Source organism: Streptomyces mangrovi, assembly GCF_900114215.1.
GTDB classification, from domain to species: domain Bacteria; phylum Actinomycetota; class Actinomycetes; order Streptomycetales; family Streptomycetaceae; genus Streptomyces; species Streptomyces barkulensis.
In genome coordinates this window covers 57,672-115,342 of the sequence record NZ_FOSG01000001.1, presented here as the reverse complement: position 1 = coordinate 115,342, position 57,671 = coordinate 57,672, and the positions used below count along the sequence as shown (strand labels likewise).

The 57,671-nt window shown below is 73.3% G+C and carries 49 protein-coding genes, 1 tRNA gene and 1 riboswitch (2 of these 51 cut by a window edge); of the genes, 34 read left to right on the top strand and 16 right to left on the bottom strand.

Features of this window, described 5'->3' with window-relative positions:
- The 6 genes from BM237_RS00475 to BM237_RS00450 all read left to right on the top strand — a co-directional run.
- Window positions 1-243, top strand: partial view of an ABC transporter ATP-binding protein gene (locus tag BM237_RS00475; RefSeq protein WP_093846568.1) — the 3' end only. Its footprint begins 546 nt before the window's first position; only the last 243 of its 789 coding nucleotides appear in the window; its start codon lies beyond the left edge, outside the window; it ends in the stop codon at window positions 241-243.
- The gene (locus tag BM237_RS00470) at window positions 240-2,816 is read left to right on the top strand and encodes an ABC transporter permease (protein ID WP_093846566.1); all 2,577 of its coding nucleotides are present in this window, start codon (window positions 240-242) and stop codon (window positions 2,814-2,816) included. Before BM237_RS00475 ends, BM237_RS00470 begins: the two co-directional genes overlap by 4 nt.
- Before the next feature lie 284 nt (window positions 2,817-3,100).
- Window positions 3,101-6,694, top strand: a complete 3,594-nt coding sequence (mfd, locus tag BM237_RS00465) for a transcription-repair coupling factor (protein WP_093846564.1) — start codon at window positions 3,101-3,103, stop codon at window positions 6,692-6,694.
- A 117-nt stretch (window positions 6,695-6,811) separates the two neighbouring features.
- Entirely contained in the window at window positions 6,812-7,795 is a 984-nt protein-coding gene (locus BM237_RS00460) for an aldo/keto reductase (RefSeq protein ID WP_093846562.1), read from the top strand.
- Window positions 7,796-8,013: 218 nt separating this feature from the next.
- A complete protein-coding gene (locus BM237_RS00455) occupies window positions 8,014-9,339 on the top strand; it encodes an ATP-grasp domain-containing protein (RefSeq protein ID WP_093846560.1) in 1,326 nt (441 codons plus the stop codon).
- A 29-nt stretch (window positions 9,340-9,368) separates the two neighbouring features.
- Window positions 9,369-11,396 carry a CocE/NonD family hydrolase gene (locus BM237_RS00450; RefSeq protein WP_093846558.1) on the top strand — a complete coding sequence of 676 codons (2,028 nt, stop codon included), beginning with the start codon at window positions 9,369-9,371 and terminating at the stop codon, window positions 11,394-11,396.
- A gap of 108 nt (window positions 11,397-11,504) precedes the next feature.
- Here the strand turns inward: BM237_RS00450 and BM237_RS00445 are convergent, their stop codons facing one another.
- Window positions 11,505-12,131 (bottom strand): COG1361 family protein, encoded by a 627-nt coding sequence (locus BM237_RS00445; protein ID WP_093846556.1) that lies wholly within the window; start codon window positions 12,129-12,131, stop codon window positions 11,505-11,507.
- A gap of 184 nt (window positions 12,132-12,315) precedes the next feature.
- Between BM237_RS00445 and BM237_RS00440 the strand changes: the two genes are divergently transcribed.
- The 5 genes from BM237_RS00440 (at window position 12,316) to BM237_RS00420 (ending at window position 18,425) form a co-directional block, all read left to right on the top strand.
- A complete protein-coding gene (locus BM237_RS00440; RefSeq protein WP_093846554.1) occupies window positions 12,316-13,464 on the top strand; it encodes an N-6 DNA methylase in 1,149 nt (382 codons plus the stop codon).
- A gap of 173 nt (window positions 13,465-13,637) precedes the next feature.
- Window positions 13,638-14,315 (top strand): hypothetical protein, encoded by a 678-nt coding sequence (locus BM237_RS00435; RefSeq protein ID WP_093846552.1) that lies wholly within the window; start codon window positions 13,638-13,640, stop codon window positions 14,313-14,315.
- A complete protein-coding gene (locus BM237_RS00430; protein ID WP_093846550.1) occupies window positions 14,312-15,721 on the top strand; it encodes a serine/threonine-protein kinase in 1,410 nt (469 codons plus the stop codon). Before BM237_RS00435 ends, BM237_RS00430 begins: the two co-directional genes overlap by 4 nt.
- Before the next feature lie 228 nt (window positions 15,722-15,949).
- Window positions 15,950-16,933, top strand: a complete 984-nt coding sequence (locus tag BM237_RS00425) for a glycosyltransferase family 2 protein (RefSeq protein ID WP_093846548.1) — start codon at window positions 15,950-15,952, stop codon at window positions 16,931-16,933.
- 1 nt (window position 16,934) lies between these two features.
- Window positions 16,935-18,425, top strand: a complete 1,491-nt coding sequence (locus tag BM237_RS00420; RefSeq protein ID WP_245793331.1) for an alpha-2,8-polysialyltransferase family protein — start codon at window positions 16,935-16,937, stop codon at window positions 18,423-18,425.
- A gap of 71 nt (window positions 18,426-18,496) precedes the next feature.
- On the opposite strand, the gene BM237_RS00415 is transcribed toward BM237_RS00420, so the two are convergent.
- The gene (locus BM237_RS00415; RefSeq protein WP_245793330.1) at window positions 18,497-19,678 is read right to left on the bottom strand and encodes an acyltransferase; all 1,182 of its coding nucleotides are present in this window, start codon (window positions 19,676-19,678) and stop codon (window positions 18,497-18,499) included.
- Between the two features lie 270 nt (window positions 19,679-19,948).
- Here BM237_RS00415 and BM237_RS00410 point away from each other — a divergent pair, with 270 nt between their 5' ends.
- The 6 genes from BM237_RS00410 (at window position 19,949) to BM237_RS00385 (ending at window position 26,781) form a co-directional block, all read left to right on the top strand.
- Window positions 19,949-20,599, top strand: coding sequence for a SurA N-terminal domain-containing protein (locus tag BM237_RS00410; protein ID WP_093846546.1), 651 nt, complete (start codon window positions 19,949-19,951; stop codon window positions 20,597-20,599).
- Window positions 20,600-20,735: 136 nt separating this feature from the next.
- Window positions 20,736-22,118 (top strand): hypothetical protein, encoded by a 1,383-nt coding sequence (locus tag BM237_RS00405; protein ID WP_245793329.1) that lies wholly within the window; start codon window positions 20,736-20,738, stop codon window positions 22,116-22,118.
- Window positions 22,115-24,442, top strand: a complete 2,328-nt coding sequence (locus BM237_RS00400; protein WP_175540828.1) for a polysaccharide pyruvyl transferase family protein — start codon at window positions 22,115-22,117, stop codon at window positions 24,440-24,442. Before BM237_RS00405 ends, BM237_RS00400 begins: the two co-directional genes overlap by 4 nt.
- 28 nt (window positions 24,443-24,470) lie before the next feature.
- Window positions 24,471-25,562 carry a nucleoside triphosphate pyrophosphohydrolase gene (locus BM237_RS00395; protein ID WP_093846544.1) on the top strand — a complete coding sequence of 364 codons (1,092 nt, stop codon included), beginning with the start codon at window positions 24,471-24,473 and terminating at the stop codon, window positions 25,560-25,562.
- A 28-nt stretch (window positions 25,563-25,590) separates the two neighbouring features.
- Window positions 25,591-25,953, top strand: a complete 363-nt coding sequence (locus BM237_RS00390) for a DUF6479 family protein (RefSeq protein WP_093846542.1) — start codon at window positions 25,591-25,593, stop codon at window positions 25,951-25,953.
- A gap of 108 nt (window positions 25,954-26,061) precedes the next feature.
- A complete protein-coding gene (locus BM237_RS00385) occupies window positions 26,062-26,781 on the top strand; it encodes a lysoplasmalogenase (RefSeq protein ID WP_093846540.1) in 720 nt (239 codons plus the stop codon).
- Between the two features lie 40 nt (window positions 26,782-26,821).
- Here BM237_RS00385 and BM237_RS00380 read toward each other — a convergent pair whose 3' ends face one another.
- The 5 genes from BM237_RS00380 to BM237_RS30190 all read right to left on the bottom strand — a co-directional run bounded on the left by BM237_RS00380 (window position 26,822) and on the right by BM237_RS30190 (window position 28,700).
- On the bottom strand, window positions 26,822-27,241 hold the full coding sequence (locus BM237_RS00380) for a type II toxin-antitoxin system VapC family toxin (protein WP_093846538.1): 420 nt from the start codon (window positions 27,239-27,241) through the stop codon (window positions 26,822-26,824).
- A 14-nt stretch (window positions 27,242-27,255) separates the two neighbouring features.
- Complete coding sequence (locus BM237_RS00375) at window positions 27,256-27,516, bottom strand: hypothetical protein (RefSeq protein WP_093846536.1); 261 nt, start codon at window positions 27,514-27,516, stop codon at window positions 27,256-27,258.
- Between the two features lie 109 nt (window positions 27,517-27,625).
- Window positions 27,626-28,033 (bottom strand): DUF4190 domain-containing protein, encoded by a 408-nt coding sequence (locus BM237_RS00370; RefSeq protein ID WP_093846534.1) that lies wholly within the window; start codon window positions 28,031-28,033, stop codon window positions 27,626-27,628.
- Window positions 28,034-28,446: 413 nt separating this feature from the next.
- Window positions 28,447-28,569, bottom strand: a complete 123-nt coding sequence (locus BM237_RS30195; RefSeq protein WP_281253868.1) for a hypothetical protein — start codon at window positions 28,567-28,569, stop codon at window positions 28,447-28,449.
- A 5-nt stretch (window positions 28,570-28,574) separates the two neighbouring features.
- Entirely contained in the window at window positions 28,575-28,700 is a 126-nt protein-coding gene (locus BM237_RS30190) for a hypothetical protein (RefSeq protein ID WP_281253867.1), read from the bottom strand.
- Window positions 28,701-28,983: 283 nt separating this feature from the next.
- Between BM237_RS30190 and BM237_RS00365 the strand changes: the two genes are divergently transcribed.
- Both BM237_RS00365 and BM237_RS00360 read left to right on the top strand, forming a co-directional pair.
- Window positions 28,984-30,975, top strand: coding sequence for a M48 family metalloprotease (locus tag BM237_RS00365; RefSeq protein WP_093846532.1), 1,992 nt, complete (start codon window positions 28,984-28,986; stop codon window positions 30,973-30,975).
- Window positions 30,976-31,066: 91 nt separating this feature from the next.
- On the top strand, window positions 31,067-32,515 hold the full coding sequence (locus BM237_RS00360) for an MFS transporter (protein ID WP_425443621.1): 1,449 nt from the start codon (window positions 31,067-31,069) through the stop codon (window positions 32,513-32,515).
- A 66-nt stretch (window positions 32,516-32,581) separates the two neighbouring features.
- Here the strand turns inward: BM237_RS00360 and BM237_RS00355 are convergent, their stop codons facing one another.
- Window positions 32,582-33,013, bottom strand: coding sequence for a DUF4190 domain-containing protein (locus BM237_RS00355; RefSeq protein ID WP_093846530.1), 432 nt, complete (start codon window positions 33,011-33,013; stop codon window positions 32,582-32,584).
- A gap of 147 nt (window positions 33,014-33,160) precedes the next feature.
- On the opposite strand from BM237_RS00355, the gene BM237_RS00350 reads away from it, so the two are divergent.
- From BM237_RS00350 to BM237_RS00320, 7 genes are all read left to right on the top strand, one after another.
- On the top strand, window positions 33,161-34,432 hold the full coding sequence (locus BM237_RS00350) for a cytochrome P450 family protein (RefSeq protein WP_093846528.1): 1,272 nt from the start codon (window positions 33,161-33,163) through the stop codon (window positions 34,430-34,432).
- Window positions 34,433-34,627: 195 nt separating this feature from the next.
- Window positions 34,628-35,632 carry a LysM peptidoglycan-binding domain-containing protein gene (locus BM237_RS00345; protein WP_245793328.1) on the top strand — a complete coding sequence of 335 codons (1,005 nt, stop codon included), beginning with the start codon at window positions 34,628-34,630 and terminating at the stop codon, window positions 35,630-35,632.
- Between the two features lie 235 nt (window positions 35,633-35,867).
- A riboswitch (cyclic di-AMP (ydaO/yuaA leader) is annotated at window positions 35,868-36,038 on the top strand.
- A gap of 6 nt (window positions 36,039-36,044) precedes the next feature.
- Window positions 36,045-36,713 (top strand): LysM peptidoglycan-binding domain-containing protein, encoded by a 669-nt coding sequence (locus tag BM237_RS00340; RefSeq protein ID WP_093846524.1) that lies wholly within the window; start codon window positions 36,045-36,047, stop codon window positions 36,711-36,713.
- A 263-nt stretch (window positions 36,714-36,976) separates the two neighbouring features.
- Window positions 36,977-38,266, top strand: coding sequence for a phosphopyruvate hydratase (gene eno / locus BM237_RS00335; RefSeq protein WP_093846522.1), 1,290 nt, complete (start codon window positions 36,977-36,979; stop codon window positions 38,264-38,266).
- Window positions 38,267-38,490: 224 nt separating this feature from the next.
- Window positions 38,491-39,009, top strand: coding sequence for an FtsB family cell division protein (locus tag BM237_RS00330; RefSeq protein ID WP_245793327.1), 519 nt, complete (start codon window positions 38,491-38,493; stop codon window positions 39,007-39,009).
- 94 nt (window positions 39,010-39,103) lie between these two features.
- Window positions 39,104-39,697: a DUF501 domain-containing protein gene (locus BM237_RS00325; protein ID WP_093846520.1), complete on the top strand. Its 594-nt coding sequence runs from the start codon at window positions 39,104-39,106 to the stop codon at window positions 39,695-39,697.
- Entirely contained in the window at window positions 39,694-40,683 is a 990-nt protein-coding gene (locus BM237_RS00320) for a Ppx/GppA phosphatase family protein (protein WP_093846518.1), read from the top strand. The genes BM237_RS00325 and BM237_RS00320 overlap by 4 nt, the downstream gene beginning before the upstream one ends.
- An 87-nt stretch (window positions 40,684-40,770) precedes the next feature.
- On the opposite strand, the gene BM237_RS00315 is transcribed toward BM237_RS00320, so the two are convergent.
- On the bottom strand, window positions 40,771-41,049 hold the full coding sequence (locus BM237_RS00315) for a type II toxin-antitoxin system RelE family toxin (protein WP_093846516.1): 279 nt from the start codon (window positions 41,047-41,049) through the stop codon (window positions 40,771-40,773).
- A complete protein-coding gene (locus BM237_RS00310) occupies window positions 41,046-41,318 on the bottom strand; it encodes a type II toxin-antitoxin system Phd/YefM family antitoxin (RefSeq protein WP_093847304.1) in 273 nt (90 codons plus the stop codon). Before BM237_RS00310 ends, BM237_RS00315 begins: the two co-directional genes overlap by 4 nt.
- A 983-nt stretch (window positions 41,319-42,301) precedes the next feature.
- On the opposite strand from BM237_RS00310, the gene BM237_RS00305 reads away from it, so the two are divergent.
- A complete protein-coding gene (locus BM237_RS00305) occupies window positions 42,302-43,687 on the top strand; it encodes an NAD(P)/FAD-dependent oxidoreductase (protein ID WP_093846514.1) in 1,386 nt (461 codons plus the stop codon).
- 440 nt (window positions 43,688-44,127) lie between these two features.
- Here the strand turns inward: BM237_RS00305 and BM237_RS00300 are convergent, their stop codons facing one another.
- Window positions 44,128-46,662, bottom strand: coding sequence for an ABC transporter permease (locus tag BM237_RS00300; protein WP_093846512.1), 2,535 nt, complete (start codon window positions 46,660-46,662; stop codon window positions 44,128-44,130).
- A gap of 75 nt (window positions 46,663-46,737) precedes the next feature.
- Complete coding sequence (locus BM237_RS00295) at window positions 46,738-47,529, bottom strand: ABC transporter ATP-binding protein (RefSeq protein ID WP_093846511.1); 792 nt, start codon at window positions 47,527-47,529, stop codon at window positions 46,738-46,740.
- Window positions 47,530-47,904: 375 nt separating this feature from the next.
- On the opposite strand from BM237_RS00295, the gene BM237_RS00290 reads away from it, so the two are divergent.
- Window positions 47,905-47,986: transfer RNA gene (locus BM237_RS00290), tRNA-Leu, on the top strand.
- A 201-nt stretch (window positions 47,987-48,187) separates the two neighbouring features.
- Here the strand turns inward: BM237_RS00290 and BM237_RS28890 are convergent.
- A complete protein-coding gene (locus BM237_RS28890; RefSeq protein ID WP_139238039.1) occupies window positions 48,188-48,592 on the bottom strand; it encodes an NsdA family TPR-like regulatory protein in 405 nt (134 codons plus the stop codon).
- Window positions 48,593-48,608: 16 nt separating this feature from the next.
- Here BM237_RS28890 and BM237_RS00280 point away from each other — a divergent pair, with 16 nt between their 5' ends.
- The 5 genes from BM237_RS00280 to BM237_RS00260 all read left to right on the top strand — a co-directional run bounded on the left by BM237_RS00280 (window position 48,609) and on the right by BM237_RS00260 (window position 52,306).
- Window positions 48,609-49,727, top strand: a complete 1,119-nt coding sequence (locus BM237_RS00280; RefSeq protein ID WP_093846507.1) for an adenosylhomocysteinase — start codon at window positions 48,609-48,611, stop codon at window positions 49,725-49,727.
- 8 nt (window positions 49,728-49,735) lie between these two features.
- Window positions 49,736-50,005, top strand: coding sequence for a hypothetical protein (locus tag BM237_RS00275; protein WP_093846505.1), 270 nt, complete (start codon window positions 49,736-49,738; stop codon window positions 50,003-50,005).
- Between the two features lie 249 nt (window positions 50,006-50,254).
- Window positions 50,255-50,704 carry a hypothetical protein gene (locus tag BM237_RS00270; protein ID WP_093846503.1) on the top strand — a complete coding sequence of 150 codons (450 nt, stop codon included), beginning with the start codon at window positions 50,255-50,257 and terminating at the stop codon, window positions 50,702-50,704.
- A 180-nt stretch (window positions 50,705-50,884) separates the two neighbouring features.
- Window positions 50,885-51,754: a Bax inhibitor-1/YccA family protein gene (locus BM237_RS00265; RefSeq protein WP_093846501.1), complete on the top strand. Its 870-nt coding sequence runs from the start codon at window positions 50,885-50,887 to the stop codon at window positions 51,752-51,754.
- Between the two features lie 195 nt (window positions 51,755-51,949).
- Window positions 51,950-52,306: a hypothetical protein gene (locus tag BM237_RS00260; protein ID WP_093846499.1), complete on the top strand. Its 357-nt coding sequence runs from the start codon at window positions 51,950-51,952 to the stop codon at window positions 52,304-52,306.
- On the opposite strand, the gene BM237_RS00255 is transcribed toward BM237_RS00260, so the two are convergent.
- From BM237_RS00255 to BM237_RS00245, 3 genes are all read right to left on the bottom strand, one after another.
- Window positions 52,290-53,294 carry a hypothetical protein gene (locus tag BM237_RS00255; protein ID WP_093846497.1) on the bottom strand — a complete coding sequence of 335 codons (1,005 nt, stop codon included), beginning with the start codon at window positions 53,292-53,294 and terminating at the stop codon, window positions 52,290-52,292. The genes BM237_RS00260 and BM237_RS00255 overlap by 17 nt on opposite strands.
- Before the next feature lie 313 nt (window positions 53,295-53,607).
- A complete protein-coding gene (locus BM237_RS00250; protein ID WP_093846495.1) occupies window positions 53,608-54,828 on the bottom strand; it encodes an acetyl-CoA C-acetyltransferase in 1,221 nt (406 codons plus the stop codon).
- 210 nt (window positions 54,829-55,038) lie between these two features.
- On the bottom strand, window positions 55,039-56,139 hold the full coding sequence (locus BM237_RS00245) for an SGNH/GDSL hydrolase family protein (RefSeq protein WP_245793326.1): 1,101 nt from the start codon (window positions 56,137-56,139) through the stop codon (window positions 55,039-55,041).
- Window positions 56,140-56,354: 215 nt separating this feature from the next.
- Here BM237_RS00245 and BM237_RS00240 point away from each other — a divergent pair, with 215 nt between their 5' ends.
- Window positions 56,355-57,671: the 5' portion of a cystathionine beta-synthase gene (locus BM237_RS00240; protein WP_093846493.1), read on the top strand. Its footprint extends 93 nt past the window's final position; only the first 1,317 of its 1,410 coding nucleotides appear in the window; it begins with the start codon at window positions 56,355-56,357; its stop codon lies beyond the right edge, outside the window.

Here is a 57,671-nt window from a genome sequence, read left to right as displayed (position 1 = left end):
GACGAGCCGACCGGCAATCTGGATTCGCGTGCGGGCGCGGAGGTGCTGGGTTTCCTGCGGCGTTCGGTGGACGAGCTGGGTCAGACGATCGTGATGGTGACGCACGACCCGGTGGCGGCGGGGTACGCGGATCGGGTGCTGTATCTGGCGGACGGGCGCATCGTGGACGAGATGCTGCGGCCGTCGGCGGAGGCTGTGCTGGACCGGATGAAGGCGTTCGACACGTTCGGGCGGGTGTCATGACCGTTCTGAGGACTTCGCTGCGGAATTTCGTGGCGCACAAGGGCCGGATGCTGCTGAGCGGTGTCGCGGTGGTGCTGTCGGTGGCGTTCGTCTGCGGGACGCTGGTGTTCACGGACACGATGAACACGACGTTCGACCGGCTGTTCTCGCAGACGGCGGCCGATGTGACGGTCTCGTCGAAGGACGCGGGCAGCGGTGAGGCTCCGGCGACGGGGCGGCCGGCGACGGTGCCGGGTTCGCTGGTGGAGGAGCTTGAAGGCGTCGAGGGGGTTGCCTCGGCCGCGGGCGGTGCGTTCAGCACGGGTGTGACGGTGGTGAACGCCGAGAACGAGAACATGGGGTCGTCGACGGGGGCGCCGACGATCGCGAGCAACTGGACCGCCATCGACGAGAGGTCGATGGAGATCACCGAGGGCCGGCTGCCGCGTGGTCCGGGTGAGGTGATGGTCGACGCGGACACCGCCGGCAGGCACGGTCTGGAGCTGGGGGACGAGCTGCGGACGATCTCGGCGCTGGGTGACTTCCGGTCGCGGATCGTGGGTGTGGCGGCGTTCAGGTCGACGAATCCGGGTGCGACGGTGGTGTATTTCGACACCGGCACGGTGCAGGAGAGGCTGCTGGGGGATTCGGACGCCTACACGGATGTGTATGTGACGGCGGCCGGGGGTGTGAGCGACGAGGAGCTGAAGGAGCGTGTCGTCGCGGAGCTGGGTTCGGGGGAGTACAGGGTCCGGACTCAGGAGGAGTACACGGCGGAGGGCCAGGACGAGATCGGGTCGTTCCTGGATGTGATCAAGTACGCGCTGCTGGGTTTCGCGGGGATCGCGTTGCTGGTGGGTGTGTTCCTGATCGTGAACACGTTCTCGATGCTGGTGGCGCAGCGGACGCGTGAGATCGGTCTGATGCGGGCGATCGGTTCGAGTCGCCGGCAGGTGAACCGGTCGGTGCTGGTGGAGGCCTTGCTGCTGGGTGTGTTGGGCTCGGTGGTGGGTGTGGCCGCCGGTGTGGGTCTGGCCGTGGGGCTGATGGAGCTCATGGGCCTGGTGGGCATGAACCTGAGTACGGACGATCTGACGCTGCGGTGGGTCACGCCGGTGGTCGGTGTGGTGCTGGGTGTCGTGGTGACGGTGCTGGCGGCGTACCTTCCGGCGCGGCGTGCGGGCCGGGTGTCGCCGATGGCGGCGCTGCGGGACGACGGTCTGCCGGCGGCGGGGAGCCGGGTGGGCCGGGTCCGTTCGGGTGTGGGTCTGGTGCTGACGCTGGCCGGTGCGGGTGCGCTGGTGGTGGCGGCGGGGTCGGAGGAGGCCGCGGGCGGGTCGTTGTTCCTGGCCGTGGGTGTGCTGCTGACGCTGGTGGGTTTCGTGCTGATCGGTCCGCTGCTGGCGGGCGGTGTGGTGCGGGTGCTGGGCGCGGTGGTGCTGCGGGTGTTCGGTCCGGTGGGGCGGATGGCGGAGCGGAACGCGCTGCGCAATCCGCGTCGTACGGGGGCGACGGGTGCGGCGCTGATGATCGGGCTGGCGCTGGTGTCGTCGTTGTCGGTGGTGGGTGCGTCGCTGGTGGCGTCGGCCGGTGACGAGCTGGACCGGTCGGTGGGCGCGGACTTCATTCTGATGTCGAGTGCGGGTCAGCCGGTGGTGCCGGAGGTCGTGGAGCGGGTGCGCGCCACCGAGGGGGTGGCGCATGTCACCGAGTACCGGTGGCTGGAGGCGCGGCTGACGGGTCCGGACGGGGAGTCGGTGAAGGAGCCGGTGACGGCGGCTTCCGCGACGTATGCCGAGGATCTGCGGGTGGAGACGGTGGCGGGTGAGCTGCCGGCGGCGTATGAGCGGGATTCGATGTCGGTGCCGGAGGATTTCGCGAAGGCGCACGGTGTGGAGGTCGGTGACCGGGTCGAGGTGGATTTCGCGGCCGGTGGTACGGCGGAGCTGACGGTGCGGGCGGTCACGGCGTCGGACACGAGTGTGGATCAGGGCGCGATGTATCTGAGCACCGCGACGGCAAAGCGGTATGTGCCGGAGGACCGGATGCCGCTGAACATGATGTTGTTCGCGAAGGCGGAGGAGGGTCAGGAGGATGCGGCGTATGCGGCTCTGAAGGGGGAGCTGGAGCGGTTCCCGCAGTACGAGGTCCGTAACCAGGCGGATTACAAGGAGCTGCTGGAGGACCAGGTGGGGCAGTTGCTCAACATGGTCTACGGGCTGCTGGCGCTGGCGATCGTGGTGGCGGTGCTGGGTGTGGTGAACACGCTGGCGCTGTCGGTGGTGGAGCGGACGCGTGAGATCGGTCTGATGCGGGCGATCGGGCTGTCGCGGCGGCAGTTGCGGCGGATGATCCGGCTGGAGTCGGTGGTGATCGCTCTGTTCGGTGCGCTGCTGGGTCTGGGGTTGGGCCTGGGCTGGGGTGTGGCGGCGCAGCGGTTGCTGGCGTTGGAGGGGCTGAGGGTGCTCCAGGTGCCGTGGCCGACGATCGCGGGGGTGTTCTTCGGTGCCGCGGTGGTGGGGCTGGTGGCCGCTTTGGTGCCGGCGTTCCGGGCGGGCCGGATGAATGTGCTGAACGCGATCGCCACGGAGTAGTCCGGGGGGTCCGTGAGGGGCTCGCGGGGCGCTGTGGTGCGGCCCGGTCGTGGTGGGTGCGGTGTCGCCGCTCGCCGGGGCCGGGCCGCGGTGCTGTGCGGGTGTTCCGGGGCGGTTCGGGGTGGCGGCTCGTGGGGCTGGGCGGGTGGCGGAAGGGCGACGGGCGGGGGTGTGGTCGTCGTAGGCTGGGACCCCCGGCCCGCTCGGCGTGTCGGGTTGTTGGTGTTGTCCGGGGCGCCGGTGCGGGTGCCTTTGTTGTCCAGCCTCTGGGATGGAACGTCTCGATGAGTCTCACCGGTCTTCTTGATGCGGTCGTGGTGGATCCGGCGCTGGCGGAGGCGGTGCGGGCCGCTGCGGAGGGACGCAGGCGCGAGGTGGATCTGGTGGGTCCGCCGGCCGCGCGGCCGTTCGCGGTGGCGGCACTGGCGCGGTCGTCGGGGCGTCCGGTGCTGGCGGTGACGGCGACGGGGCGTGAGGCGGAGGATCTGGCGTCGGCGCTGCGGTCGCTGATGCCGTCGGGCCGGGAGGGGGAGGTGGTGGAGTACCCGGCGTGGGAGACGTTGCCGCATGAGCGGCTTTCGCCCAGGTCGGACACGGTGGGGCGTCGGCTGGCGGTGCTGCGCAGGCTGGCGCATCCGAGTGCGGACGATCCTTCGGCGGGGCCGGTGAGTGTGGTGGTGGCTCCGGTGCGGTCGGTGCTGCAGCCGCAGGTGAGGGGTCTGGGGGATCTGGAGCCGGTGGGGCTGCGTGCGGGGCAGCAGGTGGAGCTGGACTCGGTGGTGGACGCGCTGGGGGCGGCGGCGTACGCGCGGGTGGAGCTGGTGGAGAAGCGGGGTGAGTTCGCGGTCCGGGGCGGGATTCTGGATGTGTTCCCGCCGACGGAGGAGCATCCGCTGCGGGTGGAGTTCTGGGGGGACGAGGTCGAGGAGATCCGTTACTTCCAGGTGGCCGATCAGCGGTCGCTGGAGGTGGCGGAGCACGGGTTGTGGGCGCCGCCGTGCCGTGAGCTGCTGCTGACGGATCGGGTGCGGGCGCGGGCGGCGGAGCTGGCGCGGGCGCATCCGGAGCTGGGCGAGCTGCTGGGGAAGATCGCCGAGGGTATCGCGGTGGAGGGGATGGAGTCCCTGGCGCCGGTGCTGGTGGACGACATGGAGCTGCTGCTGGATGTGATGCCGTCGGGGAGCATGGCGGTGGTGTGCGATCCGGAGCGGGTGCGTACGCGGGCGGCGGATCTGGTGGCGACCAGCCAGGAGTTTCTGCAGGCGTCGTGGGCGGCCTCCGCGGGCGGGGGACAGGCGCCGATCGATGTGGGTGCGGCGTCGCTGTGGGGGATCGCGGATGTGCGGGACCGGGCGCGTGAGCTGGGGATGCCGTGGTGGTCGGTGAGTCCGTTCGCCCTGGGTTCGGTGGACGCGGTGGATTCGGCGGATGCCGGGGGCGCCGGGGACGCGGGGCCGGGGGCGGATTCGCTGACGCTGGGGATGCGGGCTCCGGAGAGTTACCGGGGGGACACGGCGCGGGCGCTGGCGGACACCAAGGGGTGGCTGGCGGACGGCTGGCGGTGTGTGTTCCTGACGGAGGGGCACGGCCCGGCGGTGCGCACGGTGGAGGTGCTGGGGGGCGAGGGGATCGCGGCGCGGCTGGAGCCGGAGCTGGGTGAGATCGCCCCGTCGTTGGTGCATGTCTCGTGCGGGACGCTGGAGAGCGGGTTCGTCGATCCGGGTCTGCGGCTGGTGGTGCTGACGGAGACGGATCTGTCGGGTCAGAAGGCGGCGAGCCGGGATCTGGGGCGGATGCCGGCGCGGCGGCGCAAGACGATCGATCCGCTGACGCTGCAGCCGGGTGACTACATCGTGCACGAGCAGCACGGTGTGGGCCGGTACGTGGAGATGGTGCAGCGCACGGTGCAGGGGGCGACGCGCGAGTATCTGCTGGTGGAGTACGCGCCGGCGAAGCGGGGGCAGCCGGGGGACCGGCTGTTCGTGCCGACGGACCAGTTGGAGCAGATCACCAAGTACGTGGGTGGTGAGCAGCCGTCGCTGCACCGGCTGGGGGGTGCGGACTGGACGAAGACGAAGGCGCGGGCGAAGAAGGCGGTCAAGGAGATCGCCGCGGATCTGATCAGGCTGTACTCGGCGCGGATGGCCGCTCCGGGGCATGCCTTCGGTGCGGATTCCCCGTGGCAGCGGGAGCTGGAGGACGCGTTCCCGTACATGGAGACGCCCGATCAGCTGACCACGATCGCCGAGGTGAAGGAGGACATGGAGAAGTCGGTTCCGATGGACCGGCTGATCTGCGGCGATGTGGGTTACGGCAAGACGGAGATCGCGGTGCGGGCGGCGTTCAAGGCGGTGCAGGACGGCAAGCAGGTGGCGGTGCTGGTGCCGACGACGCTGCTGGTGCAGCAGCATTTCGGGACGTTCTCGGAGCGGTACGCGCAGTTCCCGGTGAAGGTGCGGGCGCTGTCGCGGTTCCAGTCGGACGCGGAGGCGAAGGCGGTCGTCGAGGGGCTGCGGGACGGTTCGGTGGATGTGGTGATCGGCACGCACCGGCTGTTCTCGTCGGAGACGAGGTTCAAGGACCTGGGTCTGGTGATCGTCGACGAGGAGCAGCGTTTCGGTGTGGAGCACAAGGAGCAGCTGAAGAAGCTGCGGGCGAACGTGGATGTGCTGACGATGTCGGCGACGCCGATTCCGCGGACGCTGGAGATGGCGGTCACGGGCATCCGGGAGATGTCGACGATCACCACGCCGCCGGAGGAGCGGCATCCGGTGCTGACGTTCGTCGGCCCGTACGAGGAGCGGCAGATCGGTGCGGCGATCCGGCGTGAGCTGCTGCGCGAGGGCCAGGTGTTCTACATCCACAACCGGGTGGAGTCGATCGACCGGGCGGCGGCGCGGCTGCGGCAGATCGTTCCGGAGGCGCGGATCGCCACGGCGCACGGGCAGATGTCGGAGGCGGCGCTGGAGAAGGTGGTGGTGGACTTCTGGGAGAAGCGGTTCGATGTGCTGGTCTCCACGACGATCGTGGAGTCGGGTATCGACATCTCCAACGCCAATACGCTGATCGTGGAGCGGGGGGACATGTTCGGTCTGTCCCAGCTGCACCAGTTGCGGGGCCGGGTGGGCCGCGGCCGGGAGCGGGGGTACGCGTACTTCCTGTATCCGCCGGAGAGGCCGCTGACGGAGACGGCGCACGAGCGGCTGGCGACGATCGCGCAGCACACGGAGATGGGCGCGGGCATGTACGTGGCGATGAAGGACCTGGAGATCCGCGGGGCGGGCAATCTGCTGGGCGGGGAGCAGTCGGGCCATATCGCGGGGGTCGGTTTCGATCTGTATGTGCGGATGGTGGGGGAGGCGGTGGCCGACTACCGGGCGGCGCTGGAGTCCGGGGGCTCGGGGGGTGCGGTGGAGGAGGCGCCGCTGGAGGTGAAGATCGAGCTTCCGGTGGACGCGCATGTGCCGCACGACTACGCGCCGGGGGAGCGGCTGCGGCTGCAGGCGTACCGGGCGATCGCGTCGGCGAACTCGGAGGAGGACGTCGCGGCGGTGCGCGAGGAGCTGGCCGACCGCTACGGTCCGCTGCCGGAGCCGGTGGAGAACCTGCTGCTGGTGGCGGGGCTGCGGATGCTGGCGCGTTCCTTCGGGGTGGCCGACATCACGCTGCAGGGTTCGAACGTGCGGTTCGCGCCGGTGGAGCTGCGGGAGTCGCAGGAGCTGCGGCTGAAGCGGCTGTATCCGCGGTCGGTGGTGAAGGCGGCGGCCCGGCAGGTGCTGGTCCCGCGTCCGGCGACGGCGCGGATCGGGGGGAAGCCGGTGGTGGGGCGTGAACTGCTGGCGTGGACGGGGGAGTTCCTGACCACGGTGCTGGGCTGATCGGCGGGCCGGTCCCGAAGTCCATCCGGAAGCCGGTGCTGGGAGCGTTCCCGTAGTCGGTGACCTGCGAGGACCGGCCCGGTTCGCCGGGCCGGCCGGAACGTAGGATCGGGTGCCATGGAGCAGCGAGTACTGGGCAGGACGGGCCGCGAGGTGTCCGTCGTGGGACTGGGTACCTGGCAGCTGGGTGCCGACTGGGGGCAGGTGCGCGAGGAGGACGCGCTGGCGGTGCTGGACGCCGCGGTGGAGTCCGGGGTGACGTTCCTCGACACCGCCGACGTGTACGGCGACGGTCGCAGCGAGCGGCTGATCGGCCGCTTCCTGGCGGAGCGGCCGGGGGCGGACGTGTTCGTGGCGACGAAGATGGGCCGCCGGGTGGATCAGCTGCCCGGCAACTACAATCTGGCCAACTTCCGGGCCTGGACGGACCGGTCCCGCACGAACCTGGGCGTGGAGACCCTGGACCTGGTCCAGCTGCACTGCCCGCCGTCCGAGGTGTACTCCTCCGACGAGGTGTTCGACGCGCTGGACGCCCTGGTGGCGGAGAAGCGGATCGCGGCGTACGCGGTGAGTGTGGAGACGTGCGCGCAGGCGCTGGAGGCGATCGCGCGGCCGGGCACGGCGAGTGTGCAGATCATCCTCAACCCGTTCCGGCTCAAGCCCCTGGAGGAGGTCCTTCCGGCGGCGGCCGAGGCGGGGGTGGGCATCATCGCGCGGGTGCCGCTGGCCTCGGGGCTGCTGTCGGGCCGCTACACCCGCGAGACGGTGTTCTCGCCGGACGACCACCGCAGCTTCAACCGGCACGGTGAGGCGTTCGACCAGGGCGAGACGTTCTCGGGCGTGGACTACGAGACGGGTCTCGCGGCGGCGGCGGAGTTCGCCGGGCTGGCGCCGGAGGGGATGACGCCGGCGCAGACGGCGCTGCGCTGGGTGATCCAGCAGCCGGGGGTGACCTCGGTGATCCCCGGTGCGCGCGGCACCGGGCAGGCGCGGGCGAACGCGGCGGCGGCCGAGCTGCCGCCGCTGCCGCGGCGGACGCTGGAGGCGATCGCCGCCCTGTACGACCGCAGGATCCGTGCGCAGGTGCACCACCGCTGGTAGGGGCGCCCGCGCCGCTGACGGGCGGTGGGGCCGGCCGAAGTGGATGGCGGCCGGCCCCGCCGTCTCCTTTCTCCCTCTTCACGCCATCGGCACCTTGTCTCCCCTTGTCTCCCCTCTTTTCCCCTAGATTCCCTGATGCACCCGTGTGGGTGAATGCTCACCGTTGCCCCGGGTAGCCGGAAGGACTCGTGAGGAACCGGCACGAGGGAGTCGATTCAGTGAGCCAGGCCAACGTCTTCGTCATCGGACTGGACGAGGAGAACATCGAGACGCTGCGCGCGGTGCCGCACGCGGTGGAGTACCGCTTCCACCCCCTGCTGAGCGTCGAGGAGCTCCAGCACGGCGAGATCCCGGTGGCCGAGCTGCTGGAGAAGGCGTGCAAGGAGCTGGACGCGTTCGACGGCGACGTCGACGCCATCGTCGGCTACTGGGACTTCCCCGTCAGCACGCTGGTGCCGATCCTGGCCGAGCGCTACGGGACGCGCGCCACCAGCCTGGAGTCGGTGGTCAAGTGCGAGCACAAGTACTGGAGCCGGCTGGAGCAGCGGAAGGTCGTCGACGAGCATCCGCGTTTCGCGCTGGTGGATCTGGAGGGCGAGCCCCGCCCGCCCGAGGGCCTGCGCTTCCCGATGTGGCTGAAGCCGGTGAAGTCCTACTCCTCGGAGCTGGCCTTCGGAGTGAAGGACGAGGAGGAGTTCGCGGCGGCGGTGGCCGAGATCCGCGAGGGCATCACCCGCATCGGCCGGCCCTTCGAGTACGTGATGCGGCGCCTGCAACTGCCGCCGGACGTCGCCGAGGCCGGCGGGCAGGCCTGCCTGGCCGAGGAGTCGCTGACGGGCGTCCAGGCCGCCGTCGAGGGCTATGTGTACGACGGCGAGGTCACCGTCTACGGCGTGCTGGACTCGATCAACTACCCCGGCACCTCCAGCTTCCTGCGCCACCAGTACCCCGCCTCCCTGCCCGAGCCGGTGCAGCAGCGCCTGCGGGACGTCTCCAGGCGGGTGATCGAGCAGATCGGCATGGACTGGGCCACGTTCAGCATCGAGTACTTCTACGACGCGGCCACCGGCGAGATCAATCTGCTGGAGATCAACCCGCGCCACTCGCAGTCCCACGCCGAGCTGTTCGAGTACGTCGACGGCGTGCCCAACCACCACGCCATGCTCAGCCTGGCGATGGGCCGCGACCCCGACCTGCCCTATCGCGCGGGCCCCTACGCGGTGGCCGCCAAGTGGTACCACCGCCAGTTCGCCGACGGGCTGGTGACGCGCGTGCCGACGGCAGAGGAGGTCGAGCGCGTGGAGCGCGAGGTGCCCGGCGTGCGGATCACCGTCAAGCCCGGGGAGGGGCAGCGGCTGTCGGACATGCCCGGCCAGGACAGCTACAGCTTCGAGCTGGCGCACGTCTTCGTCGGCGCCGACAGCGAGGAGGAGATGCGGGCCAAGTACGACCGCTGCCTGGCGATGCTGCCGTTCGAGTTCGCCGAGGAGAGCGACCGGGACGGCGAGCGGGACAGCGGGAGCGAGTCCGAGCGGGCCGCCTGAGCCGGGCGGAGAGAGGAGGTGGTCCGGCCGTGCGCCATGTGACCAGCCTGCCGTACGCGATCAAGGAAGAGGAGCACGTGTGGATCCCGGTCTCCGACGGGACCCGCCTGGCGGCCCGGATCTGGCGGCCGGTCTCCTCCGACGGCGAACCGGTGCCCGCGGTGCTGGAGTACATCCCGTACCGCAGGCGCGATCTGACCTCGGTGCGCGACTCGATCCACCACCCCTACATCGCGGGCCACGGCTACGCCTGCGTGCGGGTGGACATCCGCGGCACCGGCGAGTCCGGGGGGGTGCTGCGCGACGAGTACCTGGAGGTGGAGCAGACCGACGCCGAGGACGTGCTGGCCTGGCTCGCCGAGCAGCCCTGGTGCGACGGGCGGACGGGGATGATGGGCATCTCCTGGGGCGCCTTCGCCGCCCTCCAGGTCGCCGCGCGCCGCCCGCCGAGCCTGGGGGCGATCGTCATCTCCTCCTTCACCGACGACCGGTACGCCGACGACATGCATTACATGGGCGGCTGCCTGCTGTCGGACAACCTGGCCGAGGCGGGCACGATGTTCGCCCACGGCACCTGCCCGCCGGACCCGGCGCTGGTGGGCGAACGGTGGCGGGAGATGTGGCTGGAGCGGCTGGAGAACACCCGGCCGTGGGCGCTGGAGTGGCTGCGCCACCAGCGGCGCGACGACTACTGGCGGCACGCCTCGGTCTGCGAGGACTACTCGGCGGTGAACGTGCCGGTGCTGGCCTCCAGCGGCTGGGCGGACGGCTACTCCAACGCCGTCACGCGACTGCTGGCGAACCTGGACGCGCCCCGCAGGGGCCTGATCGGGCCGTGGTCGCACAAGTACCCGCACCTGGGGCAGCCGGGCCCGGCCGTCGGCTACCTCCAGGAGGTGGTGCGCTGGTGGGACCACTGGCTCAAGGGCGCCGACAACGGTGCGATGGAAGGGCCGATGCTGCGCGCCTGGATGCAGGAGAGCGTGCCGCCCTCGACCTCGTACGAGGAGCGGCCCGGCCGCTGGGTCGGCGAGCCGTCCTGGCCGTCGCCGCACATCACCCCCACCGCGCTGCCGCTGGGCGCGCACCGCCTCCACCGGCCGGACGAGGAGCCGCGGGAGGCGGAACTGACGGTGCAGTCGCCGCTGTCGGTGGGCCAGTTCGCGGGAAAGTGGGCCTCCTACAACGCGCCGCCGGATCTGCCCTACGACCAGCGCGAGGAGGACGGCGGGTCGATGGTCTTCGACACCGAGCCGCTGGCCGAGCGGGTGGAGGTCCTGGGCGCGCCGAGCGTGGAGCTGGAGCTGTCGGCGAGCGAGCCGGTGGCGATGGTCGCCGCGCGCCTGTCGGACGTGGCCCCCGACGGCCGCGCCACCCGCGTCACCTACGGGCTGCTCAACCTCACCCGGCTGGGCGGCCACGAGGCGGAGCCCGAGCCGCTTGAGCCCGGCCGCCGCTACCGGGCGACGGTGCAGCTCAACGGTGTGGCGCAGGTCTTCCCGCCGGGCCACCGCATCCGGCTGTCGCTGTCCACGTCGTACTGGCCGCTGGCGTGGCCGCCGCCGCGCCCGGTGCTGCTGAGCGTGTACGCGCCCGGCAGCTCACTGACGCTGCCGGTGCGCCCGGTCGCGGAGTCCGACGAGGTGGCCGGGGAGCCGTTCGGCGAGCCCGAGGGGGCCGAGCCGCTCCGCACCCGCCAGGTCCAGCCGCCCGAGCAGCGCTGGGAGGTCTCCCGGAACCTGGTGGACTACGGGTCGGCGCTGGAGATCGTCAAGGACGGCGGGACGGTCCACTTCGAGGAGATCGACCTGGACGTGCACCGTCGCGCCTACGAGCGCTACGAGTTGGTGGCCGACGACTTCACCTCGGTCCGCGGCGAGTCGCAGTGGACGATGGAGTTCTCGCGCGGCGACTGGAACGCGCGGACGGTGACCCGCACGGTGCTGAGCTGCACCGAGAAGGAGTTCGTGGTCGACGCCACGCTCGACGGGTACGAGGGCGAGCGCCGGGTGTTCTCCCGCACCTGGAACGAGACGCTGCCCCGCGACCACATCTGACCGCGCCGACCGCGCCCCCCCTCCCCCTCCCCCTCCCTCCCGGCCGGGTTCCCCCGGGCCGGGAGGGAGGGGGAGGGAGACCGGGTGCCGGGTGCCGGGTGCCGGGGATCAGAGTTCGAGCGACCACTGGGCCGGCTCGGTGGTGAAGTCCAGCAGATCGACCTCGACGTCGAGATTTCCGGCACTGGCGGGGGCGTCGAAGGCGAACCGCGCGGTGGCCTTCTTGCCCGGCAGCAGATTGCCCTCGAAGCCGGAGCCGATCTCGTCGTCGAAGATCTGCTCGGCCTCCACGCCGTTCTCGCCGGCGCGGGCGGAGAGGGTGATCAGGCCGATGTCGGTCTTCTTGCCACCGGTGTTCTCCAGGGTGACGGTCACCTGGTGGGCCTTGTTGCCCTCGGTGTGGCCGAGGGCGTACTCGCCCGGGGTGTAGGAGGAGGCCTCGGAGACGGTGATCCTCAGGCCGCTGCTGTAGGAGGCGGTGTCGCCCGCGGACAGCGGGCCGTCGCCGCGCTCCTGTCCGGCCTCCTCGCCCTTCCCGGTCTCGGAGTCCCCGGCGCTCTTGGAGTCCTCGGAGTCCCCCGAGTCCCGGCCCTTCGTGTCGCTGCCGGACGAGGCCTTGGTGACGGTCGGTTCCTCGACCGCTGCGCAGGCGGTCAGGCCTCCCGCGGCGAGGACGGCGACGGCCGCGGCGGCGATCAGGCGCCTGCGGGCGGTACGGGACTGCTGTGCGGACATGCGAGAACCTTCCGGGCATGTCGGGTCGGGGTGACCCGGACCTTCGAATCGGTGCGACCACTACAGCAAACCTTGTGAATGGAGTCAACCGACATAGAGTTTCCGTGTGAAGTCAACTCTTGTTGTATCTGTTCGGGTCGCCACGAGTGTGCTCGGGCTCTCGGCACGGGGAGGAACAGGCCCGATGGCGGACGAGACGGCACCGGTGGTCGCGGCCGAAGCCGTCCGGCCCGCCCGGGGCGAGCGGGCCTGGCAGGAGATCGCCGGCGCCCCCGGTGGAGCCGCGGCCGCCCTGGTGCGCGCCGGCGAGGAACTGCTGCTGTGCGGTGGGCGGCCGGTTCCCGGCCCGCTCGGTGAACTCGCCGGGGAGCTCGGAGCCGCCGGGGCGTACTCCTTCCTGCTCGACCACCACCTCGACCACCACCTCGACCACCGCCCCGGCTCCGCTCCCCGGAGGGCCGCCCCCACCCCGCCCGGCACCGCCGCGCTGATGGCCGCCCTGGCCGGCCCCGCGGCCACCGTGCTCGACCCCGCCTGCGGATCCGGCGCCCTGCTCGCCGCCGCCGGGAGAGCCGGCGGCCGTCCCCGGCCCGCGCGGCTGCACGGCCAGGAGGCCGACCCGTACCTCGCCCGGCTCGCCGCACTCCGCCTCGCGCTGCTCGGCACCGCCGCGCATGTGCGTCCCGGCGACGCCCTGCGCGACCCCGGGCCGGGTACGGACGGCGACGGCGCGCTCGCGGACGCCGTGCTCTGCCGTCCGCCGTCCGGCGAACAGGACTGGGGGCACGAGGAGTTGGCGTACGACCCCCGCTGGGAGTACGGGCTGCCCGCGCGCACCGAGTCCGAACTGGCCTGGGCTCAGCACTGCCTGTCCCGGCTGCGGCCGGGCGGCACCGCCGTGCTGCTGATGCCCCCCGCCGCCGCCTCCCGGCGCACAGGCCGCCGGGTACGCGCCGCCCTGCTGCGCCGGGGGGCGCTGCGTGCGGTCGTCGCGCTGCCCGCCACAGCCGCCCGCCCGGACGACCCCCCGCCGCATCTGTGGGTGCTGCGCAGGCCGGGCGGGCCGGAAGGCGCCCCAGTCCCCGCGCCCCGGCTCCTGCTCGCCGACGCCGGAGCCCGCCACCGGGCCGGGGAAGACCGCCGGGCGCCGCTCCGGGAGGAGGCGTACCGCACCGTGCTGGACGCCTGGCGGGCCTTCGACCGCGACGGGGACGTCCCCGGGAAGTCCGGAGCCACCGCCTCCGCCCCCGTCATCGACCTGCTCGACGAGTACGTGGACATAGCGCCCGCCCGGCACGCCTTCGCGGCCGGGGGAACCGCCGCCCCGGACTGAGGGGCCGAGCCGGGGGCCGTCCGCCCCGCCGTGGGCCGGAGCACAGCCGGGGACGCGGCCGGAACGCGGCCGGGCATCGGAACGGTATCGGCCCGCGGATACCGGACCGCACTGTCCGCGGCGGTGTATACCCTTCGCACCGAACGACGTCGCACCAGGGAGTCAGAGCGCTGATGTACGGCCCGCCCGCCACCCCGCCCCCCGCACCGTCCCACCGCGGACCGGGGGCCGGGGGCATCGCGCTGCGACTGCTCTTCGCCTCCTTTCCGTTGTGGTCGCTGGGGCTGCTGGCCTGGGTCCCGTCACTGCGCTTCGCGATCATCCGCAGAAGGCCCCTGGACTGGGCGGTCCTCGCGGTGAGCGTGGTGCTGACCGTGGTCTACGTGGTGCTGCTGGTCAACGTCCCCGAGAGCGAGCCGGGTGAGGACGGCACGGCCCAGGCCGGGGCCGGTCTGTACATATTCCTGCTCATCGTCGGCTCCGTGGTCCACGCCGTCCTCGGCGACCGCTTCCCGCGCGACCCCGCCCCGAACCGGACGGCCGCCTCCGTGCCGGGCACCTCTCTGCCGGGCGGCCCTCACGCCTCCCCCTACCCGGCCCCGCCCGCCTCCCGGTCCCCCGGGTTCGCCGACGCGCCCACCGCCTACGGCCACCCGCCGCCCCCGGCGTACGGCTACCCCCAGCCGTCCCGGCCCCAGTCCCCGCCCGTACAGCCCCCGCAGTCGTCGCGCATGCGCCAGGTCGCCTCCGAGCTGGACGAACTCGGCGAGCTGCTGCGCAAGCGCGACGGACACCCCGAAAACGGGGACGGACACGGCGGCGGGTACGGCGACGGGCGGTACGGCCGGTGAACGGGCGCCTGATCTCCGGCCGCTACGAGCTGACCGAGCCGCTGGGCCGGGGGGCCATGGGGCAGGTCTGGGGCGGTTACGACCTCGGTCTCGGCGGCCGCCGGGTCGCCGTGAAGCTGATGCACTCCGGGCAGGTCGCCTCCCTGTCCGGCGGTACGGACCCCGAGGAGCTGCGCGAGCGTTTCGAGCGCGAGTGCCGCGTCACCGCCCAGATCGACCACCCCGGCCTGGTCGCCGTCCACGACGCGGGACGGGACGGCGACGAGCTGTATCTGGTGATGCAGCGGCTGGAGGGCAGCGACCTGCGCGACCACCTCGCCGAGTGGGAGCCCTACCCGCCGCAGTGGGCCGTGGCCGTCGCCGCCCAGATGTGCTCGGCCCTGGCGGCCGTGCACGCCGTCGGCATCGTCCACCGCGACCTCAAACCCGGCAACGCCATCGTGCGGCCCGACGGCCGGGTGGTCATCCTCGACCTGGGCATCGCGGCCGTGCGGTCGGCCGGGGACACCACCCGCCTGACCCGCACCGGCTCCCTCATCGGCACCCCCGTCTACATGGCGCCCGAACAGGCCACGGGAGGCAGCCCCGTCGGCCCCCGGTCCGACCTGTACGCGCTGGGCGTGCTGCTGTACGAACTCCTCACCGGACAGGTCCCCTTCGACGCCCCGGAGCCGACCGGGCTGCTGTACAAGAAGCTCCACCACCCGCCCCCGCGGGTGCGCGAGCTGTGCCCGGACGCGCCCGCCGAGCTGGACGCGCTGGTGTGGCGGCTGCTGGACAAGGAGCCCGCAGGGCGCCCCGAGGACGCCCACGAGGTGTACGCCGCCCTCGCACCGCTGCTGCCCCGGCCCGGGCAGGGCGGCCCCGCCCTGCCGCTGGACCCCACCCGCCCGTTCCGCGAGCCCATGGCCCCCTGGCCGCCGCGCGGCCGGACGCCGGGTCCGGCGCCCACGTTGGTCGTACAGCCCTCCGCGCCTTTGCCCGGCCCCGGCCCCGGTGCCGGATCCGGTGGCGCCGGACCCGGGTACGGCACTTTGCCCCCGCCCGCCCCCGGTTCCTTCGCCGGTCCCGTCCCGGGCTTCGGGCCGCCTCCGCCGGCCGATCTGAGCGCCACCCTGGAGGAGGTCCGCACCCTGCTCTCCTCCGGCCACTACACGCGCGTCGCCGATCTGCTCGGCGACGCCCTCCCGGCCGCCGTCGCCGAGCACGGGGCGCACTCGCCCGTCGTCCGCACCCTGCGCAAGCAGTACGCGGCGGTGCTGCTGGACACCGGCCAGTACGCGCGGGCACTGCCCGAGATCGGCCGGCTCGCCCAGGAGTACGCCGCCGAACGCGGCCCGCACGACCCGGTGGTGGTCCAGCTCCGCCGGGACGAGGCGCTGTGTCTGGAGCGGCTCGGCCGCTGACCCCGGGCCGGCCGCGCCCGCCGGACCGCCCGCCGGACCGCCTGTCGGGCCTCCCGCCGGACCGCCCGCCGGGAGGTCATCCACCGGACGTACGTTCAGAGTTCACCCGGGTGTCCCCTCGGCGGCACCCGGCGTGACCGGCACGTGACTAGCCTCCGCCCGAGGGACCGGCGGCCGTGGACCGCGGGCGTCCGGCCCGCCGCCCTGTCCGCAGCGTCTGGAAACCACGTGCCGAAGCTCTCAGTGATCGTCCCCTTCCACAACGTCCAGGAGTACGCGCAGGACACCCTGCGCAGCCTCGCGGCCAACGCGCGGCCGGGTACGGAGTTCGTCCTGGTCGACGACTGCTCCACGGACGCCACCGCGGAGATCCTCGACCGGGCCGTGAACGATCTGCCGCGCGCCCGGCTGGTGCGGCACGAGGAGAACCGGGGGATCGCCCAGGCCCGCAACACCGGCATCGAGGCCGCCGAGGGCGAGTACCTGACCTTCCTCGACGGCGACGACTGGTACGCGCCCGGCTATCTGCGGGACCTGCTCCGCACCGTCGAGGAGCTGGACTGCGACTTCGTGCGCACCGACCATGTGCAGTCCACCGGGCGCGACCGCACCGTCAAGCGGGCCCCGGCGCGGCGGCGGGACGCGGTGCTGAGCACCCGGGACGCCATCGCGCCCGCCGAGATGGAGACGATGGTGGACTACCCCTTCGTCTGGGCCGGGATCTACCGGCGCGGCCTGTTCGAGACCGGTGGCGACGGCCTGGGCATGCGGTTCACCACCCATCTGCGCACTGCCGAGGACCGCGTCTTCATATGGCAGCTCCACCTGCGGGCGAAGACGTTCGCGACGGCCGGTCTGCTCGGCGTCTTCTACCGGCGCGGGGTCACCACCTCGCTGACCCAGATCCGCGACGCCCGGCAGCTGGACTTCATACCGGCCCACGACCTGATCCTGGCCGAGGTCGCCGCCGACCGCGAGGCCGAGCGTTTCCTGCCCAAGATCGTGCGGACCTACTGCGCCATGATCGCCTTCCACGCGGCGAACGCCCACCGCTACGAGCCCGCGGCCGCGCGGCGGCTGAAGCACGAGTCGGCGGCGGCGCTGCGCCGGATGCCGCGCGAGGTGCTGGAACGGACCCTGACGTCGATGGACCACGAGCGCGCCAGAACGCTGCGGCGGCTGCTGGGCGGCACGGCACGGAAGGCGGCCTGAGATGGCTGACACCACGGGCACCACAGGCACCACAGGCACCACAGGTATCACGCGCACCACCACCGGCGGCGGGACCGGAAGCGGCGCCGGCGCGCACACCCGAGTCCAGATCTTCGAGGTCTCCACCCTCTACGGCGCCGCCACGCTCGCCGCCGCCCTGGACGCGGGCCTGTTCGGGCCGTGGCACCGGACGCTGCGGGTCCTGCTGGTCTCCAACAACGCCGAGGTGCCCGAGACCGCCTCCCGGCTGGACGGCATGCGCGGCTGGCACCGGCTGGCCGCCCGCTTCGACCGGGTGGTCGACTGGAACGACACCATCCGCCCCCACCACCCCAGCACCTGGAGCCCGGCGGGCAACGACTGCCCGCTGTGGGAGCGGATGTTCCGCGCGAGCTGGGACCTGGGCGACGGGCCGGTCGACCTCGTCGTGGAGTCCGTGCACGTCAGCCCGGCGAGGGCGCTGGCCGCGATCTTCGCGAGCGCCTCCGTCCACGTCTACGCCGACGGCCTGATGAGCTACGGCCCCACCCGCGAGAAGCTGCCGCAGGCCCTGGCCTGCCGCGTCCAGCGGCTGCTCCACCTCGATCTGGTGCCCGGCCTGACGCCGCTGCTGCTGACCGAGTACGGGGTGCCGTCCGAACTGGTGCCCAGCGAGGTCTTCCGCCCGGTCCTGGACGAACTCGACGACGCAGCCGGGGACGACGGCCTGGACGCCGAACTCGACCCGGACGGCGAGGGCATGCCCACCGCCGTACTGCTGGGCCAGTACCTGGCGGCGCTGGGCATCCTCACCGTGGACGAGGAGGAGGCGCTGCACGAGCGGATGCTGCGCGGCGCCGCCGCGGCCGGGCATCGCACGGTCCTCTTCAAGCCCCACCCCACCGCGCCCGCCCGCTACTCCAGGGTGCTGGACAAGGCCGCCGCCGACACCGGTGTACGGCTGGTGGTGCCGAGGCGGCCGATGCTGGCCGAGACCGTCTTCCGGCGGTGCCGCCCCGAGCTGGTCGTGGGCTGCTTCTCCACCGCGCTGCTCACGGCCTCCGCCCTGTACGGCGTGCCCGTCGCCCGGGTGGGCACCGGGCCGCTGCTGGACCGGCTGACGCCGTACCAGAACAGCAACCGCGTCCCGCTGACCCTCGTCGACGCCCTCGTGCCCGATCTGGAGGCCCCGGGGGAGGGGGAGGGTCCGCGCGGCGAGGTGGTCACCGAGTCCGCGGAGGCGGTACGGCGGGCCGAGCCGCTGGTGCGAGCCGTCGGGTACTGCATGCAGGCCGAGCGCTATCCCGCCCTGCGGGCCGAGGCCGAGGCGTGGCTGACGGCCCACCTGGACGACACCACGGTCCGCTACTTCAAGCGGCGCCGGCTGACCGCGCTCGGCCTGCCCGGGGGGCTCGCGCCCGGTCTGGTGCGCCGTCTGCCGGGCAGTGACCACGCGCTGCGCGCCGCGCGCCGGGTCAGGCGGGCGGCGGCCGCCCGCGCCCGCGGGAAGTAGGCGGACCGGGCCGACCCGGCCCGTGCCCGAGCCCCGGTGGGCTCCGGCACGGGCCGGGTCGGCCGACACGGCTAACCCAGATACCTGCGCAGCCCCAGCCGCCCCCACAGCAGGCTCGCGCCGAACGAGACCACGACCGTGGCGGCCAGCAGCACCACGAACAGCGGCCCGGCCACCGCCCCCGGCACATCCGCGGAGACCAGCGGCTCCACGATCGCCGAGATCACCATCACATGCACCATGTAGGCGCCCAGTGCCGCCCCGGCCAGCTTCGACAGCGACGGGACCCACCGGTCCGGCACCCGCACCCGGGTGACCATGAGCAGCACACAGCCGGTCATCACGGCGACCAGAAGGTGTGCGTTGGGGATCACGTAGTGGACCCGTGTGTGGTACCAGAGCACCCCGGCCGCCGTCAGCGCCATCGGCACCGCCCACACCCACCGGCGGCCCGCCAGACGGCCCAGGGCCCCGGCCGGCAGGGCGAACAGCATCGCGCCGCCCAGCGCATACGCCACCTGGTAGACGCCGAAGCCCCAGCCGAAGCGCGGCAGGTCCCATCCGGTCCACCGCTCCAGGTCGCCCATCAGGGAGGGCGCCGACGCGAGCACCAGCAGCACCGCGCCCAGGCCCCACGGCCGCCTCCCGGCCCGCACGAGCACCACGAAGGCCAGGGCGGCGATCAGCGGAATGTAGGCGTACATGAACCACAGGTGGTACGCGGGCCGCACCGACCCGAACAGGGCCTCCACCGCCAGCCGCGACACCGGGCCGTCGTTGGTGCCCCACGCCCGGCCCCACAGCAGGTAGAGGGCCGTCCAGACGAACAGCGGCACCGAGTTGCGCACGATCCGCCGCCACATGCGCCGGCTGTCGCGCGGCGGCGCGCCGACCAGCACCGCCCATCCCGCGATGGCGAAGTACATCGGCACCGCGAACGGATTGAGCGCCTCCACGACGTGCCCGGTCCAGTAGGCGCCGGGCCCGTTCGCCTCCTGCCGGTCGACCGCGGCGATGAACACCCCGCCGACGTGGCCCAGCATCACCGCGACCGAGCAGATCAGCCGCATCAGGTCGATGTCGTGCCGGTGCTCGCGCGACGCGGACGCGGACCCGGGCGCGGGGGAGGACGAGTGGACGGCGGGCGCCGGAACCCCGGGGAGGGCCGCCTCCCGCGCGGGGTCGCTCTGCCCGGAGCCCGCGCCGGCGTCGGGGCCGCGCTCCGGGGACTGCACGGCTGTTTCGTTGGACACGGAGGCCACTCTCGGGCACCCAGGTGTACGGAACGGTAACGACCGGCGAACACTGCCCGAGCCGCCGCCCGTTCCGGAACGGGCTCCGGAGCGGGCTCCGGAGCGGGCGGCGCGTCCCGCCGGCCATGGGCTCGTTTGCCGAAACAGTGCCGAAACGGTGGTGGGAGTCACGCCGACTGCCTAGCATCGATCATCGCCGGGACGGCATTGCACAGGTGTTCCCCAACATCGTCCACACCATCCGTTCCACAGCCGCACTCAGGAGGCTCAATGTTCCGCCGCAGGACCTCGCTCCCCCTCTCAGCCGCGGCGGCGGTGCTCGTCGCGGCGCCGCTGCTGACCGCGTGCGGCAGCGATGCCCACCCGGGTGCGGCGGCCGTCGTCGGCGGTGAGCGGATCACCATGGAGCAGGTGCAGTCGCAGGTGCGGGCCGTGCGGGCCGCGCAGGGCGAGTCGGACCGCAGCGCCGAGCTGATCCAGAACACCGAGCAGCTCACCCGCGGCACGGTCGGCTCCCTGGTCTTCGGGCGGGTGCTGGAGCGGGCCGCCGAGGACGCCGGGGTGACGGTGAACCGCGGCGAGGTCCAGCGGGCTCGGGAGGAGGCCGAGCGCAACGTGGGCGGCCCCGAGCAACTGGAGGCGATGATGCTCCAGCAGCGGGCCGTGGCGCCCGACGAGATCGACCAGGCGGTGCGCTCCCAGCTGCTGGTCCAGAAACTGGCCGGGAAGCTGGGCGTGAACCTCCGGACGCCGCAGGGCCAGCAGGAGATCACGCAGGCGCTGACCAAGGCCTCCGAGAAGCTGGACGTGACCGTCAACCCGCGCTTCGGCGCCTGGGACGACAAGCAGATCACCCTGACCGACGCCGAGGAGCCGTGGATCAGGAACGTCTCCAGCCCCGAGCCGCAGCAGCCCGCCTGACGACCGGTTCCCGGCCCGGCCCGCCGGTCCTCGCCGACGGTTCCGCCACTGTTCACCCGGAAGCCCGCACGGCGTCACACACGCCGTGCGGCGGTCGGGCACTGTTCGGCCTCCCACCGCCGAACAGTGGAGAGACATGAGGACGAAGAGGCCCGGGGCCGTGCCACGGGCGTGGCCGGGGATCCCGCGCCTGCGGCCGGGCGCCGCGCGCGAGGCCGAGGCGCGCACCGCGCTCACCGGATGCGTCCGCGCCTGCGCGGACCGGCTGGCCGAACTCACCGGGCCGGGCGGAGAGCCGGACGCGGGGCACAACCGCCTGATCGCCGCGCTCGGCGCCCTGATCGCCGCGCACACCGTCCGAGACGTGGCCGCCGGGCGCTCCTCCGGCCCGGCCGTGGACAAGGAGTCCTTCGACACCCTGCTGCGCGCCGGTGGCGCGGCTCTCGACGCGGCGGGGGAGAAGACCGGGCGCGCCGCGGCGGACGCCCGCGACCTCCGGCTCGCTCTCCTCCTGGCCGACACCGCCCTGACCGTCCGCCGCAACTCCAGGGCGGCCTGGCTGCTGCGTGCCCGCGCCCTGGAAGGACTCGGGCGCGGCGCCGTCGCCGCCGAGGCGTACGAGCGCCACTTGGCCCTGTCCGGGCCCGGCCCGGGCACCCGTGCCGCCGCCGCCCGCCTGGCCGCGCTCACCGAACGGCGGGAATGCCTTGCCGGGGCCCTGCGACTGTTCCCCGCCGACGACTGTCCCGAGGCCCGCGCCTTCGCCGAGGCGGCCGGAGGCGGCCTGCCGGCGTCCGAGGTCCGCGTCGCCTTCACCGCCTACATGGACCACCGCCTGCGCGAGCGCGGCGCGGCCGACCCCGCCGTACGGGACCTCGCCGCGCTGTACGCCGCGTACTGCCGGCTGGACGGGCGGGGCCGGATGTCCGACCCCCTCCTCGGTGGCAGGGGCGAGGGCGGGGACGACGGGGAGCCGCTCGCGGTCGGCGACCTGCGCAACGCCGTGGCGGGCCGGACGGTGTGCCTGGTGTCGAACGCCCCGCGGCTCGCCGACCACGTGCCGGACGCCGGGATCGACGCCTACGACCTCGTCGTCCGCTGCGACGCCTTCCCGCAGGACGGCCCCGGCGCGGGGGAGCGCACCGACATCCACGCCCTCTCCCACCGCACCACCGCGCGCCTGGACCACCGGGTCGGCATCCGGCTGGTGTTCGGCGATCCGGCCGACGAGTGGCTGCACGCGGTACGGCGGCTGGTCCCCGGTGCGCAGCGCCGCGTCGGCGACGCCTCGCTCCGCCACCCGGTGACCGATCCGGCGCTGATCGGCGAGAGTGCCGCGGACCCCGGCCCGACCACCGCCTTCACGATGCTGCGGCTGCTGGACTTCCTGGGAGTCTGCCCGGTCGTGGACCTGATCGGCTTCGACCTGCCGGGCCCCGGCCGGCTGCGCCCCGCCGAACGTGCCTGGGCCGAGGCCCGGGCCGAGGACAGCACACGGACGAGGATCTCCCTGCGATGACCGCCTCCCGCACCGCCGGCATCGAAGCCGCCAACGCCAACGCCACCGACACCGCCACCGACACCGCCACCGACACCGACACCGCCACCGACACCGCCGACACCGCCGCCCTGACCGGCAGGCGCCGCATCGCCTTCGCCTGCCACGCCGACGAGGACACCCTCCCCGGCCTGCTGACCCTGCTGCGCAGCTTGGCGCTGACCAACCCCCGCGTCTGCGAGGACTTCCTCCTCCTCCACCCCGGACTGCCCGAATCCGCCCTGGACGCCGCCCGGCGCCTGCACCCCCGGATCACCGCCCGCAGGACACGGCTCGGACGGTGGGAGGCCCTGCGGGCGCACGAGTACGACACCGTGATCATGCTGGGCCCCGACATGGTGGTGCTGGGTGACATCGGCCCCCTGCTGCGGCTGCGCCACGGCGTGGGCGCGGCCTTGCAGCTCCCCCTGCCCTCCGGTGAACCCCGCGTACAGGCGGACGAGGGCCTGCTGGTCCTCCAGCGGGAGTGGCTCGCCGACTCCACCCGCGCCCGGCTGGCCGGTGACGGCGTACCCGGATGCGTCGTGCCCCTCGACGGCCGTCACGACCTCCCCGTCCGCCGCCTGCACGGCGACCTGCCCGTCCCGGAGGAAACGGTGATCCTGCGGTTCGGCGGCGCGGAGGACACCGGTACCGGACACGGGGAGGAACGCAGCCCCGCCGAGCGCGCCCGCGCCCGCTACGAGATGGCCGACGACGACTTCCGCACCGCCTACTGCTCCCTGCCCGGCCCCAGGCACCCCGCCCTCCTCGCTCACCTCGCCCGCCCCCTGCTGGAGCGCGGCGCCACCGTCGACCTGGCCCGCGCCCTCGCCCTCGTCCACACCGAGGAGGGCCGCTACCGCGAGGCCGTCGAGGTGCTGCTGTCGGTCACTCCCCGGGCCGACCAGCCGCGCTTCCACGAGACGCTGGGCAGTGCGCTGATGGCCGAGTCCCGCCACGCCGAGGCCGAGACCCATCTGCTGCTGGCCACCGCCTCGCCCGCGGTCGCGCCGAAGGCGTTCAGCCGGCTCGCGCGGCTGGCGTGGCTGCGCGGCGACGACGACTCGGCCCGCGCGTACGCCCGCGAAGGGCTCGACGCCGAGCCCGTCAACCGCACCTGCCGCAGCCTGGCCCTGCTGCCCGGCGAGCCCGCCCCCGACGTCCCCGGCGACGGGCAGCTCGCGCATGTGGCGCTGTTCGCCTCCGGCCAGGAGAACGCGGGCGACAAGGTGCTACCCGAGGCCGTACGGCTGTGCTTCGGCGCCGACACCGGACCGCGCCGCTGGCTGCCGGTGCCGGTCCACCGCCTCTTCGACGAGGTGGCCCTGGAGCGCGTGAACGCCCGCCGAGCCCTGGTCGTCGGCGGCGGCGGACTGTTCCTCCCCGACACCTGGCCCAACGGCAACAGCGCCTGGCAGTGGAACGTCCCCGACGCGATGCTGGAGCGGATCACCGTGCCGCTGGCGGTCCTCGCGGTCGGCTACAACGTCTTCGACGGCCAGGCGTACCGCCGCACCCGGTTCACCGAGAGCCTGCGGACCCTGGTGGAGAAGTCGGCGTTCTTCGGCCTGCGCAACCACGGCTCGGTCGAACGCGTCCGGGCGCTGCTGCCCCCCTCCCTGCGGGAGAAGGTGCGCTACCAGCCGTGCCCCACCACCGTGCTGCGCAGGCTCTCGCCCGGCTGGACCGACCCCGTGCGGCGCGACGACACCGTGCTGATCAACTGCGCGTACGACCGCGCGGGCCTGCGCTTCGGCCACGACTACGGCCACTTCCTGGCCGAGATGGCCGCCGCGGTGCGCGAGCTGGGCAAGCGCGCGGAGGTGCGGTACGCGCCCCACACGCCCGTCGACGAGCGGTTCGTGCACGACCTGCGCCGGGAGCACGGCATCGCGCTGCCCGTCGAGCCGCTCTACGACCTGTCCAACGCCGGGATCTACGAGCGCTTCCGCCGCACCCGCCTGGTCATAGGGATGCGCGGGCACGCCGGGATGATCCCCTTCGGCTGCGGCACCCCGGTCCTCAGCCTGATCTCGCACCCCAAGCTGGCGTACTTCCTGGCCGACATCGACCGCCCCGAGTGGGGGCTGTCCGTGCACGACCGGCACCTGGGCGCGAAGCTCGCCGAGCGGGCCGCGGCCCTGCTGGACGACCACGACGCGGCGGTGGCCGACGTCCTGGGGCGGCAGCGGCCGCTGTGGGAGACCACCCGCGCCAACCTCGCCGAGCTGGAACGGTGCCTGGGCGTCCCCGTGGAGGCCGCACACCTCACCGGCCCCGGCGCACCGGCCCCGGCGGGGTGAACCGGCGCCGATCGGTTACGTTCGGGGCGTGAACCTCTCCAGCCCCGCGCCGGCCCCCGCCACCGGCCGCATCGTCCTGCTCACCACCAGCCACCGCGTCGCGCCCGGACTGCTGTCCTGGCCCGCCTGGCAGGCGCTGCGCACGGCCGGCCGCGTCCTGTGCCCGGACCCCGGCCACCCGCAGCTCCCGTACGTCCGGGACGCGGGCGTCGAGGTGGAGATCGCCCGGCCCACCGCCCGCGAACTGGTGGACGCCTGCACGGGCGCGGACGGCGGCGGCCCGGCGGCCGGGAGCGGCGACGGTGTCCCGGCGGCGGAGGGCGGCACGACGGTGGTGGTCCTCGCCGGCGCCGAGGGCGAACCGGAGCTGACCGACGGGCTGGCCCGCATGGCCGGCTCCGGCCGCGAGGCGATGCCCGAGCTGGAACTGCTGCCCGGCTCCTACGACCTGCCCGGCGCCCGACTGCTGGACCTGGTGCAGGTCATGGACCGCATCCGCGCCGAGTGCCCCTGGAGCGGCACCCGCACCGGCGAGGACCTGGTCAAGTACGGCGTCGAGGAGATGTACGAGCTGGTCGAGGCCATCGAGGAGGGCGACCGCGAGGCCCTGCGCGAGGAGCTGGGCGACGTGCTGCTCCAGGTGGTCTTCCACGCCCGCATCGCCCAGGACGACCCCGACGAGCCGTTCTCCGTCGACGACGTGGCGGCCACGATCGTGGAGAAGCTGGTCCACCGCCACCCCCACGTCTTCGGCGACGAGACCGCCGGGACGCCGGAGGAGGTCAAGGCCCACTGGCTGCGCACCAAGGCGGTCGAGAAGCGGCGGGATTCGGTCACCGAGGGCATTCCGCTGGGCCAGCCGGCCCTCGCCCTGGCCGCGAAGCTCGCCGGCCGGGCCCGCGGCGCGGGCATCGACGCCCTCCCGGCCGGCGAGGGCGTCGGCTACGAGCTGCTGGCCCTGGCCGCCCGCGCCGAGGCCCAGGGCACCGACCCCGAGACGGCCCTGCGGGCGGCGGCCCGCACCTACCGGGACGCCATACGGGCGGCCGAGAGCGCGCTCGGGGCGGGCACGGCGGGCACGGGAGCCGGAGACCGGCAGGAGCCGCCCCGGGCCGAGTGACCGGGCCGCACGGGGGTACCCGAAGGCCATGAACGGCATCTACGCAGCGGATCACATCCCACTGGCCGCTTCCGATCTGACGATCGGCCTCGGCCCCCTCCTCGCGGGAATCGTGGTGGTGGGCCTGCTGATCCTGGCCGTGGTGTACGGGCTGCGCATCCTCAAGCGCGGCGACGAGGGGGTCTCCACCCCGACCGACTGCCCGGACGAGCCGATCGTCTACGAGGACGGCGTCCGGGACGACGAGGAACTGCCCCGTGACGGCAGGCGCCGACTCCCGTACGAGCTCCAGGAGCACGAGGACACCCACCCCGTCGACCCCGACAAGCGCCCCACCTGGAGTCCCGGCAGCAGCGGAGGCTTCGGCTCCGGCGGCCCCGGCCACACCTGATCCTCGGGCCGCACCGGGCCGCACCGGGCTGTACCGGGCCGCCCCCGGCCGCATCCGGTCCGGCCGGGCCATTGAAGCGCGCCGCCGGGACCGCCAGACTGTGCCCCCATGACGATCTTCGCGACGGCTCCGGGGCGCGGCGCGCGCCGCACCCGCCGGGCGGCGGCCCGGCTCACCCGCCCCGACGGGCACGGCAGGAGCGCGCTGGTCGCCTTCGGCGCGCTCGCGGCGGCCGATCTGCTGGCCACCGCCCGCCGCCCGCGCGGCGCCGCCCGCGCCGGCAAGCCGCTGCTGATGCCGGCGCTGGCCGCCCACGCCCTGCGCCGCCGCGAGACGGCGGACGCCCCCGCCCCGAAGGCCCTGCTGGCCGGACTGGCCTGCGCCACGGCCGGCGACACCGCCCTCCTCGCCGACGAGTACGAGCCCGCCTTCCTCCTGGGCATGGCCGCCTTCCTGGGCACCCAGGTCAGCTACACGGCCGGCTACGTACGCCAGGGCGCGCTGAAGGGCCTGCGCCGCCGCCCCTGGATCGCGGCGGCCGGTCTGGCCGGCTGGGCCGCTGCCAACGCCGCCATCGCCCCGGGGCTGGAGAAGCGGTTGCGCCTGCCGGTGGCGGGTTACAGCCTCGCCCTGACGGCCATGGCCGTCACCGCCCTGGGCACCGGCGCCCGCGCGGGCACGGGCGCGCTGGCCTTCCTCGGCTCGGACCTGCTCATCGGCCTCCAGGCCGCCGGGCACGTCTTCCCCGGCCAGGAGGTCGCGATCATGGCGGGCTACCTCTTCGGCCAGTACCTGATCACCACCGGCTGGCCCGTCACGCCGGTGTGAGCATGTATGGACCATGCCGCACCGCATGGCGGGGCCACGGCTAAACCCTGACCCACTGCACCGGGGATGTGCGTCCCGTCGACGCTGCCGCACAGAGCTTGGGTACGTGGGAACCGTCGGAGGAGACGACCTTCACGGGGCCCATGACGCCGGCTGCAGTGGCGACGACCAGTGAATCCACCACGCACTCGTGACCGTCCGGACCGGTTTGCTCCAGCAGAGCGGCTGCCAGGTCCGCGGTCTTCTCGGTCACGGGCACCACGGTGAGGCGCGATCTCAGCCATCGCAGCCTCTCCTCCGTTTTTCCGGTCCGTCTCACCTCCGCGATCGTGACTGCGCTGATCATCGGTGCGAAGCTCTCCTGACGGGCGATCTCGAGCAATGCGACCATGCGGTGGTCGTCTTCGGCGAGCAGGGAGAGAGGCTGAGCGTCGAGGACGAACCGCGGTCCGGTCAACATTGCGCTGTGGTCGGTTACTCGCCTCGCCGTGCACGCCTCGCATCGTCCAGCGAGGCGTCGGGCAGAGGTCCTGTGCGGCGTTCGTGGTCATCCACGATCTCCTGTGCCCTCAGCAGGGCCAGCCAGTGTTCCGCCGCAGCGTCTATGAAGCTGGAGAACCCGCGGGCTCCGGCGCGCTCCTCGATCTCCTCGGCCACCGACCGTCGCAGGGTGATCGACTTCTTTACCGTCGTCTCATGGGTTCGGGGTTGCTTGGTCGTGCTGTTGGCAGCCATGAAACCACTTATGCCACCAGTGGTGGGATTCATCTGCTCGTCGCTCTCTCGGGCGGAGGACCGCGTGAGCCGGGTGGGCGGGACTCATGTTCGCCAAGGCGCTTCCGGCTCAGCGCCGCTCCAGCTCGTCGCGGAAGTCCCGCTCGCACTGCTGCTCCTCGGCCGCGCTGCCGGCGTTCCGCAGGCACTCGTCCAGATTGCCGAACTCCTCGGAGTTCAGGAAGGACACCCCGGCGGCGATGACGGCGACGGAGGCCGCCAGCGCGATGGCGCCCGTGATCGCGCCGATCAGGGCCATCGCGCCGTTGGTCGCCTCGCCCTTCTTGACGCGGCGGTAGCCGATGACGCCCAGCACGATGGCCGCGATGCCCAGCAGCACACCGCCGATGAGAGTCCAGAACAGCAGCAGGCCGGCCACGCCGACCACGAGGGCGGCGATGCCCAGACCGTTGCGGGGCGGCCGCCCGGCCGGCCCCGGGGCACCGGGGTGGCCCTGCGGGGAGGAGTACGAAGCCACTGCGATTCCTTTCGGTCGGGTGGGTTGGGCGGGGGATGGGGAGCGCGACCCCCACCGCGGATTTCCGGCGGCTTGGCCCGGACGGGACGCCGGCGCGGGAACCCGCTCTCCCCCACTCATACGGGGAACTGCCAACAGGCCCGTGTACGAAGCGTGTTGGCTGGACAACCGGCTTCCCTCCGGCCGTCGCCGCAAACGGGCTCCCGGCCGGGGACGCCACCGGGTCAGTCCGCGATCCGGACCCCCGCAGGGCGCGAGCACGACGAGGCCGGCCCATGCCGCTCCCCGTACCCACCCGGGCCTTCCGCCGCCGGCGGGCCCGGCGGCGAGGAGGGCGCCGGTGATGATCGCGAGCCACCGCACGACGCCGGTGCCCGACTCCCCCTCCTCCCGCAGGTCCCTCTCCCCTCCGTTCACCGCCTTCCCCTGAAGACCAGGATCAGTGCCACCGTGATCACGGCGAGGGCCGGCATGAGGACGCCCATGGACGGCACGTCCGCGGGCGGCTGGTACCTGCTGATCGCATGGTGCGGCACAGGCTTCACCTCCTTCCGCCCGTGGTGACGTACAGGACGACCGCGAGCGAGGCGAGGAAGACCGCCAGGACGATCCACTCGTAGCCCCGGGGCACATGGAGCACCCCCGAGGTGATCGCGTGCAGCGGCATCCCGTCCTCCCCGTCCTCCGCTCGGCACTGGTGGACGGAGTGCCCGCACAGCCGCTGCGCAGGGGGCTGTTTCAGGACGATTCCGCGCGGTGGCGACACGCCGTGGGCGGGTGCGGGCCGGACGCCGGGCGCGCAGGTGGCCGGGCCCCTGCCCGGGAAGCACGGCTCCAGGGGCTCGCGCCGCCGGTGGCGCACTTCCGACTCGCGCCGCGCCGCCGGTGGGAACGATGACAGCGAGGGCGGCCGCGACGCGGTGCCGTACGGGGAAGGGGGACGGACGGGGATGCGGACGACGCCGGGGGCCTTGGCGCGGACCGCGCTGGCCCTCGTTCTGGTGGGCGGCTTCCACGCGGTGTCGTGGGCGCTGGTGCTGGGCTACGCGGCCCTGTCGGCCTTTGTGCTGTGGTCACTCCTGGTCGAGGGCGCGCGCATGACGACACCGGCGCCGCTGTACATGATCGCCTTCGGACTGCCGGCCGTGCTGGCGGTGCTGCGCGGACTGTTCTCCGGCGGGCGGACCCCGGCCGCCCGCAGAGGCCGGGCGGTCACCCGGCGGCAGGCCCCGCGGCTGTGGGAGACGGTCACCGGCCTGGCGCGTGCGGTCGGCGCGCCCGAGCCGACCGAGATCCGGCTGACGCTGGAGGCCAACGCCTCCGTCGGCGAGGACACCCGCTTCGGCGCGGGAGTGGCCGCCCGGCGCATGGAGATCGGCGTACCGCTGCTGGCGGGGCTGAGCGAGGACGAGCTGCGGGCGGTCCTCTGCCACGAGCTGGGCCACTACGCGCGGCGGCACACCCGGTTCGCGGCCACCGCCCACCGGGGTTCGGCCGCCCTGCGCACGGCGCGCGACGGCATCGCCGAGGCGGCGGGGGGCAACTTCCTGGTGGCGTCCTACACGGACTACCAGCGCTGGGTGCTGGGGGCGTATGCGTGGCTGTTCGACGCCGTCACCTTCGTCGTGCGGCGGCGCCAGGAGTTCCAGGCGGACGAGGCGGCGGCGGCCGTCGTGGGGCGGGAGGCCACGGCGTCCGCCCTGACCGCCGTCCACGCCGTCGGCGCGGCCTGGGCCGACTACCGGGCCCGGCTGCTGGACCCCATGGCCGGGCGCGGGCTGACGCCCGACGACCCGCTGCGCCCCTTCGCCGAGATGCTGGCCGACCCCGACTACGCCGAGGCCCTTGGGGAGTGGCGGCGCAGGATGCCGGAACCGCCCCGCTCCCGGCTGGACTCCCACCCTCCGCTGAGCCGCCGTCTGGCCGCCCTCGCCCACGACAAGGGCGCCCCGGACGCGCCGCCCGCCCCGGAGACGGGACGGGCGGCGGACGCCGCGTACCTCCGGCTCCCCGAGGGGGTGTGGGGCTCCCTGCTGCGCCCGCTCCTGCCGCCGTCGGGGCCGCGCGGGCCGGGGCGGCCGTGGCGGGAGTGGCTGGACGACGCGGCCGAGGCGCAGATGGTCCAGGCCGTCGAGGACCTGCGCGAGCCCCTGGCCCGGCTCCTCGGGCCGGACGTCCTGCCGGACCCCTCCGTGGAGGCCGTCCTGGGGCTGCTGGAGGCCGGACGCGGCGCCGAGCTGGCCGAGGCGCTGCACGAGACGGGCTGGGGCACGGACCAGTGGGGTCTGCCGGGGTCGCCCGCGCAGGCGCTGGAGGTCCTGGTGGGCCAGGGGCTCACGAGCGCCGGGCGGGCGGGGTGGAGCCTGCGCTGGACGGGGCCCAGCGCCCTGGTCGCCTACGACGGCGAGGCCCGGGAGGCGGTGGAGCTGGCGCGGGCGGCGGCGGCCGATCCCGCGGCCGTTCCCCCGCTGCGCACCCGTCTCGTCCTGTGCGGCGTCAACACCGCGGCCCCGCTGGACCGCACCGGCCCGGTGGCCCGCCCGACCGGCGGGGCCGGTCCCACCGCCGGTCCCACCGCCGGTCCCGCCACCGCCGGTTCCGCCACCGCCACCGGAGCCGGTGCCGAGAAGCCCGGCCGGCTGAACGGCAAGCCGGGGATGCTGGTGGCCGCGGTGGTGGTCGCGGTGGTGTTCTCCTGGAACCTGTTCACCGGGGACGACGTGCCGGAGCGGCCATCCGTCCCGGGCACACCGGTCGCCCCCCTCTCCCCGCGCTCCTCCTCGCCCCTGCCGTACCCGCCGGCGGAGTGCGGGCCCAGGGAGATCCGTCTGGCGGGCGACTGCGTACCGTTCGGCGACCTCGTCGCCACACCGGGGCCCGTCGCCACCCCGCTTCCGGCCGTCACGCCGGCCCCCGGCGCCGCGCTCCGGTCGCCGGAGTGAGCGGGCCGCGGTGAGCGTGCCGGAGCGGGCGGGCCGCCGGAGGGCGGGTGCCCGGCGGCCGGGGCCGGGCGGCCGGTGGCGGCTCCCTAGCATGGGTGCCATGGACAAGCGTCCGGCCGAGGCCGAGAAACCCCAGGCGACACCGGCACCCGGCCCGGCCCGGGCGCCGTGGCTGATCGTGCTCGCCGCGTGCGCGGGCCAGTTCCTCGTCGTCCTCGACGTCTCCGTCGTCAACGTGGCGCTGCCGTCCATGCGCGCCGGGCTGCGGATGGACGCCGAGCAGCTCCAGTGGGTGGTCAACACCTACACGCTGACCTTCGCCGGGTTCATGCTGCTCGGCGGGCGGGCCGGCGACCTCTTCGGACGCAAGCGCGTGTTCCTGGCCGGACTCGGCCTGTTCACCGCCGCCAGCCTCGCCGGCGGCCTCGCGCAGGAGCCCTGGCAGCTGCTGGCCGCGCGGGCCGTGCAGGGGACGGGGGCCGCCGTCCTCGCCCCGTCCACCCTGACCCTGCTGACCACCTCCGTTCCGGAGGGGCCGGCCCGCGCCCGGGCCATCGGCACCTGGACGGCGGTGGGCGCGGGAGGCGGCGCGGCGGGCGGGTTCGTCGGCGGTGTGCTCACCGACGCGCTGTCCTGGCGCTGGGTGCTGCTGGTCAACGTGCCCATCGGCGTGCTCGTGCTGCTCGCGGTGGCGCTCCGGCTGTCGGCGGACCATCCGGCCGGTGGCGCCCGCCGCCTCGACGTGCCCGGCGCGGTGCTGGTCACCGGCGGTCTCGGCGCGGTGGCGTACGGCATCGTGCAGACGGAGGCGGCCGGCTGGACGGAGCCGGTCACGCTCGTGCCCCTGCTGGGCGGGCTGGCGCTGCTGGGGCTGTTCGTCGCGGTGGAGTCCCGGGCCGGGGCGCCGCTGATGCCGCTGCGCCTGTTCCGGCTGCCGTCGGTGTCGGCGGCCAACGCCGCGATGTTCGTGTGCGGCGCGGCGCTGGTCTCCTCCTGGTACTTCATGTCGCTGTACATGCAGAACGTGCTGCTCTACACACCCCTCCAGGCGGGCCTGGGGTTCCTGCCGCACTCGCTCAGCGTCGTCGCCGGATCCAAGCTCGCGCCCCGGCTGATGCACCGGATCGGGGCCCGGAACACCGCGCTGACGGGCGTGGCGCTGGCGGCGTGCGGCTTCCTGTGGTTCAGCTCGGTGATGGCCGCCGACGGCGGTTACGCGGCCACGGTGATGGGGCCCGGGGTGACGACGATGCTCGGCACCGGGCTGCTGGCCACCCCGCTGGCCTCCCTGGCCACCTCCGGTGCCCCGCACCGGGACGCGGGCGTGGTCTCGGCGATGGTGAACACCTCGCGCACCATGGGCGGCTCCCTGGGCCTGGCGGTGCTCTCCACCGTCGCGGCCTCCCGGATCACCGGCGAGGCCCCGGACGCCCTCGCCCCCGGTTACGCCCTGGCCTACCGCACCGGTGCGGTGGTCCTGGGGTGCTGTCTGGTGCTGGTCGCGCTGACGCTGCCGGGGGAGGGCCGCCGGGCCCGGTGAGACGGCGGGGGCGCGGAGTCACGGACCCGCCGGCGGGCGGACGCGGCCCGCGTACGTCGCGCGCCCTCACCAGTACCGCTCGCGCAGGTCGTCCACGCACTCCTGGCTCTCGGAGGAGGTGTCGGCGTTCCGCATGCAGTCGCGGAAGTCGTCGACCTCGTCGGAGTTGAGGAAGGCCACCGCGGCGGCGATGACGGCGGTGGAGAGCGCCAGCCCGATGAAGCCCGTGATCGCGCCGGTGAGGGCCATCCATCCGTTGGTCGCCTCGCCCCGCCCGACGCGGCGGTAGCCGACGACGCCGAACACGACCGCCAGCACCCCCAGGACCACGCCCAGGAGGGCGGTCCAGAACATCACCAGGGCGATCAGGCCGAGCACGAGGGCGGCGACCCCCATCCCGTCGCGGGGCCGTGCCGGGGGCTCCGGGGGCGGCGGTTCGGGCTCCGGCTCCCCGTAGTGGCCCCAGTCCTGCGGAGGAGGGTAGGAGTGCGAGGGCACTGTGTCCTCCTTTCGGAGGTTTCACCGTATCCGTTCTTCAGCCGTACCCGTCCGCCGGGCCGCCATGCCGCCACCGGTCCGGCCCGGTGGACGGGGGAGCCCGGACCCCCTCGGCCGGGCGTGCGTGGGCCGCGTTAGCGTCGAGGCGTGGACCACGAGAACGCCGGCGCCGACCGCACCCCGCCCTCGCCCCCGCCCGAGCTGTTCTCGCACGAGTTCGCCACCGACCCCTACCCCGCGTACGCCTGGCTGCGCGAGCACGCGCCCGTGCACCGCACCGCGCTGCCCAGCGGGGTGGAGGCGTGGCTGGTGACGCGGTACGCGGACGCGCGCGAGACGCTGGCCGACCCGCGGCTGAGCAAGAACCCCGCCCACCACAGCGAGGCCGCGCACGGCAAGGGGAAGGTGGGGATCCCGGGCGAGCGCAGCGCCAACCTGATGACGCACCTGCTCAACATCGACCCGCCCGACCACACCCGGCTGCGGCGGCTGGTGTCCAAGGCGTTCACCCCGCGCCGGGTGGCGGCCTTCGAGCCGCGGGTGCGGGAACTGGCCGACCGGCTCGTCGACGGCTTCGCGGAGCGCGGGAGCGCCGACCTCATCCACGAGTTCGCATTCCCGCTGCCGATCTACGCCATCTGCGACATGCTCGGCGTCCCGGCCGAGGACCAGGACGACTTCCGCGACTGGGCGGGCATGATGCTGCGTCACGGCGGCGGCCCGCGCGGCGGGGTGGGCCGGGCGGTGAAGCGGATGCGCGCGTACCTGGCCGAGCTGATCCACCGCAAGCGCGGCGACCTGGGCGACGATCTGATCTCCGGTCTGATCCGGGCGAGTGACCACGGCGAGCACCTGACGGAGGACGAGGCCGCGGCGATGGCGTTCATCCTGCTGTTCGCCGGTTTCGAGACCACCGTCAACCTCATCGGCAACGGCACCTACGCGCTGCTGCGCCACTCGGAGCAGCGGCGGCTGCTCCAGGACGCGCTGGCGGCGGGCGACACCGGAGCGCTGCGGACGGCGGTGGAGGAACTGCTGCGCTACGACGGGCCGGTGGAGCTGGCCACCTGGCGGTTCGCCACCGAGCCGCTGGAGATCGGCGGGCAGCGGATCGGCACGGGCGACCCGGTGCTGGTGGTGCTGGCCGCCGCCGACCGCGACCCGGCGCGGTTCGCGGACCCGGACACCCTGGACCTCACACGCGGTGACAACCCCCACCTCGGATACGGCCACGGCATCCACTACTGCCTGGGAGCGCCGCTGGCGCGGCTGGAGGGGCGAATCGCGCTCACGGCCCTGTTCGGACGCCTCCCCGACCTGCGGCTCGCGGCGGAACCCGCCGATCTGCGCTGGCGGGGCGGCCTCATCATGCGCGGACTGCGCGAACTGCCGGTGGAGTTCGAGCCGGTGCGCGGGTGACGCACGGTCATGCATGTGATCTGTGCGTGATCTGCGAGACATTGACTTGTGATGATCGGCCCGGTGACGCTACGTTCAGCCGTCAACCGCGCAACCCTGTCATCTGTCCACGCACGAGAGGCCCCACACATGCTTTCCGGGAACGGTAGACACCGCCGCCCCCGCCAGGCTCCCGCCATCTTCGTCACGGCCGGAGTGACCGGCGCGGGATTCGCCATCCCCCTGCTCGGGGCGGCGGGCGCGCAGGCGGCAGACCTCGACACCTGGGACCGGGTCGCGCAGTGCGAGAGCGGCGGCCTGTGGAGCGCCGACACCGGCAACGGCTACTACGGCGGCCTCCAGCTCACCCAGGAGATCTGGGAGCGCTACGACGGCACGGCGTACGCCGAGCGCCCCGACCTCGCCAGCCGCAGCCAGCAGATCGCGGTGGCCGAGAAGATCCTCGCCGACCGGGGGCCGGAGGCCTGGCCCTCCTGCGGCGTCAACGCCGGGCTGCGCCACGACACCACCGGCGAGGCCCCGGCCATCGACCCGGACAACCTCCTGCCGGAGGAGGACACGCGCGACGGCGGGAGCGGAAGGGGCGGCGGGGGCCTCCTGGACGGCATCCTGCCGGGCGGCGACGCGGAGGAGGAGGGATCCCCGGCCGCCGGCGAGGACGGATCCGGGTCCGGTGGCGGCACGAAGGACGGCGCTGCGAAGGACGGCGCTGCGAAGGACGGCACTGCGAAGGACGGGACCCAGGACGACAACGGGGCTCCGGAGGGCGACGGCGCCGAGGACGGCGAGGCCGGGGACGCCGGCGCGAAGGACGCCGTCCCCGGGGACGAATCCCGCGCCGGGGCGGGGGAGGGCACCGGAAAGCACCGCGGTGAGCGTGACCCGCGCGAACTGGAGCTGGAGCGGGGCACGGAGAGCGGGGCGCCGGAGGGCCGGGAGGCCGCCGGCGACGAGCGGTCCGGGGAGACCGCCGACCGCTCCGCCCGCGCCGAGCGCCCCGCGCTGGCGGGCACCGTGAGCGGTCTGGGAGCCCGCGGGAGCGACGAGGGCTATCTGGTGCGCCCCGGGGACTCGCTTGTGACGATCGCACAGGAGCAGGACGTCCCGGGCGGCTGGAGCGGGCTGTACGAGAGCAACAAGGACGTCGTGGGCGAGGATCCGGACCTGATTCTGCCGGGACAGGAACTCAGTCTCGGATGAGTGCGGACGGCCCTGCGGGATGACCCTCCCGGGCGATTGCGGCGTGTCGTTCCTGTCCGGCCTAACGCTCCTCACCTGACCTGCGGGTTCCAGCCGTGCGGGCGTCAGAAAGGGTGAATCGGCGGTTTCTGACATGCTTTGAGGCGTATGCCCCGGTGTGCTTACCGTCATCTCGCTCGCACCGCGAGTGCCACCGACCGCAGCGCCGAATCCTGCCGGCGGCCGGTGGGCAGTCGTCGCGTCAGCGCCGAGGGCAGGAGCGGGGGAACCAGGTAGGCGCCGCCCCGGACCGCACGGTCCGGAGCGGCTTGGGGTGAAGTCGCCCGGGGCTCCGTGCCCCGGACGGCCGGGCTTGCTCACTGTCCGAACCCGACAGCTCACCTCGCAGGCGTCGGTGAGATAAGGGACGTCCATGCTGTTCACCGGCAAGGGGTACGACAGTCGCACCGTCAGAGCCGTTCGCGCGGCCGCGCTGACGGGCGCCGCGGGCGCCGCCATCGCCGTTCCGGTGGCGGGCGCGCCGGGCGCCTCGGCCGCGTCCGTCGACACCTGGGAGCGGGTGGCCCAGTGCGAGTCCGGCGGCGACTGGTCCATCAACACCGGCAACGGCTACTACGGCGGTCTGCAGTTCGCCCAGTCGAGCTGGGAGGCCGCCGGCGGCACCCGGTACGCGCCGCGCGCCGACCTGGCCACCAGGGAGCAGCAGATCGCCGTGGCCGAGCGGTTGCTGGCCATGCAGGGGCCGCGTGCCTGGGCCTGCGCCGAGAAGGGCGGTCTCACCGCGGGTGGGCCCGCGGCCGATGTGGACCCGGACGGCGGCCGCTCCGGCGGCGGGCGGACGCACTCCGAGCCGCGGAACCGGTCCCAGTCCCAGGAGCGGTCCCAGGAGCAGTCGCAGTCCCAGGAGCAGTCCCGGCCGCAGGGCGCCTCCGAGTCCGGCTACACGGTCGAGTCCGGCGACACCCTGCGCGCCATCGCCGCCGCCCACGGCACCACCTGGCAGCAGATCTACCAGGACAACGCCGACGTCATCGGCGACGACCCCAATCTGATCTTCCCCGGCCAGCAGCTCCGGGTCTGATCCCCTGCTGTGCCCGCCCCGGCGCCACTGCCGTCACCCGGCGGCGCCACCCCGGTGCGGTGTGTCACCTCCTCTGGCGGAGGGCGCGCCGCACCGGGTTTATTCAATTTGGAAACAAAATGCTCCCACTATCTCTGAGCTGCGATTTCACCATCCGTTCCGCCGTATGGCACGGGCTGTCGGCGAGGTGGCGTGCGCGGGCCGGATAGGCTCAGGGCACTGAGACCCGACACACATGCCCGACACACACGAAGGAGACCCTCGTGCCGTCCATCGACGTCGTAGTGGCCCGCGAGATCCTCGACTCGCGAGGCAACCCCACGGTCGAGGTCGAGGTCGGCCTCGACGACGGCAGCACCGGCCGTGCAGCCGTTCCGTCCGGCGCCTCCACGGGCGCCTTCGAGGCCCTGGAACTGCGTGACGGGGACAAGAGCCGCTACGGCGGCAAGGGCGTCGAGAAGGCCGTCCTCGCCGTCATCGAGCAGATCGGCCCGGAGCTGGTCGGTTACGACGCCACCGAGCAGCGCCTGATCGACCAGGCGATGTTCGACCTGGACGCCACCCCGGACAAGTCCTCCCTCGGCGCCAACGCCATCCTCGGCGTCTCGCTGGCCGTCGCCCACGCCGCCTCCGAGGCGTCCGACCTGCCGCTGTTCCGCTACCTCGGCGGGCCGAACGCGCACCTGCTGCCGGTGCCGATGATGAACATCCTCAACGGCGGCTCGCACGCCGACTCCAACGTGGACATCCAGGAGTTCATGATCGCGCCGATCGGCGCCGAGTCCTTCTCCGAGGCCCTGCGCTGGGGCACCGAGGTCTACCACACCCTCAAGAAGGTGCTGAAGGAGCGCGGCCTGTCCACCGGTCTGGGCGACGAGGGCGGCTTCGCCCCGAACCTCGGCTCCAACCGCGAGGCGCTCGACCTCATCCTGGAGGCGATCAAGCAGGCCGGCTACACCCCCGGCCAGGACATCGCCCTCGCCCTGGACGTGGCCGCCTCCGAGTTCCACAAGGACGGAAAGTACGTCTTCGAGGGCCAGGAGCGCACCGCCTCCCAGATGACCGACTACTACGCCGAGCTGGTCGAGGCGTACCCGCTGGTCTCCATCGAGGACCCGCTGTTCGAGGACGACTGGGACGGCTGGAAGACCATCACCGAGCGCCTGGGCGACAAGGTCCAGCTCGTCGGTGACGACCTGTTCGTCACCAACCCCGAGCGCCTGGCCCGCGGCATCGAGGAGAGCGCCGCCAACGCCCTGCTGGTCAAGGTCAACCAGATCGGCTCCCTGACCGAGACGCTGGACGCCGTCGAGCTGGCCCAGCGCAACGGCTTCAAGTGCATGATGTCCCACCGCTCCGGGGAGACCGAGGACGTCACCATCGCCGATCTGGCCGTCGCCACCAACTGCGGCCAGATCAAGACCGGCGCCCCGGCCCGCTCCGAGCGCGTCGCCAAGTACAACCAGCTCCTGCGCATCGAGGAGATCCTCGACGACGCCGCGGTGTACGCCGGGCGCTCGGCGTTTCCGCGGTTCCGCTCCGCGGACCGATAAGCGCAGTCGCTCCGCGGACCGGTAGGCACCGGTAAGCACAGCCGCTCCGCGGACCGGCAGGCGTGCCCGCTCCGCGGAGCGGGCCGAGCAGTGGGCGGGGCAGCCGGAAGCGGCCCCGCCGTCACCGCGTCCCCGCCGCCGTCCCGTACGGTGGCGGGGACGCGGCGGCATGGGCGACCACAACCGCGAGGGCACGGCGACGACAGGGCAGCAGGGGAGGCGGGGTGGCCGCGGAACGGGACAGGTTCTCCACCGCGACCAGGCTCAGGGCACTGGGCGCACAGGCGGCCGAGCGCGTCTACCGCGCCCAGAACCGCCGGATGCGCGCCCCCCGGCGCAGCCGGCTGACCGGCCGCGCCGCACTGCTCGTCATGGTCCTGTGCTCGCTCGTCGTCGCCCTGGCCTACCCCATGCGGCAGTACGTCTCGCAGCGCGCGGAGATCGAGGAGCAGCGGCGCCTGGTCGAGGAGCTTCGCGGCCGGGTCGAGGAGAAGCGCGATCTGAAGGCCCGCTGGAAGGACCCGGCCTACGTCGAGCGGATGATCCGCGAGCACCTGCTCTACGTGCGCCCCGGCGAGACCGGCTACGTCCTTCCGCGCGACACGGCCGGCCGCACCGGCGAGGGCGCCTCCCGTTCCCGCCGTACCGCCGAGCCCGGTCCCACCGGACAGGCCTGGTACCGGAACCTGTGGGACGGCGTGGACACGGCGGACGCCTCCGGCACCGCCGGACAGCGCCCCTGAACGACCCGGACGCGCTCCTTCCGTTCCGCCGGCCCCCGACCGCCCCGCCGGGCCCCCGCGCCCGGCCCCGACACCCCTGAGGCATCCTGGCCGCATGGAAACGCCCCCGCCCCGTACCGAGCCCACCGCGCCGACCGAAGCCGACGTCGAGGCATTCCAGCAGCAGCTCGGCCGCCCGCCGCGCGGTCTGCGCGCCATCGCGCACCGCTGTCCCTGCGGGCAGCCCGACGTGGTGGAGACCGCACCGCGGCTGGAGGACGGCACGCCCTTCCCGACCACGTACTACCTCACCTGCCCGCGCGCGGCCTCCGCGATCGGCACGCTGGAGGCCGAGGGCGTGATGAAGGAGATGACCGAGCGGCTGCGCACCGATCCGGAGCTGGCCGCCGCGTACCGCCGGGCGCACGAGGACTACATCGCGCGCCGCGACGCCATCGAGGTGCTGGAGGGTTTCCCCAGCGCGGGCGGGATGCCCGACCGCGTCAAGTGCCTGCACGTCCTGGTCGCCCACTCGCTGGTCGCGGGCCCGGGCGTCAACCCGCTGGGCGACGAGGCGGTCGCCATGCTCCCGAAGTGGTGGCGCAAGGGGCCGTGCGTGAGCACGGAAGGGAACGGCGAGGACGCCGGGAACGGCGAGGACGCCGGGAACGGCGAGGACGCCGGGAGCGGCGAGGAGGACGCGCGGTGACCGGAACGGCGAACGGTACGGCGAGCGGCGCGACGGTCAGGGTCGCCGCCATCGACTGCGGCACCAACTCCATCCGTCTGCTCGTCGCCGACATCGACCCGGACACCGGCGAGCTGACCGACCTCGACCGCCGGATGACCATCGTCCGCCTCGGCCAGGGCGTGGACCGCACCGGACGGCTGGCCCCCGAGGCGCTGGAGCGCACCTTCGCCGCCTGCCGCGAGTACGCCGAGGTGATCCGCGCACACGGCGTCACCCCCGGCCGTACCCGCTTCGTCGCCACCTCCGCCTCGCGCGACGCCGAGAACCGGGGCGACTTCGTGCGCGGCGTCGTGGACATCCTGGGCGTCGAGCCCGAGGTGATCACCGGCGACCAGGAGGCCGAGCTCTCCTTCACCGGCGCGACCAGGGAGCTGGCGGGCGCGGAGCACCCGGAGGGGCCGTATCTGGTGGTGGACATCGGCGGCGGCTCCACGGAGTTCGTGGTGGGCGGCGAGGGGGTGCGGGCCGCCCGCAGCGTGGACGTCGGGTGCGTCCGGCTGACCGAGCGCCATCTGCTGCGCGACGGCGCGATCACCGACCCTCCCTCACAGGCGCAGATCGCCGCCATGAGGGCGGACGCCGAGGCCGCGCTGGACCTGGTGGAGAAGACCGTCCCGCTGGCCGGGGCGCGGACGCTGGTGGGGCTGGCCGGCTCGGTCACCACCGTCGCCGCCGTCGCGCTGGAGCTGCCGGAGTACGACCCGTCCGCCATCCACCACTCCCGCATCGGCGCGGAGAAGGTCGCGGAGGTTACCGCACGCCTGCTGGCCGCCACCCACGACGAGCGCGCCGCCATCCCCGTGATGCACCCGGGCCGGGTGGACGTGATCGGCGCGGGCGCCCTGGTCCTCCAGACGATCATGGAGCGCACCGGAGCCCGGGAGGTCGTGGTCAGCGAGCACGACATCCTGGACGGCATCGCCCACTCCCGCGCCGCGCGCTGACCCGGCGCCCAGTCCACGGTGCCGAGGCCCCGGGCCTCCGACGGCCCGGGGCCTTCGAGTCCATGAAGGTCGCGAAGGCTCCGGCCGTCACAGATTCCGGTGGACGTCGCGCCGGTTTCCCACCTTCACAACGAGAATGACGAGTTCACCGTCCTCGACCTGATAGGCGATCCGGTAGCTGCCGACCCGGAGTCGGTAGAGCCCGGATGGGCCGGTGAGTTTCTTGACATCGGCGTCCTCGCGGTAAGGATTGTCGCCGAGCGCGGTCAGCGCGGTCAGCGCGGTCAGGATCCGCATGGCATCGGGTCGGCTGATGGCCCGGAGTTGTCGCTGTGCCGCCGCAGTGAATCGGAACGCGTACTTCACGCCGCGTCTTCACCGTGCTCGGCGAAAAGGTCCGCCAGCAGTTCGGCCATCGTCACAGTGGGGCCGCCCTCGGCCAGGACTGCTTCCGCCTCCCGGGCCAGCATCACGTCGGCCGCCTCTTCCAGTGCCTCGAAGTCGGAGATCGGCACCACGGCTGCCACCGGACTGCCGTTACGTGTGATCACCGTCGGAGTGCCCTGCTCGGCCCGGTCGATGTGGTCCGCGAGGTGAGCGCGGGCCTCCCGTACGGTCACGATATTCTCGGTCATGAGGAAAGTGTACACGCCGGTGTGTACACCTGAGGTGATTCGGTCCTGGTCACCGCATCCGCGGCCCGCGCGCTCACGTCCTGTGCAAGAGCGACCCGTACGGGACCAGGCCCTCGCCCGGCACGGCCCGGAGCGCCGCCTGCCAGACCACCGGCGGGCACCCCCCGCCGTTGGGTGTGCTCCGCTCCAGGGTGACCTCGGTCCGGTCGTCCAGCAGGGTGTGCCCGTCGGGGGCGGTGACGGTGAAGCGTGCCGGCGCGGTCGCGGGCCGATGTCGTCGTCCAGGTGCACGGAGAGCGTCCCGAAGGGGTCCCGCGCGGTCGCCTCCCGCTCCGTGCAGTCGTCCCGTACGCACAGCCTGACGGTGGTGCCGCCCCTGCCCCTGCCCCCGCCCTCGGCCGCGTCCGCGGCGGGGCCTGCGGGCTCCCGGGACACCTGGACTCCGGGCTCGGTGCCGATGAGTGTGCATATCCGCCCCTCGTCCCGCGCGGAACCTCCGCGGCCAGCAGGATCGGCAGCGGTGCGAGACGGCGCATCAGGTCCCCACCCCTGTCGGTGGAAACACCATGTCAGAGGCGCGCGGGCGGCGGTACCGGCCGCTCCCGGGCGCCCCCGCGAAGGCGTGGTCGGGGCGTCACGGAAGACCCCGCCGGGAAAGTTCGTGAAGTTCTTCACAAGGAAAAGCGCGCCGACGGGCGATGTTACCTGCCGGTAGTGGCGATTCGGGGTCTCCGCGACCCGGAAGGGGTGGTTCCGGTGATGCCGGAGCGCCGGGCCCCTCTGTCGCGGCGGCCGTGCCGACCGACTCTCCCGGGGAGCGATTGCGCAGCTCACGGCGGGTTTTGAACGTGCTGTGAGGTGATCCGGTTCCCGGTCGAGGGTGTGGTTCCGGTCACGGGTCGGCGGAGTGTAACAGAAGAGGGTGAGATGCTTGTGAAGGCCCTCACGAGGGGTCCCCCGAACGGCAGGGGATACTCGAAGGCATGAGCACCACGGAGCGTCCGCGAATCCTCGTAGTGGGTGGCGGGTACGTCGGTCTGTACGCAGCGCGCCGCATCCTGAAGAAGATGCGGTACGGCGAGGCGACCGTCACCGTCGTCGACCCGCGCTCGTACATGACGTACCAGCCCTTCCTGCCGGAGGCAGCCGCCGGGTCCATCTCCCCGCGCCACGTCGTCGTCCCGCTGCGGCGCGTGCTCCCCAAGGCGGAGGTCCTCACCGGCCGCGTCACCACCATCGACCAGGACCGCAAGGTCGCCGTGGTCTCGCCGCTGGTCGGCGAGTCCTACGAGCTGCCCTTCGACTACCTGGTCGTCGCGCTCGGCGCGGTCTCCCGCACCTTCCCGATCCCCGGCCTGGCCGAGAACGGCATCGGCATGAAGGGCGTGGAGGAGGCCATCGGCCTGCGCAACCACGTCCTGGAGCAGCTCGACAAGGCCGACTCCACGAACGACGAGGCCGTCCGGCGCCGGGCGCTGACCTTCGTCTTCGTCGGCGGCGGCTTCGCCGGAGCCGAGACCATCGGCGAGGTCGAGGACATGGCGCGCGACGCGGCCAAGTACTACAACAACGTCCGCCGCGAGGACATGCGCTTCGTCCTCGTCGACGCCGCGGACAAGATCCTCCCCGAGGTCGGTCCCGAACTCGGCAAGTGGGGTCTGGAGCACCTCCAGAAGCGCGGCGTGGAGGTCTACCTGTCCACGTCCATGGAGTCCTGCGTCGACGGCCACGTGGTGCTCAAGAACGGCCTCGAGGTGGACTCCGACACCATCGTGTGGACCGCCGGCGTCAAGCCGAACCCGGCGCTGGCCCGCTACGGCCTGCCGCTGGGCCCGCGCGGCCACGTGGACACCGAGGCGACGCTCCAGGTCAAGGGCACCGACTACATCTGGGCCGCGGGCGACAACGCCCAGGTCCCGGACCTCGTCGGCCGCGAGGCCGGTAACGAGAACGCCTGGTGCCCGCCGAACGCCCAGCACGCGCTGCGCCAGGCCAAGGTGCTCGGCGACAACGTGATGTCGGCCCTGCGGGGCTTCCCGCAGAGCGAGTACCGCCACGCCAACAAGGGTGCGGTGGCCGGCCTCGGCCTCCACAAGGGCGTCGCGATGATCGCTCTGGGCAAGCGGGTCAAGCTCAAGCTCAGGGGCCGTCTGGCCTGGTACATGCACCGCGGCTACCACGGCCTGGCGGTACCGACCTGGAACCGCAAGATCCGGGTCTTCGCGGACTGGACGCTCGCGATGTTCCTCAAGCGCGAGGTCGTCTCCCTCGGTGCCGTGGAGAACCCGCGCGAGGAGTTCTACGAGGCCGCCGCCCCGGTCTCGGCCGCCGTGCGGGAGGAGTCCCGGCCCAAGGCCAAGGCCTCCTGACCGCACGGTCTCCCGACCGGACACCGGCGCACGCACACGGCACACACCGCAGGGGCGCCCGCCCCTCCCCGCGCGGGGAGGGGCGGGCGCCCCTCGGCGTTCCCGGCCCGGCGGCCCCGGCGGGCCCGCGCGGGGCACGGTCCCGGTACGCCGGAACACTCACCGCCCGTACGTACGCACCGGCGCACGGCGGTACTCGTACGCGCCGGCTCCCGGACGGCGCACGCCCCACCGGCCACCGGGGCGCCTCGGCACCCGGCGACCCGGCCACCGGCACCCGGCGAAGCCGCCGCGCCCGGTACCGGACCCCGGCTCACGCGGGGCCGCGGCGCTCACGGACCGGGCCCGCACGCGCAACGCGCGAGAGCCCGCGCAGGCGGAAGGGTCCGGACCGCCGAGCGGTCCGGACCCGGGGCCCCGTGCCGTACGCGGCGCGCCCGTCACTCGGTCTTGATGGCCTCCAGCATGTCCATCCGCGCCGCCCGCCGTGCCGGCCACAGCGCGGCCAGCACACCCACCAGCGCGGCCAGCGCCAGGAAGACGCCCATCCGCTCCCAGGGCAGCACCAGTTCGTAGGTGGGCAGCGACGCCGAGATCAGCTCCCCGGCCGCCCAGCCGAAGAAGACGCCCAGACCGATGCCGAGCACCCCGCCGAACAGCGAGATCACCAGCGACTCCAGCCGGACCATCCGCTTGGTGCCGCGCCGGTCCAGGCCGATCGCCCGCAGCATCCCGATCTCCTGCGACCGCTCGAAGACCGACATGGCCAGGGTGTTGACCACCCCCAGCACCGCGACGACCACGGCCATGGCCAGCAGCCCGTAGAGCATGTTCAGCATCAGCGTGATCATCTGGGCGACGGACTCCGAGACGTCCTCCTCGTCCTGGACGAGAACGGCCGGGTTGTCGCCCAGGGAGTCCTTCAGGGCGGACTTCGCCGACTCGCTCGCGCCGCCCTCGGTGGCCACCAGCACCTGCATGCTGGTGACCTTCTCCAGATGCGGGTCCAGGGCGGCGGTGTCGAGCATGATGCCGGTCATCATCTCGTTGTCCCGGTACACGCCCCCGACGGTCAGCTCGCCGCGCTCGCCGTCCTCGTAGACCACCTCGAAGGTCGAGCCGGTCTTCCAGCCGTGCTCCTTCGCGGTGCCGGCGTCCACGATGACGCTCTCGCCGCCCAGGCCCGCGAACGAGCCCTCGGTGAAGTCGAGATCGACCAGCTCGCCGAAGCCCTCGCCGTCGACGCCGGTGAGGAACTCGTACTCGTCGCCGATGCGGGAGAGGGAGTTGCGCATCGGGCTGAGGGCCGTGACCTCGTCCTGCCCGGCCAGCGTCCGCTCGATCTCCGGCGACAGCGGCCTGTAGTTGGCCATCGAGACCACGTAGTCGGCCTTGAGCGCCTCCGTGGCCATCTTGTCGACGCCCTTCTGGACGCTGCTCGCTATCACGGTCAGACCGGTGATCAGCGTGAGGCCGATCATCAGCGCCGCGGCGGTGGTGGCGGTGCGGCGCGGGTTGCGCACGGCGTTGAGCCGCGCCAGCTTGCCCGACACGCCGGCCGTGCGCATCGCGGGCGAGGTCAGCGCGATCACCGGGCGCGACAGCAGAGGCGTCAGCACGAACACGCCGATCACCAGCAGCCCGGCGCCCGCGCCCATCGGGACCTTGCCGTCGTCCATGCCGGTGGCGGCCAGTACCAGCACGGCCCCGGCGCCGGCCAGGACCGCGCCGATGGTGTTGCGCACGACCAGACCGCGGACGGTGGCAGGTGCGTGCACGCTGTTCATCGCGGCGACCGGCGGCACCTTCGCGGCGCGGCGGGCGGGCAGCCAGGCCGCGGCCACGGTGACCGCGATGCCGACGACCAGCGAGGCGATGATCGCGGCCGGAGTGACCATCAGCGGGCCGTCCGGCACGGTGAGGCCGAGGGAGCCCATCAGCGAGCGCAGCCCGGCGCCGATCCCGATGCCCGCCAGCAGGCCGATCCCCGCGGCGACCGCGCCGACGACCACGGCCTCCACCAGCACCGAGCGGGTCACCTGGCGGCGGCTCGCGCCGACCGCGCGCAGCAGTGCCAGCTCCTTCGTGCGCTGGGCGATCAGCATGGTGAAGGTGTTGGCGATGATGAAGACGCCGACGAAGAGCGAGATCCCGGCGAACACCAGCAGCCCGGTGCGCATGCCCTCCATCTCCGCCTCGATCATCCTCGCCTGGTCGTCGGCGAGCGTCTGCCCGGTGACCGCCTCGGCCTGCTCGGGCAGGATCTTCTCGACGCTCTTCCTCAACTCCCCCTGGCCCACGCCGCCGGAGGCCGTCAGGACGATCTCGCTGTACCGGCCGGGCTGCGAGAACAGCTCCTGGGCGGTGGCGGTGTCGAACAGCACCAGGGTGCCGCCGGCGGCGACGTTGCCGTCGTCGGTGTCGAAGACGCCGGTGATCTTCTCCTCGCGAACCGGGCCGTTGACGGACAGCCGCACGGTGTCGCCGACCCCGTAGCCGGTGCGCCCGGCGGTCGCGGAGTCCAGCGCGATCTCGCCGGCGCGCTGCGGGGCGCGGCCCTCGCGCAGGTCGTAGCGCGGGTCCTCGCCCGATCCGTCCGGGCCGGTGTCGTAGTTGCCGCCCTGGGTGGACCAGCCCTCGCCGACCAGTTCGCCGTCCTTGCCGGCGAGGGCGGCGAAGCCGGAGACGGCTCCGGTGGCGTGCTCGACGCCCGGCAGTTCCCGCGTCCGCTCCAGCAGTTCGCGGGGGAGGTCCGAGGGGCCGCCGGGGTCGGCCTCGTCGCTGGAGAAGTCGGGGCGGACGACCACGTCGACGGCCTCGAAGCCCTTGGCGGAGCTCCTCGCGAAGGCCTCGGAGAGGGTGGCGGTGAAGACCAGGGTGCCGGCGACGAACGCCACGCCGAGCATGACGGCGAGCGTGGTCATCAGCAGTCTGGCCTTGTGCGCGAGCACGTTGCGCAGGGCGGTACGGAACATGGGGTCTCGTGATCCTGGGATAGGTGTGGCGGCGCGGCGCGGCGGGTCGGGGTGTCGGGGCCGGGGTCCGGCCGGTCAGCTGGTGCGGCCCCGGGCGTCGAACGCCTTCATGCGGTCCAGCACGCTCTCGGCGGTGGGGTCGGCCATGTCGTCGACGATCCGGCCGTCGGCGAGGAAGACGACCCGGTCCGCGTACGAGGCGGCCACCGGGTCGTGGGTCACCATGACCACGGTCCGGCCCAGTTCCCGCACCGAGTTGCGCAGGAAGCCCAGCACCTCGGCGCCGGAGCGCGAGTCGAGGTTGCCGGTCGGCTCGTCACCGAAGATGATCTCCGGCCGGGCGGCCAGGGCGCGGGCGACGGCCACGCGCTGCTGCTGGCCGCCGGAGAGCTGGTTGGGCCGGTGCTTCAGGCGGCCCGACAGGCCGACCGTCTCCACCACGCGGTCCAGCCACTCCCGGTCCGGCTTGCGGCCGGCGATGTCCATCGGCAGCGTGATGTTCTCCAGCGCCGTCAGGGTGGGCAGCAGGTTGAACGCCTGGAAGATGAAGCCGATCTTGTCCCGGCGCAGCCGGGTCAGCTTCTTCTCCTTCAGGGAGGACAGCTCGGTCTCCCCGATCCAGGCCGATCCGGAGGAGAACGAGTCCAGGCCGGCCATGCAGTGCATCAGCGTCGACTTGCCCGAGCCCGACGGGCCCATGATCGCGGTGAACGCCCCCCGCCGGAATTCCACGGTGACGGAGTCCAGGGCCACCACCTTCGTCTCGCCCTGGCCGTAGACCTTGGTCAGGTCCACGGCACGGGCGGCCGCGGCGCCGGCGGCGGCGGAGGGCGCGGAGAGGGCGTCGGACGGGGTGCTGGTGGTCACGGGAAGGGACTCCTGTCACAGCGGCTTGACGGGGACTCCTCCATCGTCCGTGCGAAACCGGCCACCGGCGTCCACCCCCGAACCGGTCTCGGAGGGAGCCTGCGGGGGGACCGGGGAGGCCCGTGTCATCCCTGAGGAGGAGAGGACACCCTGATGCCTTCCTGTGGCTGGACAGCGACTTTCCGTCATTCCTGGCGGCGGCGCGGGGGCGCGTGATCCTCCTTGAAGAGGGGCGCGCGCCGCTGATGCTGCATCAGTTGCCAATAAAATCAGACAACCTGGGGTCGGAAGCCCGTTGTCCGAACGAGCTCCGCGGATAGGCTCGTTGAGCGTCCAGGGGAGGGCCGTAGTCAGTCGTGCGGTCCATGAGCCGGTGCCCGGATGGTGGAATGCAGACACGACGAGCTTAAACCTCGTTGGCCTACAGGCCGTGCCGGTTCGAATCCGGCTCCGGGCACACCGGCCCTTGCGCGGCCCCCGGCGGGGGCATCACCGACGCCGCCCGCCGCCCGGCCCGGGGACGATCCGCTGCCGAAGCCGCCGACCGGCGGGCAGCGAACTTCGCGTTGCCGGTGGCAGTGGCGGCGAGCCTGATGAAGTGTGAGGGAACCTCGCTCGAGTCTCGTGAGCGAGGCACCTTCGTCGTGGCTCGGGGGAATCAGGTATGGGCGAGTTGCCAGGACCGGGCTCGCTCATCGAGGTCGGCGGCGGCGGTGACGCCGCGTCGATGGAAGACGCCGAGCCGGCGGCGGATACCGCCGACCGCGTCGACGGCACGGGCGGACCGCACCCCGCCGAGAAGGTCCAGGGAGCGGCCCCAGGTGTCGCAGGCCGCCTCCACGTGCCCCTGCGCGGCTTGTTCGCTGCCCTGTGCGGCGAGGGTCAGGGCGGTGATGCGCTGGTGTTTCGCGTCGATGCGGGAACGGGCGGATGTGGCGTAGTGCCGTTCGGCGTTGGCGTGGTCGCCGAGGGTGTGGAACGTCTTGGCGGTGTGGCCGGTACACGCCCCGCGCTCTGGTGTGCCGGGCCATCCACTACGCCGTTGCCTACCGGCACAGCCCACAGAGGGGAGACCCCGGATGGAAACCTTCGAGAGGGCCCGACTGGACGCATTCTTCGGCCGCATCACCGCGGCCGTGGAGTCAGCCGGGCCCGTGGCCTCATTCCTGATCACGCACCTCCTGCCGGAGCGGCCCGCGTTCGTGCGGGCGGTCAGCACGGTCTCAGACCTCAAGGCGGTGCTACCGAAACCCAAGAGCATTGACCCGGTCGCGCGCCGGGAGGTGGAAAAGGTCGTGAGCTGTGACCCGCTGACGCGGGAGATGTTCACCGACCCGGACACGGCGCTGGAGTACGTGGAGTCCCGGGCGGCCGGTCAGGATCTCGTCCTCCTGGATGTCGGCGGCTACTTCGCCCCGTCACTGGAGGAACTGTGCGCCCGGTTCTCCGGCCGTGTTCTGGGCGTGGTGGAGGACACGGAGAACGGGCACAAGCGGTACGCCGAGCTGGACAAGGTGCCGTGTCCGGTGGTGTCGGTGGCGCGGTCACCACTGAAAGATCCGGAGGACTTCCTCGTCGGTCAGTCCGTGGTGTTCTCCGCCGAGGCGCTGATGCGGGGGCGCGGGGACATTCTCCACGGGCGCGGCGCCCTGGTGGGGTTCGGCAAGCTCGGGAGTTCCATCGCGCGGCTCCTCCACGCCAAGGGCGTCAAGGTCACGGTGTGTGACATCGACCCGGTACGGCAGGCGCAGGCACTCAGTCAGGGGTTCAGCGTCGCCCGGGACCGGGACGCGGCGCTCCGTGAGGCGGGCCTCGTGCTCTGCGCGACCGGGGCCGTGTCCCTCCGCGGGGAGGACTTCTCTTCCCTCCGTAACGGCGCCTACGTCGCTACTGTCACATCGTCCGAGGATGAGCTTGACCTGGCCGCTCTTCCGGAGGTGTACAGCCGTACGCCGGTCGGTGATCACGTCACCCGCTATCAGACGACCGGCCACTACTTCTACCTGCTCAACGACGGCAACGCCGTCAACTTCATCCACGGCGCGAGCGTGGGGCCGTTCATCTTCCTCGTCCAGGCCGAAATCCTCGCAGGAGTCCGGATGCTGGCCCGCCGCGACCTCGAGCCGGGCATGCACGACGTCCGCAGGGAAGACCGCGCCACCATCGCGGCGACCTGGCTCAACTACTTCAACAGGTAAGGAACCTCATGACCATCACAGCCGAGCACGTCCGCGCCACGCTGGGCGCCTACCTCGACCAGTACCCGGAGGACAAGACCCGGCTCGCCGGCCTGGTGGACCTCCTGGGCCGGGCCGGGGTCCTCCATCACCCGGTCGCACTCGAACCGGCGGTCGAGGAGCCGGGGTTGATTCCGTACGGGTCGCCCGATGCGCGGCGGACGGCGGCCACCAGGCAGGTGGTGTCCCCGCACGAGGTGGAGCCGGTCGGTCCCGCCGAGCTGCCGGCGCCCCGCTGACGCACGGGCGCCGCCCCCTCCGCCCGCGCGTCAGCGGAGGGGCGGCCCCTCCGCGAAGACACGAAGGGGTGATTCCTCCGCCGGCCCCGTACGCCTTCCGGCGCGCGGGGCGCGGTTCGCGAGATTCTGCGGCGGCAGCCCCGGCGGCGGGCACCGGGCGCACGCCGGACCGGCCGCCGTCCCGGGCGCGGACGGGCTCGCCGGCGCACCCCCGGGCGGCCCGCCCTCCTCGCCGGAAGGGAGTGACAGGTGGTCTGGACGGGGCACTGGCACGGGTTCGGCCCGTGGGTCGGCAGCGGTACGGAGTACGCCAAGGAGGGGCCGCGGCGACCCGGGAGCACGCCCGGCGACCCGCGGACGCAGGCATTCCTCGCGTCGGCGGTGCCGCCGACGATGACCGGCCACTGGCTGCTGCGCCGCGCGCAGGCCGCTCGCGGCCGGACGTGGACGGAGGTGGAGGCGGCCGTCACATGGCTGGAGAAGAACCACGCGGACAACCCGCCGAAGGCGCGGGACGACGGCGGGCGGTCGTACGTGGGCGTGGAGACGAAGACCGCGTACGCGCGGGACGCGCTGCCGCGGGGCGTCGACGTCACGTGGGGGTACTGGACCGCGTCCGGGTCGATGGCGTCGTTCTCCGTCGTCTGCTGCCCGAACCGCCACCACCCGCACACCCCCTGCCCCCTCCCGCCGTCCTGACCGTCCGAACGGGCCCGAACGGGTGCGTGGCGGCCCTCTGGCGGGGTATCACCGGCACGACGCCGGGTACCGGAACAATCACGACTCCTTCCGTCGTTCATGCCAGTGCACTACCGTGCGGTCTTTGCTAAAGCATTACTCTTGAGGAAGGGCCGCGCGGTGCGGCCATGGAGGAGTGAGATGAGGAGCAGTAACCCGGTCTTCTCGCGACGGGGATTCAGCCGAGACAACGGCTACGCCGGTTTCAACGCCACGCAGCAGCCGCAGGCCGGGAACCCGTACGCCGCCAACCCGTACGCGACCGGCGCCCAGCCCACCAACCCCTACGCCCAGCAGCCCCAGACGGCTGGACAGCCGGGCTTCCCGCCCGCCGCCGCTCCGCCGCAGGCCGGCCGGATGACGATGGACGACGTCGTCGCCCGTACGTCGATGACGGTCGGCCTGGTCGTCGCCATGGCGGCTGTGGCGTGGATCACGGACCTGTCGCTCGGTCTGGCCCTGGGCGCGATGCTGATCGCGCTGGTCCTGGGCCTGGTGCAGTCCTTCAAGCGCAAGGCGTCGCCTCCGCTGATCCTGGCCTACGCCGCCTTCGAGGGCCTGTTCCTCGGAGCCATCAGCAACTACGTCGACAGCTACATCGCCGAGGGTGCGGCGATGCAGGCGGTGCTGGGCACCATGGCGGTCTTCGCCGCGGTGCTGTTCATGTACAAGGCCCGCATCATCCGCGTCACGCGGCGCTTCTACCGCTTCGTGATGGCCGCGGCCATCGGCTTCGTCCTGCTGATGGGCATCAACCTGCTGTTCGCCGTCTTCGGCGGCGGTGACGGCCTCGGCTTCCGCAGCGGTGGCCTGGGCATCCTGTTCGGCGTCATCGGCATCGTGCTCGGTGCCGCCTTCCTGGCCCTGGACTTCAAGCAGGTCGAGGACGGCATCGCCTACGGCGCCCCCCGCGAGGAGTCCTGGCTGGCCGCCTTCGGTCTGACCCTGACCCTGGTCTGGATCTACCTGGAGTTCCTGCGGCTGATCGCCATCCTGCAGAGCAGCGACTGATCCGGCTGCCCGGACCCCGGCTTCCCGGCCTCCCTGCCGGACCGGACGAGACCTGTGAGGGGCCCCGGGGCACAGCGCCCCGGGGCCCCTCCGCGCGTTCCGCACGCCCCCTTTGCGCCTCCCGCGTGCCACCGTGCGTTCCGCCCGTCGGCGGCCCGTTGGCGGCGGTGGGCGCGGGGCGCATAGGGTTGCGCCGTGCTCGACGTGACCCCCCTGCTGACCGCCGTGGACCGCTTCGCGGACCGGCTGCGTGCCATGCCGCAGAGCTCCCTGGCCCGGGGCGCGGCGGCCGAGGGGCTCGGACTGGCCGGGGAGTTGGCCGACCGCGCCCAGCGCCTGGAGTTCCCCGGCCGCCCCCCGCGCCCCCTGCCCGACGCGGGCCTCTTCGCCGTCGGGGATCAACTGGCGGTGGCCGGGCACGACTTGGCGGAGGCGCTGCGGACGGCCGGTGAGCGGACCGGCGCCGGGCCCCGGGAGCTGGCCGGGGCCGTGGCGCTGGTGGAGGCCGCCGAGTCCGCGGCGCTCGAAGCGGCGCTCAGAGCGAGGCGATGACCCGGTCGGCCAGGACGTAGACGCTCTCCTCGCCGCACGCGAAGGTGAGGGCGTACGCGCCGAGGACGCCCGAGCCGCCCAGCAGCACCGGCTCGGCTCCCTCGCGCACCGCGGCGGCGAGCCGCTCGGCGGTCTCGCGGTGGCCGGGCGTCATGCAGACGGTGGTGCCGTCGGCGAAGACGTAGATGTCCAGCGTGCCCAGTGGGCCGGGCCGTACGTCGACCAGCGGCGTGCGGTGCTCCGCCAGATCGGCCAGCCGCAGGCGGGTGGACTCGTGGTCGGCGGTGTCGGCGGCACCGCCGGACTCCTCGGTGTCGTCACAGTCCCCGAATCCCTCCAGGTCCTCGGGGCCGACCGCGGGGCCGGGGACGACGGGCTCGCCGTTCAGGTCGTAGTCGGGCTGGGAGGGGTGGCGGCGGCGTGCCGCGGCCAGCTCCGCGGAGTCGTTCCCGGCCGTGTTCCCGGGCGCCCCGGATCGCCCGGACTCCCCGGGGTCCTCGGAGCCGGGTGCGGCGGGCCGCCGGACGCCCGGTCCGCAGCCGTCGCCGTCCCGGTCCGTCTGGCGCGGTATGAACGCCTCGCCCTCGTGCGTACCGCCGCCCAGGGCGTGCTCCAGCAGTGCGTCGAGCAGCGCGGGGTCGGGGCCGGCGCCCTCGCACTCCGTGCCGCGCACCTCCGGCAGGAGGCTCTCGGCGCGGTCCTCGCGGGCCTCCTGGGCGGCCCAGAAGGCGCGGGCCTCGGCCAGCTCGCGCTCGCGCTCCTCCGCGAGGGCGTCGGCGACGGCGGACCGGATCTCCTCGGCGGCCGGGGAGGTGCGGGCCGGGGGAACGAAGGTGTGCGCCAGGGCCGCGCGCGCCTCGGCCGCGGCGAGCCGCACCCGCAGCTCGGCGAGCCGGCGGCGCAGGCCCAGGGCGGTGTGCAGGGCGGCGCCGCCCAGAGCCGCGGCGACGGCGGCGGCCAGCAGCAGGATGAGGGATATGGCGCTCACTGACGTACTCCCGGTTGGAACTCCGACCCCTGAATTCCTATCGCAGCCGGAGGGGAATCTCCTGTCGAGCGGTGTGCCGGGCACCGCCAAAAGGACGTTCGCGGACCTCCGTGCGGACCAACGGGACCCCTGTGAGCAGGGAAGACGGCGAGCCCCCAGGACATAGGTCACATCCTGGGGGCTCTTCGGTCTCACCGGTGCATCGACGGCGCGCCGACGGTGAGTCAGGTCACATCGCGCGCCGGGCCGGTGTGACGCGGGCCACGCCGGAGGCGGGGGCGCCGGGCCGGCGCGGCGGGCGTTCGGGGCCGGTTCAGCTCAGGCGCTCGATGACCATGGCCATGCCCTGGCCGCCGCCGACGCACATCGTCTCCAGGCCGAACTGCTTGTCGTGCCACTGGAGGGAGTTGATCAGCGTGGTGGTGATGCGGGCGCCGGTCATGCCGAAGGGGTGGCCGACGGCGATGGCGCCGCCGTTGACGTTGAGCCTGTCCACGTCGATGCCCAGGTCCCGGTAGGAGGGGATCACCTGGGCGGCGAACGCCTCGTTGATCTCCACCAGGTCGATGTCGTCGATGGTCATGCCGGCCAGCTTCAGTGCCCGCTTCGACGCCTCGACCGGGCCCAGGCCCATGATCTCGGGGGACAGGCCGGAGACGCCGGTGGAGACGATCCGGGCCAGCGGGGTGATGCCCAGCTCGCGCGCCTTGGTGTCGGACATGATCACCAGCGCGGCGGCGCCGTCGTTGAGCGGGCAGCAGTTGCCCGCGGTGACCAGGCCGTCGGGGCGGAAGACGGGCTTGAGGCCCTGCACGCCCTCCAGGGTCACGCCCGCGCGCGGGCCGTCGTCCTTGGAGACGACCGTGCCGTCGGGCAGGGTGACCGGGGTGATCTCGCGCTCCCAGAAGCCGGAGGCGATGGCCTTCTCGGCGAGGTTCTGCGACCGTACGCCGAACTCGTCCATGTCCTGCCGGGTGACGCCCTTGAGCCGGGCGAGGTTCTCGGCGGTCTGGCCCATGGCGATGTAGACGTCCGGCAGGCCGCCGTCCTCACGCGGGTCGTGCCATCCCTCGCCTCCGGACTCGGCGCGGGCGGCGGTGCGCGCCTCGGCGTCGGCGAAGACCGGGTTGTGGGTGCCGGGCATGCCGTCGGAGGTGCCGTTGACCGAGCGGGAGACCGTCTCGACACCGGCCGAGACGAACACGTCGCCCTCGCCGGCCTTGATGGCGTGCAGGGCCATGCGGGTGGTCTGCAGCGAGGACGAGCAGTAGCGGGTGATGGTGCAACCCGGCAGGTGGTCCATCCCCATCTGGACGGCGACGACCCGGCCGAGGTTGTGGCCCTGCTCGCCGCCGGGCAGGCCGCAGCCCAGCATCAGGTCGTCGATCTCGGTCGGGTCCAGCTGCGGCACCTTGTCCAGCGCGGTCTTGACGATGCCGGCGGTCAGGTCGTCCGGGCGGACGTCTTTGAGCGAGCCCTTGAAGGCGCGTCCGATCGGCGAACGGGCTGCTGAGACGATCACGGCTTCGGGCATCACGGCTCCAGGGAACGAGGGCGGAGGGCTGTGGATGCTTGGAAACTACCGTTCCGTAAGACGCCGGTCACGACTCGCCACGTGTGATCCGGGCCTCTTTTCTAAGCGCTTGCTCAGTTCTACCCGTTCGCCGGACCGCTCCGGACCGCTCCGGACCGCTCCGGACCGTTCCAGGCCTCCCGGACCGTTCCGGGCATCCCGGGCGTACGGTCACCCGGCGCCCGCCGGCTCGGGCGCCCCGGGCCGTTCGGCCACCGCGATCACCCCGGCCACCGGCAGCCGCCTGCGGCGGCGGCGCCTCAGCAGCGCCAGAGGGCCGCGCGCCCCCGAGACCTCCGTACCGCCCTCGTCCGCCGCGGCCGCCGCGGCGGCCTCGACGGGGAGGGCCTCCTCGCGGCGTGCGGCACAGGAGTCGCCGGGGCCGCCGGGGCGCTCGTCCTCCTCCGGCTCCTCCGGCCACAGGCCCAGCGCGGCGCAGAGGGTGGGCAGGAAGGCCATGGCGGCGGTCGCGTAGCCCTCCGCCGAGGGGTGGTAGTTGTCGGGGCCGAACAGCTCCCGCGGGTTCGCCTCGAACTCCGGGCCGAGCAGGTCGCCCAACGAGACCGTCCGGCCGCCCAGCTCCACCACCGCGACCGTCTGGGCCGCCGCGAGCCGGCGGCTCATCCGGCGAGCCAGCCAGCGCAGCGGCTGGGCGACCGGCTCGACCGTGCCCAGATCCGGGCAGGTGCCCACCACGACCTCGCACCCGGCCGCCCGCAGCCGCGCCACCGCGTCCCGCAGCAGCCGCACCGACACGGCGGGCGGTACACGGTGGGTGACGTCGTTCGCGCCGATCATGACGACGCACACGTCGGGAGCGCCGTCGCCGTCGACGCCACCGTTCTCCAGCAGCCGGGACACCTGGCGGTCCAGGTCGTCCGAGCACGCCCCCGACACCGCCACGTTGCGCAGCCGCACCGGCCGCTCCGCCACCGCGGCCAGTCCCGCGGCCAGCAGCGCGCCGGGGGTCTGCCTCGGCCGGTGGACGCCCTGCCCGGCGGCGGTGGAGTCGCCGAGCACCGCCAGCCGCAGTGGTGTGGCCTGCGCGCCCGGCCCGGCGGAGGCGACGGCCGTGCCGTACACCCCGTCCGCCGGCGGCGGCACGTCGTCCGAGCCGCCCACCCGGCGCCGCGCCAGCCGTACCTCGGCCATCAGCAGGCCGACGGCCGCCCCGCCGAGCAGTCCGGCTCCTCCGCCGCCGTACGCCGCGGCGGTCGCGATCCTGCGCGCCACTCTCGCCCCGGACACCGGTCCGGGCACAGCCCTCGCCATCGGGCCCTCCGTTCCGCCGCGCCCCCGCAGCCTTCTCGCACCCCGTACGCGCGCCCCGTGCGCCCGGCACACGGGGTGTGCGGCACCCGCACGTCACTACGAGTGTCATGCCCAGTACAGGGTGCTGCGCAACGCGCGTCAACACCGCTCCGGCGTCCCCCTAGGCTGGCTGTACGGGCAGGCGACGGTGACTGCCCCCGAATGCGGAGAACCAGGTGCAGTATCACGATTCGATGATCGAGCTTGTCGGCAACACCCCGCTGGTCAAGCTGAACAACGTGGCGGCGGGGATCCGTGCCACCGTTCTGGCCAAGGTCGAGTACTTCAACCCGGGCGGTTCGGTGAAGGACCGGATCGCGGTCCGGATGATCGAGGCGGCCGAACGCTCCGGCGAGCTGAAACCGGGCGGCGTCATCGTCGAGCCCACCTCCGGCAACACCGGGGTGGGGCTGGCGATCGTGGCCCAGCAGAAGGGCTACCGCTGCGTCTTCGTCTGCCCGGACAAGGTGTCCACGGACAAGATCAACACACTGCGCGCATACGGCGCCGAGGTCGTGGTCTGCCCCACCGCGGTCGACCCCGGGCACCCCGACTCCTACTACAACGTCTCCGACCGGCTGGTGCGCGAGACGCCGGGCGCCTGGAAGCCGGACCAGTACAGCAATCCGAACAACCCGCGCTCCCACTACGAGACCACCGGCCCCGAGCTGTGGGAGCAGACGGACGGCGGGATCACCCACTTCGTGGCCGGCATCGGCACCGGCGGCACCATCAGCGGCACCGGCCGCTACCTCAAGGAGGTCTCCGGCGGAAAGGTGCGGATCGTCGGCGCCGACCCGGAGGGCTCGGTGTACTCCGGCGGCTCGGGGCGCCCCTACCTGGTGGAGGGCGTCGGCGAGGACTTCTGGCCCAGTGCCTACGACCGCGAGGTGACGGACGAGATCGTCGCCGTCTCCGACAAGGACTCCTTCCGGATGACGCGGCGGCTGGCCCGCGAGGAGGGCCTGCTGGTCGGCGGGTCCTGCGGCATGGCCGTGGTCGCGGCGCTGCGCGTGGCCGAGGGCCTCGGGGAGGACGACACGGTCGTCGTCCTGCTGCCGGACGGCGGGCGCGGCTACCTCTCGAAGATCTTCAACGACGAGTGGATGGCGGACTACGGCTTCCTGGAGGAGGGCGAACCCACCCAGGCCCGCGTCGGCGACGTGCTGCGCCGCAAGGACGGCGGGCTGCCCTCGCTGGTCCACATGCACCCCGAGGAGACGGTCGGGGAGGCCGTCGAGGTGCTGCGCGAGTACGGCGTCTCGCAGATGCCCGTGGTCAAGCCCGGCGCCGGGCACCCGGACGTGATGGCGGCCGAGGTCGTCGGCTCGATCGTCGAACGCGACCTGCTGGACGCGCTGTTCGCCGGGCGCGCCAAGCTGGAGGACCCGCTGGAGGCCCATATGAGCGCGCCGCTGCCGCAGGTCGGCTCGGGCGAGCCGGTCGCCGACCTGATGGCGGTGCTGGAGGGGGCCGACGCGGCGATCGTGCTG

What these genes read in the sequence shown, in the direction of transcription:
- BM237_RS00470 (WP_093846566.1), top strand. Translation starts at nt 240, where the DNA reads ATGACCGTTCTGAGGACTTCGCTGCGGAATTTCGTGGCGCACAAGGGC.
- mfd (WP_093846564.1), top strand. Translation starts at nt 3,101, where the DNA reads ATGAGTCTCACCGGTCTTCTTGATGCGGTCGTGGTGGATCCGGCGCTG.
- BM237_RS00460 (WP_093846562.1), top strand. Translation starts at nt 6,812, where the DNA reads ATGGAGCAGCGAGTACTGGGCAGGACGGGCCGCGAGGTGTCCGTCGTG.
- BM237_RS00445 (WP_093846556.1), bottom strand. Translation starts at nt 12,131, where the DNA reads ATGTCCGCACAGCAGTCCCGTACCGCCCGCAGGCGCCTGATCGCCGCC.
- BM237_RS00440 (WP_093846554.1), top strand. Translation starts at nt 12,316, where the DNA reads ATGGCGGACGAGACGGCACCGGTGGTCGCGGCCGAAGCCGTCCGGCCC.
- BM237_RS00435 (WP_093846552.1), top strand. Translation starts at nt 13,638, where the DNA reads ATGTACGGCCCGCCCGCCACCCCGCCCCCCGCACCGTCCCACCGCGGA.
- BM237_RS00420 (WP_245793331.1), top strand. Translation starts at nt 16,935, where the DNA reads ATGGCTGACACCACGGGCACCACAGGCACCACAGGCACCACAGGTATC.
- BM237_RS00410 (WP_093846546.1), top strand. Translation starts at nt 19,949, where the DNA reads ATGTTCCGCCGCAGGACCTCGCTCCCCCTCTCAGCCGCGGCGGCGGTG.
- BM237_RS00405 (WP_245793329.1), top strand. Translation starts at nt 20,736, where the DNA reads ATGAGGACGAAGAGGCCCGGGGCCGTGCCACGGGCGTGGCCGGGGATC.
- BM237_RS00400 (WP_175540828.1), top strand. Translation starts at nt 22,115, where the DNA reads ATGACCGCCTCCCGCACCGCCGGCATCGAAGCCGCCAACGCCAACGCC.
- BM237_RS00390 (WP_093846542.1), top strand. Translation starts at nt 25,591, where the DNA reads ATGAACGGCATCTACGCAGCGGATCACATCCCACTGGCCGCTTCCGAT.
- BM237_RS00385 (WP_093846540.1), top strand. Translation starts at nt 26,062, where the DNA reads ATGACGATCTTCGCGACGGCTCCGGGGCGCGGCGCGCGCCGCACCCGC.
- BM237_RS00380 (WP_093846538.1), bottom strand. Translation starts at nt 27,241, where the DNA reads ATGTTGACCGGACCGCGGTTCGTCCTCGACGCTCAGCCTCTCTCCCTG.
- BM237_RS00375 (WP_093846536.1), bottom strand. Translation starts at nt 27,516, where the DNA reads ATGGCTGCCAACAGCACGACCAAGCAACCCCGAACCCATGAGACGACG.
- BM237_RS30190 (WP_281253867.1), bottom strand. Translation starts at nt 28,700, where the DNA reads ATGCCGCTGCACGCGATCACCTCGGGGGTGCTCCATGTGCCCCGGGGC.
- BM237_RS00365 (WP_093846532.1), top strand. Translation starts at nt 28,984, where the DNA reads ATGCGGACGACGCCGGGGGCCTTGGCGCGGACCGCGCTGGCCCTCGTT.
- BM237_RS00360 (WP_425443621.1), top strand. Translation starts at nt 31,067, where the DNA reads ATGGGTGCCATGGACAAGCGTCCGGCCGAGGCCGAGAAACCCCAGGCG.
- BM237_RS00340 (WP_093846524.1), top strand. Translation starts at nt 36,045, where the DNA reads ATGCTGTTCACCGGCAAGGGGTACGACAGTCGCACCGTCAGAGCCGTT.
- BM237_RS00325 (WP_093846520.1), top strand. Translation starts at nt 39,104, where the DNA reads ATGGAAACGCCCCCGCCCCGTACCGAGCCCACCGCGCCGACCGAAGCC.
- BM237_RS00310 (WP_093847304.1), bottom strand. Translation starts at nt 41,318, where the DNA reads ATGACCGAGAATATCGTGACCGTACGGGAGGCCCGCGCTCACCTCGCG.
- BM237_RS00305 (WP_093846514.1), top strand. Translation starts at nt 42,302, where the DNA reads ATGAGCACCACGGAGCGTCCGCGAATCCTCGTAGTGGGTGGCGGGTAC.
- BM237_RS00300 (WP_093846512.1), bottom strand. Translation starts at nt 46,662, where the DNA reads ATGTTCCGTACCGCCCTGCGCAACGTGCTCGCGCACAAGGCCAGACTG.
- BM237_RS00280 (WP_093846507.1), top strand. Translation starts at nt 48,609, where the DNA reads ATGGAAACCTTCGAGAGGGCCCGACTGGACGCATTCTTCGGCCGCATC.
- BM237_RS00275 (WP_093846505.1), top strand. Translation starts at nt 49,736, where the DNA reads ATGACCATCACAGCCGAGCACGTCCGCGCCACGCTGGGCGCCTACCTC.
- BM237_RS00265 (WP_093846501.1), top strand. Translation starts at nt 50,885, where the DNA reads ATGAGGAGCAGTAACCCGGTCTTCTCGCGACGGGGATTCAGCCGAGAC.
- BM237_RS00250 (WP_093846495.1), bottom strand. Translation starts at nt 54,828, where the DNA reads ATGCCCGAAGCCGTGATCGTCTCAGCAGCCCGTTCGCCGATCGGACGC.
- BM237_RS00245 (WP_245793326.1), bottom strand. Translation starts at nt 56,139, where the DNA reads ATGGCGAGGGCTGTGCCCGGACCGGTGTCCGGGGCGAGAGTGGCGCGC.